This is a genomic window from Caballeronia sp. INML3B (genome assembly GCF_023631305.1).
GTDB lineage: Bacteria > Pseudomonadota > Gammaproteobacteria > Burkholderiales > Burkholderiaceae > Caballeronia > Caballeronia turbans.
The window spans coordinates 1-56,625 of record NZ_JALQDI010000015.1; the positions used below are offsets into that span (position 1 = coordinate 1).

Annotated in this window: 56 protein-coding genes and 2 tRNA genes (1 of these 58 only partly in view); 16 read left to right on the forward strand and 42 right to left on the reverse strand. The window is 62.3% G+C overall.

Translation table 11 applies throughout. The features are described 5' to 3' along the window. Positions 1-527: 527 nt before the first annotated feature. The 4 genes from NCS58_RS09085 to NCS58_RS09100 all read left to right on the forward strand — a co-directional run bounded on the left by NCS58_RS09085 (position 528) and on the right by NCS58_RS09100 (position 4,219). Positions 528-1,742 carry a DUF2863 family protein gene (locus NCS58_RS09085; protein WP_061119592.1) on the forward strand — a complete coding sequence of 405 codons (1,215 nt, stop codon included), beginning with the start codon at positions 528-530 and terminating at the stop codon, positions 1,740-1,742. 192 nt (positions 1,743-1,934) lie between these two features. Continuing rightward, positions 1,935-2,744: a response regulator transcription factor gene (locus NCS58_RS09090; protein WP_061119593.1), complete on the forward strand. Its 810-nt coding sequence runs from the start codon at positions 1,935-1,937 to the stop codon at positions 2,742-2,744. 68 nt (positions 2,745-2,812) lie between these two features. After that, positions 2,813-3,487, forward strand: a complete 675-nt coding sequence (locus NCS58_RS09095) for an energy-coupling factor ABC transporter permease (protein WP_250538393.1) — start codon at positions 2,813-2,815, stop codon at positions 3,485-3,487. Positions 3,488-3,634: 147 nt separating this feature from the next. Beyond that, positions 3,635-4,219, forward strand: coding sequence for a BspC domain-containing protein (locus NCS58_RS09100; protein ID WP_061119594.1), 585 nt, complete (start codon positions 3,635-3,637; stop codon positions 4,217-4,219). 94 nt (positions 4,220-4,313) lie between these two features. On the opposite strand, the gene NCS58_RS09105 is transcribed toward NCS58_RS09100, so the two are convergent. Both NCS58_RS09105 and yaaA read right to left on the reverse strand, forming a co-directional pair. Further along, entirely contained in the window at positions 4,314-5,474 is a 1,161-nt protein-coding gene (locus NCS58_RS09105) for a M14-type cytosolic carboxypeptidase (protein ID WP_250476778.1), read from the reverse strand. 32 nt (positions 5,475-5,506) lie between these two features. Then, complete coding sequence (gene yaaA / locus NCS58_RS09110) at positions 5,507-6,286, reverse strand: peroxide stress protein YaaA (protein ID WP_061119595.1); 780 nt, start codon at positions 6,284-6,286, stop codon at positions 5,507-5,509. Between the two features lie 56 nt (positions 6,287-6,342). On the opposite strand from yaaA, the gene NCS58_RS09115 reads away from it, so the two are divergent. The 7 genes from NCS58_RS09115 (at position 6,343) to NCS58_RS09145 (ending at position 13,554) form a co-directional block, all read left to right on the forward strand. Beyond that, positions 6,343-6,828, forward strand: a complete 486-nt coding sequence (locus NCS58_RS09115) for a putative toxin-antitoxin system toxin component, PIN family (protein ID WP_061119596.1) — start codon at positions 6,343-6,345, stop codon at positions 6,826-6,828. A 46-nt stretch (positions 6,829-6,874) separates the two neighbouring features. Next, positions 6,875-8,056: a pyridoxal phosphate-dependent aminotransferase gene (locus NCS58_RS09120; RefSeq protein ID WP_250538279.1), complete on the forward strand. Its 1,182-nt coding sequence runs from the start codon at positions 6,875-6,877 to the stop codon at positions 8,054-8,056. A 75-nt stretch (positions 8,057-8,131) separates the two neighbouring features. Continuing rightward, on the forward strand, positions 8,132-9,673 hold the full coding sequence (locus tag NCS58_RS09125) for a 3-hydroxyacyl-CoA dehydrogenase (RefSeq protein WP_250538280.1): 1,542 nt from the start codon (positions 8,132-8,134) through the stop codon (positions 9,671-9,673). Further along, positions 9,670-10,458 (forward strand): oxepin-CoA hydrolase, alternative type, encoded by a 789-nt coding sequence (locus NCS58_RS09130; protein ID WP_061119599.1) that lies wholly within the window; start codon positions 9,670-9,672, stop codon positions 10,456-10,458. Before NCS58_RS09125 ends, NCS58_RS09130 begins: the two co-directional genes overlap by 4 nt. Before the next feature lie 4 nt (positions 10,459-10,462). Continuing rightward, complete coding sequence (locus NCS58_RS09135; RefSeq protein WP_061119600.1) at positions 10,463-11,188, forward strand: histidine phosphatase family protein; 726 nt, start codon at positions 10,463-10,465, stop codon at positions 11,186-11,188. A 27-nt stretch (positions 11,189-11,215) separates the two neighbouring features. Further along, a complete protein-coding gene (locus NCS58_RS09140) occupies positions 11,216-12,313 on the forward strand; it encodes a phosphotransferase (RefSeq protein WP_061119601.1) in 1,098 nt (365 codons plus the stop codon). Positions 12,314-12,333: 20 nt separating this feature from the next. Continuing rightward, positions 12,334-13,554: an acyl-CoA dehydrogenase family protein gene (locus NCS58_RS09145; RefSeq protein ID WP_250538281.1), complete on the forward strand. Its 1,221-nt coding sequence runs from the start codon at positions 12,334-12,336 to the stop codon at positions 13,552-13,554. A gap of 5 nt (positions 13,555-13,559) precedes the next feature. Here the strand turns inward: NCS58_RS09145 and NCS58_RS09150 are convergent, their stop codons facing one another. The 28 genes from NCS58_RS09150 to NCS58_RS09285 form a co-directional block, all read right to left on the reverse strand. Further along, positions 13,560-14,021: a MaoC family dehydratase gene (locus tag NCS58_RS09150; RefSeq protein WP_250538282.1), complete on the reverse strand. Its 462-nt coding sequence runs from the start codon at positions 14,019-14,021 to the stop codon at positions 13,560-13,562. Beyond that, positions 14,018-14,476, reverse strand: coding sequence for a MaoC family dehydratase (locus tag NCS58_RS09155; protein ID WP_061119604.1), 459 nt, complete (start codon positions 14,474-14,476; stop codon positions 14,018-14,020). The genes NCS58_RS09150 and NCS58_RS09155 overlap by 4 nt, the downstream gene beginning before the upstream one ends. 21 nt (positions 14,477-14,497) lie before the next feature. Next, positions 14,498-15,628: an acyl-CoA dehydrogenase family protein gene (locus tag NCS58_RS09160; RefSeq protein WP_250538283.1), complete on the reverse strand. Its 1,131-nt coding sequence runs from the start codon at positions 15,626-15,628 to the stop codon at positions 14,498-14,500. 9 nt (positions 15,629-15,637) lie between these two features. Then, on the reverse strand, positions 15,638-16,834 hold the full coding sequence (locus tag NCS58_RS09165; protein WP_250538284.1) for an acyl-CoA dehydrogenase family protein: 1,197 nt from the start codon (positions 16,832-16,834) through the stop codon (positions 15,638-15,640). A 55-nt stretch (positions 16,835-16,889) separates the two neighbouring features. Further along, positions 16,890-17,339 (reverse strand): DUF1178 family protein, encoded by a 450-nt coding sequence (locus NCS58_RS09170; RefSeq protein ID WP_061119607.1) that lies wholly within the window; start codon positions 17,337-17,339, stop codon positions 16,890-16,892. A gap of 196 nt (positions 17,340-17,535) precedes the next feature. Further along, complete coding sequence (locus tag NCS58_RS09175) at positions 17,536-18,135, reverse strand: NUDIX domain-containing protein (protein WP_250476785.1); 600 nt, start codon at positions 18,133-18,135, stop codon at positions 17,536-17,538. Between the two features lie 50 nt (positions 18,136-18,185). Beyond that, on the reverse strand, positions 18,186-18,506 hold the full coding sequence (locus NCS58_RS09180; protein ID WP_061119609.1) for a DUF2818 family protein: 321 nt from the start codon (positions 18,504-18,506) through the stop codon (positions 18,186-18,188). Beyond that, a complete protein-coding gene (gene nuoN, locus NCS58_RS09185; protein ID WP_250476786.1) occupies positions 18,506-19,963 on the reverse strand; it encodes an NADH-quinone oxidoreductase subunit NuoN in 1,458 nt (485 codons plus the stop codon). Before nuoN ends, NCS58_RS09180 begins: the two co-directional genes overlap by 1 nt. Positions 19,964-20,003: 40 nt before the next feature. After that, positions 20,004-21,503 carry an NADH-quinone oxidoreductase subunit M gene (locus tag NCS58_RS09190; RefSeq protein WP_061119611.1) on the reverse strand — a complete coding sequence of 500 codons (1,500 nt, stop codon included), beginning with the start codon at positions 21,501-21,503 and terminating at the stop codon, positions 20,004-20,006. Between the two features lie 13 nt (positions 21,504-21,516). Beyond that, positions 21,517-23,583, reverse strand: coding sequence for an NADH-quinone oxidoreductase subunit L (gene nuoL, locus NCS58_RS09195; protein WP_061119612.1), 2,067 nt, complete (start codon positions 23,581-23,583; stop codon positions 21,517-21,519). Positions 23,584-23,600: 17 nt separating this feature from the next. After that, positions 23,601-23,906, reverse strand: a complete 306-nt coding sequence (gene nuoK / locus NCS58_RS09200) for an NADH-quinone oxidoreductase subunit NuoK (protein ID WP_007588140.1) — start codon at positions 23,904-23,906, stop codon at positions 23,601-23,603. 20 nt (positions 23,907-23,926) lie between these two features. After that, positions 23,927-24,616: an NADH-quinone oxidoreductase subunit J gene (locus NCS58_RS09205; RefSeq protein WP_061119613.1), complete on the reverse strand. Its 690-nt coding sequence runs from the start codon at positions 24,614-24,616 to the stop codon at positions 23,927-23,929. Between the two features lie 174 nt (positions 24,617-24,790). Next, complete coding sequence (nuoI, locus tag NCS58_RS09210) at positions 24,791-25,279, reverse strand: NADH-quinone oxidoreductase subunit NuoI (RefSeq protein WP_061119614.1); 489 nt, start codon at positions 25,277-25,279, stop codon at positions 24,791-24,793. A 24-nt stretch (positions 25,280-25,303) separates the two neighbouring features. Next, the gene (nuoH, locus tag NCS58_RS09215; protein WP_061119615.1) at positions 25,304-26,368 is read right to left on the reverse strand and encodes an NADH-quinone oxidoreductase subunit NuoH; all 1,065 of its coding nucleotides are present in this window, start codon (positions 26,366-26,368) and stop codon (positions 25,304-25,306) included. A 2-nt stretch (positions 26,369-26,370) separates the two neighbouring features. After that, entirely contained in the window at positions 26,371-28,710 is a 2,340-nt protein-coding gene (gene nuoG / locus NCS58_RS09220) for an NADH-quinone oxidoreductase subunit NuoG (RefSeq protein ID WP_250476787.1), read from the reverse strand. Between the two features lie 51 nt (positions 28,711-28,761). Then, entirely contained in the window at positions 28,762-30,084 is a 1,323-nt protein-coding gene (nuoF, locus tag NCS58_RS09225) for an NADH-quinone oxidoreductase subunit NuoF (RefSeq protein ID WP_250476788.1), read from the reverse strand. After that, positions 30,081-30,566 carry an NADH-quinone oxidoreductase subunit NuoE gene (gene nuoE / locus NCS58_RS09230; RefSeq protein WP_061119618.1) on the reverse strand — a complete coding sequence of 162 codons (486 nt, stop codon included), beginning with the start codon at positions 30,564-30,566 and terminating at the stop codon, positions 30,081-30,083. The genes nuoF and nuoE overlap by 4 nt, the downstream gene beginning before the upstream one ends. A 151-nt stretch (positions 30,567-30,717) precedes the next feature. Next, positions 30,718-31,971 (reverse strand): NADH-quinone oxidoreductase subunit D, encoded by a 1,254-nt coding sequence (locus NCS58_RS09235; protein WP_250538285.1) that lies wholly within the window; start codon positions 31,969-31,971, stop codon positions 30,718-30,720. Positions 31,972-31,980: 9 nt separating this feature from the next. Next, positions 31,981-32,583 carry an NADH-quinone oxidoreductase subunit C gene (locus tag NCS58_RS09240; RefSeq protein ID WP_250538286.1) on the reverse strand — a complete coding sequence of 201 codons (603 nt, stop codon included), beginning with the start codon at positions 32,581-32,583 and terminating at the stop codon, positions 31,981-31,983. 21 nt (positions 32,584-32,604) lie between these two features. Continuing rightward, positions 32,605-33,084: an NADH-quinone oxidoreductase subunit B family protein gene (locus tag NCS58_RS09245; protein WP_006052903.1), complete on the reverse strand. Its 480-nt coding sequence runs from the start codon at positions 33,082-33,084 to the stop codon at positions 32,605-32,607. 61 nt (positions 33,085-33,145) lie between these two features. After that, complete coding sequence (locus NCS58_RS09250; RefSeq protein ID WP_008341784.1) at positions 33,146-33,505, reverse strand: NADH-quinone oxidoreductase subunit A; 360 nt, start codon at positions 33,503-33,505, stop codon at positions 33,146-33,148. A 214-nt stretch (positions 33,506-33,719) separates the two neighbouring features. After that, positions 33,720-33,804 (reverse strand) — tRNA-Leu (locus tag NCS58_RS09255). Between the two features lie 127 nt (positions 33,805-33,931). After that, positions 33,932-34,309, reverse strand: coding sequence for a preprotein translocase subunit SecG (secG, locus tag NCS58_RS09260; protein WP_061119621.1), 378 nt, complete (start codon positions 34,307-34,309; stop codon positions 33,932-33,934). A gap of 88 nt (positions 34,310-34,397) precedes the next feature. Then, positions 34,398-35,171, reverse strand: a complete 774-nt coding sequence (gene tpiA / locus NCS58_RS09265; protein WP_061119726.1) for a triose-phosphate isomerase — start codon at positions 35,169-35,171, stop codon at positions 34,398-34,400. Between the two features lie 167 nt (positions 35,172-35,338). Beyond that, positions 35,339-36,355: an NAD(P)H-quinone oxidoreductase gene (locus NCS58_RS09270; RefSeq protein WP_061119622.1), complete on the reverse strand. Its 1,017-nt coding sequence runs from the start codon at positions 36,353-36,355 to the stop codon at positions 35,339-35,341. Positions 36,356-36,541: 186 nt separating this feature from the next. Continuing rightward, positions 36,542-38,671, reverse strand: a complete 2,130-nt coding sequence (gene pnp / locus NCS58_RS09275) for a polyribonucleotide nucleotidyltransferase (protein ID WP_250490095.1) — start codon at positions 38,669-38,671, stop codon at positions 36,542-36,544. Between the two features lie 340 nt (positions 38,672-39,011). Next, on the reverse strand, positions 39,012-39,281 hold the full coding sequence (rpsO, locus tag NCS58_RS09280) for a 30S ribosomal protein S15 (RefSeq protein ID WP_250538287.1): 270 nt from the start codon (positions 39,279-39,281) through the stop codon (positions 39,012-39,014). A 156-nt stretch (positions 39,282-39,437) separates the two neighbouring features. Continuing rightward, a complete protein-coding gene (locus NCS58_RS09285) occupies positions 39,438-40,721 on the reverse strand; it encodes a branched-chain amino acid ABC transporter substrate-binding protein (protein WP_250538288.1) in 1,284 nt (427 codons plus the stop codon). A gap of 196 nt (positions 40,722-40,917) precedes the next feature. Here NCS58_RS09285 and NCS58_RS09290 point away from each other — a divergent pair, with 196 nt between their 5' ends. After that, complete coding sequence (locus NCS58_RS09290) at positions 40,918-41,433, forward strand: hypothetical protein (RefSeq protein ID WP_061119727.1); 516 nt, start codon at positions 40,918-40,920, stop codon at positions 41,431-41,433. A gap of 77 nt (positions 41,434-41,510) precedes the next feature. Here the strand turns inward: NCS58_RS09290 and NCS58_RS09295 are convergent, their stop codons facing one another. From NCS58_RS09295 to NCS58_RS09320, 6 genes are all read right to left on the reverse strand, one after another. After that, the gene (locus NCS58_RS09295; RefSeq protein WP_061119626.1) at positions 41,511-43,055 is read right to left on the reverse strand and encodes a 2-isopropylmalate synthase; all 1,545 of its coding nucleotides are present in this window, start codon (positions 43,053-43,055) and stop codon (positions 41,511-41,513) included. A 370-nt stretch (positions 43,056-43,425) separates the two neighbouring features. Further along, positions 43,426-44,082 carry a C40 family peptidase gene (locus tag NCS58_RS09300; protein ID WP_250538394.1) on the reverse strand — a complete coding sequence of 219 codons (657 nt, stop codon included), beginning with the start codon at positions 44,080-44,082 and terminating at the stop codon, positions 43,426-43,428. A 147-nt stretch (positions 44,083-44,229) separates the two neighbouring features. Beyond that, complete coding sequence (locus tag NCS58_RS09305; RefSeq protein ID WP_250538289.1) at positions 44,230-45,828, reverse strand: ABC transporter ATP-binding protein; 1,599 nt, start codon at positions 45,826-45,828, stop codon at positions 44,230-44,232. Further along, entirely contained in the window at positions 45,825-46,946 is a 1,122-nt protein-coding gene (locus tag NCS58_RS09310) for an ABC transporter permease (RefSeq protein ID WP_061119629.1), read from the reverse strand. The genes NCS58_RS09305 and NCS58_RS09310 overlap by 4 nt, the downstream gene beginning before the upstream one ends. Position 46,947: 1 nt before the next feature. Further along, positions 46,948-47,991 (reverse strand): microcin C ABC transporter permease YejB, encoded by a 1,044-nt coding sequence (locus NCS58_RS09315; RefSeq protein ID WP_061119630.1) that lies wholly within the window; start codon positions 47,989-47,991, stop codon positions 46,948-46,950. Between the two features lie 13 nt (positions 47,992-48,004). Next, positions 48,005-49,873: an extracellular solute-binding protein gene (locus NCS58_RS09320; RefSeq protein ID WP_061119631.1), complete on the reverse strand. Its 1,869-nt coding sequence runs from the start codon at positions 49,871-49,873 to the stop codon at positions 48,005-48,007. A 251-nt stretch (positions 49,874-50,124) separates the two neighbouring features. Between NCS58_RS09320 and fabI the strand changes: the two genes are divergently transcribed. Next, positions 50,125-50,922: an enoyl-ACP reductase FabI gene (gene fabI, locus NCS58_RS09325; RefSeq protein WP_250490097.1), complete on the forward strand. Its 798-nt coding sequence runs from the start codon at positions 50,125-50,127 to the stop codon at positions 50,920-50,922. 86 nt (positions 50,923-51,008) lie between these two features. Here the strand turns inward: fabI and NCS58_RS09330 are convergent, their stop codons facing one another. Together NCS58_RS09330 and NCS58_RS09335 are read right to left on the reverse strand one after the other, a co-directional pair. Then, the gene (locus tag NCS58_RS09330; protein ID WP_250490098.1) at positions 51,009-51,383 is read right to left on the reverse strand and encodes a hypothetical protein; all 375 of its coding nucleotides are present in this window, start codon (positions 51,381-51,383) and stop codon (positions 51,009-51,011) included. A gap of 268 nt (positions 51,384-51,651) precedes the next feature. Further along, on the reverse strand, positions 51,652-52,002 hold the full coding sequence (locus NCS58_RS09335; protein ID WP_061119633.1) for a hypothetical protein: 351 nt from the start codon (positions 52,000-52,002) through the stop codon (positions 51,652-51,654). A gap of 209 nt (positions 52,003-52,211) precedes the next feature. Between NCS58_RS09335 and NCS58_RS09340 the strand changes: the two genes are divergently transcribed. The 3 genes from NCS58_RS09340 to NCS58_RS09350 all read left to right on the forward strand — a co-directional run bounded on the left by NCS58_RS09340 (position 52,212) and on the right by NCS58_RS09350 (position 53,653). Then, the gene (locus tag NCS58_RS09340) at positions 52,212-52,451 is read left to right on the forward strand and encodes a hypothetical protein (RefSeq protein ID WP_250538290.1); all 240 of its coding nucleotides are present in this window, start codon (positions 52,212-52,214) and stop codon (positions 52,449-52,451) included. Positions 52,452-52,473: 22 nt separating this feature from the next. Next, entirely contained in the window at positions 52,474-52,725 is a 252-nt protein-coding gene (locus tag NCS58_RS09345; protein ID WP_250538291.1) for a hypothetical protein, read from the forward strand. 169 nt (positions 52,726-52,894) lie between these two features. Next, positions 52,895-53,653: a M48 family metallopeptidase gene (locus tag NCS58_RS09350; RefSeq protein WP_284502190.1), complete on the forward strand. Its 759-nt coding sequence runs from the start codon at positions 52,895-52,897 to the stop codon at positions 53,651-53,653. A 51-nt stretch (positions 53,654-53,704) separates the two neighbouring features. Here NCS58_RS09350 and NCS58_RS09355 read toward each other — a convergent pair whose 3' ends face one another. From NCS58_RS09355 to tilS, 4 genes are all read right to left on the reverse strand, one after another. Then, positions 53,705-54,220 (reverse strand): outer membrane protein, encoded by a 516-nt coding sequence (locus NCS58_RS09355; RefSeq protein ID WP_250538292.1) that lies wholly within the window; start codon positions 54,218-54,220, stop codon positions 53,705-53,707. 342 nt (positions 54,221-54,562) lie between these two features. Next, positions 54,563-54,655: transfer RNA gene (locus NCS58_RS09360), tRNA-Ser, on the reverse strand. A gap of 186 nt (positions 54,656-54,841) precedes the next feature. Beyond that, positions 54,842-56,092: an aspartate kinase gene (locus NCS58_RS09365; RefSeq protein WP_061119636.1), complete on the reverse strand. Its 1,251-nt coding sequence runs from the start codon at positions 56,090-56,092 to the stop codon at positions 54,842-54,844. 324 nt (positions 56,093-56,416) lie between these two features. Continuing rightward, a protein-coding gene (gene tilS / locus NCS58_RS09370; protein WP_250538293.1) for a tRNA lysidine(34) synthetase TilS crosses the window boundary here: on the reverse strand, positions 56,417-56,625 show its end. 1,219 nt of this gene lie beyond the right edge of the window; the window shows 209 of its 1,428 coding nt (coding positions 1,220-1,428); its start codon lies off the right edge, out of view — the gene reads right to left on this strand; it ends in the stop codon at positions 56,417-56,419.

The following is a 56,625-nucleotide window of genomic DNA, read 5'->3' on the forward strand; positions in this document are numbered from 1 at the left end:
ATTTACTCCATCCAAAGATGGAAAAACCTTCCTCTGATACTTCGTGTGAGACTCTTGATACTTTCGCTATATCCAGCCCCGAAGAACCAGACCGCACCCAACATCAAGCGCCCACACTTATCGGCTGTTAGTTTTTAAAGAGCACATCGCAAGACCCCTACCTCACCTTCTGTCTTGCGCCGCTGCATCAGCAGCAGAGAAACGAGATTATGAACAACATTTCGGTTCGTGTCAACAAGAATTCGACGCTTTCCGTTCTTGCCAACCGCGCTCAGAGCCTTCTACCGCTTACTCCGAGCACACCACCGATACCGCCTCTACTCTCGCTTCCTTCGCGTTCATCGAATCGCGAAGGAACGGAATTCTAGTGAGTGAACCTCAGCTTCGCAAGAGGAATGCAAAAAAATAGTTCGACGCTCCGAATGCCTCGCCGCGCGTGAATCGACCTACTGCAACGTCGCACGATAAAAGCATCGTCCGAGCGACTACAATTAAAGGTTCACCGCACCAATTACTCTTGTATCCATATGCGCTCGCGAATCGCAAAACGTATTCCCCCGGATGCCGACAAGCTCGTCAGCCTCTCCCTCGCGCTCTTCGCGTCCGGTAGCCGTGTCGAGGATCGATTCTGGGAAGCTCGCCTCGACAGCCTCATCGTCAAGCTCGTGCGTAACGGCAATCAGACGACGCTCGACGCCGCGCTCGACCATCTGCAGCAAAACCATCCGGACGCCTATGGAGCGCTCGCCGATATGGCCGAGACGCATAGCGAGTCATTCAAGGTCGACATCGACGGCGCACCCCACGAAGCATTGCTTATTTCCGCGCCGGTGCTCGCGTGGACGCGCTACGCGATTCCGTCGGGGGCGCTGAAAGGCGAAGCCGTCGATGCCCTGCGCACGCAAATGCAGGCGCATGTCCTCGCAGCAGACGCGCGCGTCGCTGTCGCGCCCTATCTCTATAGCATCGATCAATTACCGCGACACCACGTGGATACCGCGCGCCTCGCGCAACAGTTGTTGCAGACGGTTTTGAACGGTAGCGTCGCGCGTCTGAACCTGTCCGATCTTCCGGAAACCTCGCCGATTCTCGCCGACCCGCGATTCCTGCTGGCGCTAGTCGTCGTACCGGCCGGCACGGCGTTCTTCCGCTGGCAAGAGGACGAAAACGGCAGCCGCGTCGAACGCGGTCAATGCCTCGAGCAGTGGGCCGCTCAAGGCGGACCGAGTTTCGCCGCCATCCTGCCTGGTTGCGAATTCGAGTGCCTGCTTCCCGACGCCTACTACTCGGCCTGCCGCGATGCCGACGAGCAGGTTCGTCCGCACACCGTGCGCACCGCCGTCCGGTATCTGTTCGACACACTCGGCACCGCGCCTCAGGATTTACGGGCGGTCATCGCGGGCTTCGGCGAGCGCCGTATTGACGAATACCGCATTGGTTTCACGCGGCGCGGCAGCAACGATGTGATCTACGGGGTCGTATGGCCACTCTACGGACGCGAAAACGGAGAGCTGGGGATGGACGAGGACGCGGTCGATCTCGAGGGCGCCAATGGCCCGGTCGAGGAAATTGTCGAGTTGCTGAAGAAAACGGGCGTCTCGGACGTTCGCCGCCACGCGGGACGCTTCGAGCCGGAGTTTTGCGACGACTGCGGTGTGCCACTCTACGCGGATCCGCTCGGTGAAATCGTTCATGCCGAGATGCCGGAGGATGCGGAGCCGGCGCAGCCTCATTTCCACTGAAAGCCGTCGAAAGAGCCGTTTTCGGCCAGGACGAACCCCGCTCCGTGCGGGGTTTTGTGTATTTAGGCCTATGCCATTCGGATAGGGGGCCAAATCAGCGCAAATTTGTCAATATAGCCACTGACGCCAACGTGTAAGCCGGCGTCGAGTCCCGAAGCTGAGGGCGACGGGTGTATTGACATGAGGTAAAGCATGATAATCAACATTATTGGTTCCGACGCGGAGCGCCGGGCGGGCCTTAAAACATTGCTGCGCCGTGTTGCGCGCCATGCGCAATTCACCGAGGCGAAGGATTGGAGGCAAGCCCGTTCCGCCTTGAAACGCTCCGAACCCGACATGACCGTGATCGACTGGGCGCCCGACCTGCGTACCAGCGACCTACGGATTCTGCTGGACGAAGCGCCCCGCGTGCCCGCGGCGATCATGGTCGATCGCTGCGGTGCCGCGCTGGTCTACGCGCTAATGAGCGTCGGCGCAATGGGCGTGATCCCGCGCGCGCTCGATCCAATCCTGATCCTGCGCGCGCTGGAGATGGTGCTCGTCGGCGGCCATTACATTCCGCCCGACGTAGTCGACCCCGAACTGACGCTCGAGTTCACCGCTCGCCGTGCTCGGGACGTCGCCACACTGCCGCACAGGATCCGCCACCATCCGGCTCTGTCGCCCCGACAGCAGCAGATCATGCGCTGCGTGCACATGGGCAGCACGAACAAGATGATCGCGAAGACGCTCGGCATCAGCGAAGGCACGGTGAAGATCCACCTTGCAAGCATCTTCCAGCAACTGGGCGCGACGAACCGCGCCGCCGCAGTCGCGATCTACAACGGCGTGCAGAACTCGCATCTCGAAATCCTGCGCAGCGGAAGCGAGAAACCCGTGCGTGCCGTCGCAGGGCAGCCAGGCGTTATCCCGCTACGCCGGCCACGGACGCGCTATCCGTCGCTTCTCGACAATGACGCGGCCGCGCTCCCGATGGCCGCCGAGCCTGAATCGACGTTCTAGCAACAATACAGGCAAACGGGTTCGTCCTTTGCGCACACGTTTTACGCGCAACGAGTAATATGCAAGGCATGGGGTTCTTCTACACACCGCTCCCGCTTTGGCTTACCGTCGGCGGCTGGATCGTCGCCACGGGAGTGCTCGCGCTCGCGCTGCTGCAGCGACCTTTCGCTCGTCTGCAAGACGCCACGCTGCAGAACGTGTGGCTCGGCATCATCGTCGCGGTGTCGGTGCTGTGGGCATGTAATGCATGGTTCGATGACGGACCCGTCATCCATCTCTTGGGCGCAACGCTGATGGTCACGTTGTTCGACTGGCGCCTCGCGCTCATCGGAACAGCAGCGACCACGGGCCTCGCCGCGGTCGTTCTCGATGCGTCGTGGCTCTCGGTGGCGACCACCTATCTTCTCTTCGGGGCACTGCCGGTCGCGGTATCGACCCTGCTGCAGCGTCTGAGCAACGCCTGGTTGCCGCGCAATTTTTTCACCTTCATCGCCGGGCACGGATTCATCACTTCGGGTGCGGCGGTCGCGGCGGCATGCGGCGCGACCGTACTGCTCGAGATGGCGCTCGCCAGCGGGCCGTTCGTCGTACCTCCGGCGTTCACGCGAGGCTCGCTGCTGCTCGTTGCAGGAGAAGCGCTCTTCACCGGTCTGCTCACCATCCTGATTGCTGTTTACAAACCAGCGTGGATCACCACATATGACGTGCGCCGCTATCGCCTCGATCGCGGTCCGCGCGTCTGAGTCTCGCGAACCCTACCTGCCTCGTGCAATGCAGAACCCCGGATATCGGATTCCGGGCGATGGGCGCGCGCACAAAGTACGATAAGATTGAACTCCTTCCCCACACGGCGCATCTTACTTGCCCGTGTCTTCTTAGCGCCAGACTTGATGGAACGTAACTACGCACCGCGCCGGCTCCTGCGGCTCGTCGGCCGGTTGGCGGTATGCGCATCACTAACATGCGCGGTGTCCGCTTTTGCCGATTCGCTCGACGAGCGCAACGAACTGATTCACCACTTCGTCACCGACTTCAAGGCCAACCCGCTTGTCGCGGATTGCGCCGCGCATGGCAACTTCATCGCCAGCACGTCTTCGGCATTCGATCACGTCGAATTCCCGCCCAACTCGTTCGATGCCGCGCATTCCGCGATCGAGCCATGGAACGATTCGTTCGACGAAAAGAAGCAGCGAATCAAAGTGGACAACGTGGTGACCGTCGAAGGTCAGGGCATGCCGAAGAACGGCGAGCGCGATCCCACTCCGCTCAAGTTCCGCTGCGGCTACGTCGGCAGCCAGATGCTTGCCTTTGGCTGGAACGATCCCGTGCCCGCGTTGCGCCCGCGCGCCGAGCCGCACTCGACGCAAAGCGCTAAGGGTAAGCACGGCGCGAAAACAAAGGCGAGCGCGGGCAAGACGAAGAGCACGTCGAAGTCTTCGGGCAAGTCGACGAAGAAGACGACCAAGAAGCACTAGCCGATACCTTCACTGCGAAGAAGACACCATCAAAAAGGGCGTGGCCGCATGAAGCGGCCACGCCCTTTTTACATCAGCGTCAGATCGCCGGCCGTCAGGCGGCAAACGACTGCAGATGCCACAGAATCGCCTGAAGCATCGATGCACCGAGCGCCGCGCTACGCGCGCCGTTCCAGCCGACGCTCTCATCCGGCAAGTTCGCGTTGTCCTTGAACGGCATTTCCAGCGTGAGCGACAGACACTTGTACTCGTTGCCGATGTACTTCGACGCGAGCTTGAGCGCATCCGACTGATACTTGCTCGACTCGTAGCCGTACACGTCCTGGAAATCGGGGCTCGCCTGCTTGAAGAATTCGACGAATGCCTTCTGCTCCTCTGCCTGTTGCGCGGTGAAGCCCGGCAGCATCTCCGATCCTGCGACGAAGACATAGGGAATGGCTTCGTCGCCGTGGATATCGAAGAACAGATCGCAGCCCGTCTCCGCAATGGCCTCGCGCACAGCGAGCACCTCCGGGCTGCGTTCCGCGCTCGGCTCCATCCATTCGCGATTCAGGTTCGCGCCCGCGGCGTTCGTGCGCAGGTTGCCGAGCACGCTTCCATCCGGATTCATGTTCGGCACGATATGAAAGATGGCCCGCTCGAAGAGCGCGCGTGCGACCGGATCGCCCGCCCAGTCGCCGAAGCCCGCGAGACGCTTCACGAGCCCTTCGACGAACCATTCCGCCATCGTCTCGCCCGGATGCTGGCGCGCGATGATCCAGACTTTTTTCTTCGGCTCGGCGTCACCGAAGTCCGGGATGCCGAGCGAGAGCACCGACATCGGGCGGCCCTGCACGGTGCTGCCGAGCTCGGTCAGCGTTGCGAGCGGCATCTGCTGAACCGCGCCGAGAAATTCCGAGTGGCGCTCCTCACTGTACGGCTCGAAGTACGCGTAGTAGATACGGTCGAAGTCCGGCGTGTGATCGATCTTCATCACCTGGCCGTCGTACTCGGTCGACACGCGGAACCAGTTCACGCGGTCATAGCTCGCGACGGCTTCATAGTTGCGCCAGCCTTCCGGGAACGCGCACTGCGCCGCATTCTCGAAAGTCATCACGAGACGCTCGCCGCGCGCGCCGGATACGCGAAAGTAGAACCATTGCGCGAAATCGGCATGCGAGTCGGGCCGGATGCGCAGCCGAATGTCCGCGGGATCGTCGGCGTTGAGGACTTCGATCGCGCCCGCGTCGAAGTTGCTTGAAATGGAAAGTGTCATCTGCGTTTCCTTGCGTGCTTGCCGCGCGGGCCTCATTCCCCGGTGCGGCGACGAAATACGTATGTCGTGTCGTTCGACGCCTTCGGGTCGAACTTGTAGCCTTCGCTGTCGAAGCTTTTCAGCGCGTCCGGCTCGTCGATGCGGTTCTCGACCGCATAGCGCGCCATCAGACCGCGCGCGCGCTTCGCGTGAAAGCTGATGATCTTGTAGCGGCCGCCCTTCCAGTCTTCGAAAACGGGCGAGATAACGGGAGCCGTGAGCAGTTTCGGCCTGACCGACCTGAAGTATTCTTCCGACGCGCAATTCACCAGCACGCGCGCGCCGCGCTGCTTTTTCAGGTGTTCGTTGAGCGCCGCGGTAATGCGATCGCCCCAGAAAGCGTAGAGATCCTTGCCGCGCGCATTCGGGAATTTCGTGCCCATCTCCAGACGATACGGCTGCAGCAGGTCGAGCGGGCGCAGCAAGCCGTACAGCCCCGACAGCACGCGCACGTGGTTCTGCGCGAAGTCGAGATCGCCCGCCGAGAGCGTCTTCGCGGCGAAACCTTCGTAGACGTCGCCGTTGAACGCGAGCACCGCCTGCTTCGAATTGCGCGTATCGAAAGTCGTCGACCAGTCTGCGTAGCGCTGAAAATTCAGCGCCGCGAGCTGATCCGAAATGCCCATCATGCCGCCGATCTGCTGCGGCGAGAGTTCGCGCAGTCCGTCGATCAACTCGGCGGCGTCATCGACGAACTGGGGCAGCGTGTGCTTCCTGATATGGGCAGGCGTCTCGTAGTCGAGCGATTTGGCGGGAGAGAGAACGATTATCATGGAGGCTCGCCGGCACCCCGCCGGCGATCATTGGCATAAACCCCAGATTGTATCGAATGGACAATTCCGCCGCGCCGTTGCCATTGTCGCCGCCGATGCGCGTCGTGCTCGATTCGAATGTGTGGATCGACATCCTCGTATTCGACGACCCCGCTACGCGTCCCATCCACGCGGCCCTCGAAGCCCGCACGCTCGAAGCGCTGATCGACGCGCGCTGCCTGCGCGAGCTCACGCGCGTGCTCGACTATCCGCAGTTCGTGCGCATGGAGATCGACAAGGCAGCCGCGCTCGCGACCGTCACGCGACTGTCGACGCTCGTCGCCGCGACCATCGAAGAAGGCGAGCGAGCGCTGCCCAAATGCCGCGACCGCGACGACCAGAAGTTTCTCGAGCTCGCGCACGCGTCGGGCGCCGAATGGCTCGTCTCGAAAGATCGCGCGGTGCTGAAGCTCGCACGCCGCATCGCGCGCGACTTCGCCTTTCGCATCGCCGAACCGAAACCCTTCGTGCTCGAGTTAGAAGCACAGACGGCCATCGGCTGATGCTGTCTTAAAATAGCCGCGAGCCCTCTTCCACGTCCATATCATCATGAACGCCACGCACGAATTGCCGCCGACACCGCCCGAGCTTTCTTTCCCGTCGCGTCTGCCCAATGTGGGCACGACCATCTTCACCGTGATGAGCGCGCTCGCGACGCAAAAAGGCGCGGTGAATCTCGGTCAGGGTTTCCCCGATTTCGACTGCGATGCGCGCATCGTCGATGCGGTCGCCGGCGCGATGCGCGACGGCCACAATCAATATCCGCCGATGGCGGGCGCCGCGCCCTTGCGCCAGGCGATCGCGCGCAAGATCGACGCGCTCTACGGCCGCGCCTATGACCCGGACACGGAGATCACCGTGACCGCCGGCGCGACGCAGGCGCTGCTCACGGCCATCCTGTGCTGCGTGCATCCGGGCGATGAAGTCATCGTCATCGAGCCGATGTACGACAGCTATGTGCCGTCGATCGAGCTCGCGGGCGGCAAGCCGGTGTTCGTGTCGCTCGAAGCGCCCGACTACTCGCTGCCCTTCGACAAGATCGCCGCCGCGATCACGCCGAAGACGCGGCTGCTGATGATCAACACGCCGCACAACCCGACCGGTCGCGTGTGGCGCGCCGAGGACATGAAAAAGCTCGAGGAGATCGTGCGCGACACCAACGTGCTGATCGTCTCCGACGAAGTCTACGAGCACATGGTCTACGACGGCGCACCGCACGAAAGCGTGTCGCGCTACCCGGAACTGGCCAAGCGCAGCTTCGTCGTGTCGAGCTTCGGCAAGACCTTTCACGTGACCGGCTGGAAAGTGGGCTACGTGGCCGCGCCCGCCGCGCTCACCGCCGAATTCCGCAAGGTGCACCAGTTCAACGTGTTCACGGTGAACACGCCGATGCAGATCGGCCTCGCGCACTATCTCGAAGATCCGAAGCCGTACCTCGAACTGCCGTCCTTCTATCAGAAGAAGCGCGACTTCTTCCGCGCGGGACTTGCGAACACGCGCTTCTCGCTTCTGCCTTGCGACGGCACGTACTTCCAGTGCGTCGATTACTCGAAGATCAGCGACTTGCCCGAAGCCGAGTTTTCGCAATGGCTCACGAGCGAAATCGGCGTGGCCGCGATTCCCGTGTCGGCGTTCTATCACGAGAGCCACGAATCGGGCGTCGTGCGCTTTTGCTTCGCGAAGAAAGAAGAAACGCTCGCGCTTGCGCTCGAACGTCTCGCCAGACTCTGAGCGACGGCGCCCCTGCCGAGCCGCATCGAACCCGACGCCACGCGCGTTCCCATCCCCGAGGAGCAGAACCGCATCATGAGCCAGCACGCATACAGGATCGAGACGCTCGGCATCGTCGGCAGCGGCGCGATGGGGCGCGGCATCGCGCAGATCGCGGCGCTCGGCGGGCTGAACGTGCATATCTACGACACGAATCCGAAAGCGCTCGCCGCCGCGCGCGAATATCTGTCGGACACGTTCGCGAAGCTCACCGCCAAGGGCAAGCTCAAGGAAGCCGACGCGCACGCGGCGCTCGCGCGCATCCGCGATGCGGGCGACACGAGCGAGCTGTCCGATTGCGACGCCATCGTCGAGGCGATCGTCGAGAACTTGGACATCAAGCGCGAATTATTCCGCGAACTCGAAGCCGTGGTCGGCGAGCATTGCATTCTCGCGTCGAATACCTCGTCGCTGTCGATCACCGCGATCGCCGCCGGCTGCGCGCATCCCGGGCGGGTCGCGGGCTTTCACTTCTTCAACCCCGTGCCGCTGATGCGTGTCGTGGAAGTCATCGACGGCCTGCGCGGCGATCCGCGCGCCGGCGATGCACTCATGGACCTCGCACGCCGCATGGGACACACGCCGGTGCGCGCGAAGGACATGCCGGGCTTCATCGTCAATCATGCCGGGCGCGGCATGAACACCGAGGGCCTGCGCGTGGCGAGCGAAGGCGTCGCGAGCTTCGCGGATATCGACCGCATCATGCGCGAGCAGGCGGGCTTTCGCCTCGGGCCGTTCGAGTTGCTCGATCTCACCGCGCTCGACGTCTCGCATCCGGTGATGGAATCGATCTATCACCAGTTCTATGAAGAGCCGCGCTTCAGGCCGTCGCCGATCACCGGCACGCGGCTCGCCGGCGGCCTCATCGGGCGCAAGGCGGGCGAAGGGTTTTATCGTTATGTCGACGGCAAGCAGGACATGCCGCCGGAACCCGCCGCGCCCACGCAACTGCCAACGCGCGTCTGGATAAGCCGGGCTTCGCACGCCGGACGCGAGGACGTGCTCAAGCTGATCGCCCGATGCGATTGCTCCGTGCATATAGACGCGGGCCACACGCCCGAGCCGGATTCGCTGATCCTCGCGACGCCGCTCGGCTTCGATGCGACGACCGCGGCCGTCAACGAACATCTCGATGCAACACGCGTCGTGGCCGTCGATACGCTTTTCCCGCTCGATACCGTCGCGCGCCGCACGATCATGACGACGCCCGCGACCGCGCCCGCCATGCGCGACGCCGCGCACGCCCTCTTCTCCTTCGACGGCGTGCCCGTCACCGTGATCCGCGATTCGACGGGCTTCGTCGCGCAGCGCGTCGTGGCGACGATCGTAAACATCGGCTGCGATATCGCGCAGCAAGGCATCGCCACGCCCGAGGACATCGATCTCGCGGTAATGCTGGGCCTCGGTTATCCGCGCGGCCCGCTCGCGCTCGGCGATGCCATCGGCGCGACGACCATCCTGACGATCCTGCGCAACATCCACGCCGTGCTCGGCGACCCGCGCTACCGGCCGGCGCCCTGGCTCACACGGCGGGCGCAGCTCGGACTTTCGCTTACCCATATCGAGGAGCTCAGATGAGCGCCGAACTACTGACCGACCGTCCCGCGGGCAGCGACACCACGCTCGTGCTCATGTTGTCCAATCCCGGCGCGCGCAACGCGCTGCATCCGGACATGTACGCCGCCGGCATCGAGGCGTTGAATACGGCGGAGCGCGACAACACCGTGCGCGCGATCGTGCTGACCGGCGCCGACAACTTCTTCTGCGCGGGCGGCAATCTGAATCGCCTGCTCGAGAACCGTGCGCAGGATCCGTCGGTGCAAGGCGCGAGCATCGACATGCTGGCGGAATGGATCAGCGCGCTGCGTGCATCGACAAAACCGGTGATCGCGGCGGTAGAAGGCGCGGCGGCGGGCGCGGGCTTTTCGCTTGCGCTCGCGTGCGATCTGATCGTCGCCGCCGACGACGCCAGGTTCGTCATGTCGTATGCGCGCGTCGGCCTCACGCCTGACGGCGGCGCTTCGTGGTTCCTGTCGCGCGCGCTGCCGCGCACGCTCGCGAGCGAAGTGCTGCTCGAAGCGAAGCCGATCGGCGCGGCGCGGCTGCATGAAGTCGGCGTCGTGAACCGGCTGACGAAAAAAGGCATCGCGCTCGATGCGGCCATCGCCTGGGCCGACGATCTCGGCAGCGTGTCGCCCAAAGCGATGGCGCGCATCAAGTCGCTGATCAACGCCGCCGACGTGCAGCCGCTCGACGCGCATCTCGACATGGAACGCGACAGCTTCGTCGATGCGCTCCATCACGGCGACGCGCTCGAAGGCATCACCGCGTTCCTCGAAAAGCGCCAGCCGAATTATCGTTAAGCCCATGGCTCATTACGAATTGCCCAGGCGCCGCCGCATCTTCCTGATGCGTCATGGCGACGTCACGTACTTCGACGACAGCGGCCGCGCGATCGATCCCGAAAGCGTCCCGCTCAACGAACGCGGACGCGAGGAAGCGAGCGCGGCGGGCCGCGAGTTCGCCGCGCAAAAGATTCGCTTCGATCGCGTGATCGTGAGCGGATTGCCGCGCACGGTGGAAACGGCGCGGCGGGTGCTCGCGGAAACGGGTCAATCGATCGACCCGGAAATCTGGCCCGAGTGGCAGGAAATTCGCGGCGGCAAACTCAAGGACCTCACGACGTCGGACATCGAGCGCGCGTTTCTTTCCGTGTTCGATGGCGTCGTGCCCGAAGAGACACGATTTCTCGGCGGCGAGACGATCGGCGAGTTGCTCGATCGCGCGCTGCCTGCGGTTGCGCGCCTGCGCGAGGACCGCTCGTGGGACACGGTGCTGCTCGTGCTGCATGGCGGCGTCAATCGCGCGCTGCTCTCGCACGCGATCACCGCCGGCGGCCGCGCGTTCTTCGGACATCTGTCGCAGGCGACGGGCTGTATCAACGCGCTCGACGTCGGCGACAAGTCCGGCGACTGGGTCGTGCACGCGATCAATCATTCGCCGCCGTCGCCGCTGCACGCCGACGTGCGCAACACGACGATGGAACTGCTCTATGCGCAGTTCGTTCGCTACAAGCCCGGCGACATGGACTGACGGCGCCGCGCAAAAACGGAGGAGACGATGCAGGACGAACAACAGAAGAAGCACTCCGATTTCTCCGCGTTCGAAGGAACGCGCCCGGTGCAGGACAACCAGCGTTTCGATGCCCATGCCCTTTCGACATGGCTCGCAGCGCATGTCGACGGCTTCGGCGGTCCGTTGACCGTCGAGCAATTCGCGGGCGGTCAGTCGAACCCGACGTTCAAGCTCGTCACGCCCGCCCGCAGCTATGTGATGCGCGCGAAGCCCGGACCCGCGGCGAAACTTTTGCCTTCCGCGCATGCAATCGAGCGCGAGTATCGCGTGATGGACGCGCTCGCATCCACCGATGTCCCCGTCGCGCGCATGCTCGCGCTGTGCGAGGACGAGAGCGTGATCGGCCGCGCGTTCTACGTGATGGAGTTCGTGCAGGGCCGCGTCCTCTGGGACCAGTCGCTGCCGGGCATGACGCCCGCCGAACGCGCCGCGATCTATGACGAAACGAATCGCGTGATCGCAGCACTTCATACGGTCGATGTCGAAGCCGCCGGGCTGTCGAGCTACGGCAAGCCGGGCAATTACTTCGAGCGGCAAATCGGGCGGTGGAGCAAGCAGTACGTCGCGTCGGAAACCGGGAAGATCGAGGCGATGAATCGCCTGATCGAATGGCTGCCGCAGCAGATTCCGCAGATGCAAGGCGCGCGCGTCAGTGTCGTGCATGGCGACTATCGGCTCGACAATCTCATCTTTCATCCGAGCGAGCCGCGCGTGCTTGCCGTGCTCGACTGGGAATTGTCGACGCTCGGCGATCCCCTCGCCGACTTCGCGTATCACTGCATGGCATGGCATGTCGATCCGTCGCAGTTTCGCGGCATCGCCGGGCTCGACTGGGCCGCGCTCGGCATCCCTGATGAAACCGCCTACGTGAAGCGCTACTGCGAACGCACGGGCTTCACGATCGAAGGCGACTGGAACTTCTATCTCGCCTACAACATGTTTCGCATCGCCGCGATCCTGCAAGGCATCATGAAGCGCGTCGTCGATGGCACGGCCGCGAGCGCGCAAGCCGTCGATGCGGGCAAGCGCGCGCGGCCGATGGCCGAACTTGCGTGGCAATACGCGCAGAAAGTCGGCCGATAAAAGCCAGGGAGACGAAAGGCATGAACTTCGACTACACGCCCAACGTGCAAGCATTGCGCGAAAGGCTGCTCGCGTTCTTCGATGCGCACATCTATCCGAACGAACGCGCTTACGCCGACGAAATCGCGACGAATCGCGCGGCGGGCAATGCATGGACGCCGACGCGACTGATCGAAGGCCTGAAGGAGAAGGCACGCGCCGAAGGACTCTGGAATCTCTTTCTGCCTGCATCGGAACGCGGCGCAGGCCTGACGAATCTCGAATACGCGCCGCTCTGCGAAATCATGGGCCGCGTGCCGTGGGCGCCGGAAGTGTTCAACTGCAGCGCGCCCGACACGGGCAACATGGAAACCATCGAGCGCTACGGCAGCGACGCGCAGAAGGCCCAATGGCTCGGACCACTGTTGCGCGGCGAAATCCGCTCGGCGTTTCTGATGACCGAGCCGGAAGTCGCCTCGTCGGATGCGACCAACATCCGGTGCAGCATCGTGCACGACGGCGACAGCTATGTCATCGACGGCCACAAGTGGTGGTCATCGGGCGCGGGCGATCCGCGCTGCAAGGTGTATATCGTGATGGGCAAGACCGACCCGCAAGCGCCCAGGCACGCGCAACAGTCGATGATTCTCGTGCCCGCCGATGCGACCGGCATCACGGTGCATCGGCCGCTGAATGTCTTCGGTTACGACGATGCCCCGCACGGCCACATGGACATCACGCTCGATAACGTGCGCGTGCCGTCGACGAACATGCTGCTGGGCGTTGGGCGCGGCTTCGAAATCGCGCAAGGCCGTCTCGGGCCGGGGCGCATTCATCATTGCATGCGCCTGATCGGACTCGCGGAACGCGCGCTGGAGCTGATGACGAAGCGCACGCTCGGGCGCGTCGCGTTCGGCAAGCCGATCGCGCACCACGGCGTGACGCAAGAGCGCATCGCCGAGGCGCGCATCATGATCGAGCAGGCTCGGCTTCTGACGCTCAAGGCCGCATACATGATGGACACCGTCGGCAACAAGGGCGCGCGCGGCGAGATCGCGATGATCAAGGTCGTGGCGCCGAACGTCGCGTGTCAGGTCATCGACTGGGCGATCCAGGCGCATGGCGCGGGCGGCGTCTGCGACGACTTTCCGCTCGCATATGCGTATGCGTCGGCCCGCACGCTGCGGCTCGCCGACGGCCCCGACGAAGTGCATCGCAACGCCATCGCGAAACTGGAGTTCGGCAGATACGCCGACGTCTGAAGAATCTAGAACGCGTGCCGCGTGATGAACTCCGCGACGCACGCGGGCTTATCGGCGCCTTCGCATTCGACCGTGACGAGCCAGGTCACCTGCACGCTGCCCGCTTCGACTTCGACCGCCTGGGCGATCGCAAAGACCGCGCGCAGACGTACGCCGACGCGCACGGGCGAGATGAAGCGCACCCGATTCATGCCGTAGTTCACGCCGATGCGCGCGGCGAGCGGCACGCATTGCAGAAGCCACATCGGTACGAGCGAGAGCGTGAGAAAGCCGTGCGCGACGGTGCCGCCGAACGGCGACTCCCGCCCGGCGCGTTCTGCATCGACGTGGATCCATTGATGATCGTCGGTGGCGTCGGCGAAGCGGTTCACGCGCGCCTGATCGATCGTCGTCCATTCGCTTTCGTAGCGTGCGACGCCCGCCGCCGCGAACACATCCGCGACGCTCTTCAGCGACGCGACACTCATGCCTGCGCACCCGGATTGCGCAGGCCGAAGAGCGCGGCCGAATCCACCGTGAGCACGAGTTCGCCGTGCTGGTTGTGGGCTTCCCAGCGCGTCTGCACGATACCGCGATCCGGCTTGCTCTTCGACACGCGCTTGTCGAGCACGCGCACGGTGAGCCGTACCGTATCGCCGACGCGCACGGGCTTGATCCAGCGGATGTTATCGAGGCCGGGCGAGCCCATCGAGGTCGAATCGGCGATCATGTCGCGCACGAGGATGCCCATCATCGCGGAACACGTGTTCCAGCCGCTCGCGACGAGTCCGCCGAAATGCGACGCTTCGCCCGCCGCTTCCGACAGGTGAAAAGGCTGCGGATCGTAACGCTCGGCGAATCCGACGATCTCTTCTCTCGTGAACGTATGCGCGCTCAGCTGAACGGCGCTGCCGATATCGAAATCCTCATAAGCGTATGTCATGCAAAAGCTCCTCGATGGGCGTCAGTCTTCGGTAACGGAAAAAGTGGGAAGCGCTGCGAAGCGCGCGAGATGATGATCGACATCGCCGAGCGTCGTCTCGATGATCGACAGGCGCTTGAACCAGTGCGCCGCGGGCAGTTCGTTGGTCATGCCCATGCCGCCGTGCAACTGCACCGCCTGTTGCCCGACGAAGCGCGCGGCCTGACCGACGCGCGCCTTCGCCGCCGAGACGGCTTGCGCGCGTGTCACGGCATCGTCGCTCGCGTAACGCGCGGCGGCCAGATAGGTGATCGAGCGCGCTTGCTCCGTGTGGATCAGCATGTCGACCATGCGATGCTGCAGCGCCTGAAAGCGCGCGATCGGCATGCCGAACTGCTGGCGCGCCTTCGTATAGTCGACGGTCGCGCGATTGAGCGCATCGAGTGCGCCGAGCGCTTCCGCGCAGAGCAGAAACGTCGCGTAGTCGGCGATGCGCCCGAAAGTCGCGGCGCCCGTATCGCGGCCAGCAAGGCGCGTCGCGGGTGTTGCGTCGAAGGTGAGCGTCGCGGCGCGTTGCCCGTCGATCGTGCGGTACTCGGTGATGCCGACGTTCGCCGCATCCTTCCCGACGATGAACAGCGCCACTTCGCCTTCCACGCGCGCCGGCACGATCCAGTAATCGGCCTGCGCGCCGTGCTGGACCATCGACTTCGTGCCAGCCAGCGTGAAGCGCTCGCCTTCGCCGCTCGCGATCGTGCGCAGATCGAAGAGATCGTATCGCGCATGCGGCTCGTGGAACGCGACCGAAAGACGTATCTCGCCGCGCGCGGCACGTTCGAGCAATTCGCCCGCGATCGCACTGCCCTTGTGCGCACCGAGCCGCAGCGCTTCGATACCCGCAGCCGTCGCCCAATACGGTTCGACGACGAGTGCACGTCCGAGCTCCTGCATCACGACGAGCATGTCGACCGGACCGCCGTCGAAGCCGCCGTGCGCTTCCGGAACGGGCAGCGCGAGCAAACCGAGTCCGGCGAACGCGCGCCAATGTTTTTCATCGGCGCCCGCCTCCGACGCGACGATCTTCTGCCGCGCATCGAACGCATATTCCTTGTCAAGATAACGGCGCAGCGCATCGCGGAACTGTTGCTGTTCATCGCTGAAAGTGAAGTCCATGCGCGCTCCTCAAAGTCCCAGAATCATCTGCGCGATGATGTTCTTTTGAATCTCGTTCGAGCCGCCGTAGATCGATGTCTTGCGGAAGTTGAAGTAGTACGCTGCGAGCGGCGCGGCATCGTCGTCGCCCGTGACGCTATGCGGACGCTCGCCTTCGAGGAATGCGGGATCGAAAGCGGCTGCCTGCGGGCCGATTGCTTCAACCATCAGCTCGGTCAGCGCCTGCTGCACTTCGGTGCCCTTGATCTTCAGCATGGACGCTTCCGGACCCGGACCTTGGCCGCCCGCCTCGCTCGCGACCACGCGTTGAACCGTCACTTCGAGCGCCATTAATTCGATGTCGAGCGCGGCGATTTTCGCGGCGAAGAGCGGATCGTGCAGGAGCGGCTTGCCGCCTTTGTTGCGGTTCAACGCGAGTCGCTTGAGAAACAGCAACTCGCGCTTGGACTGCCCGACACGCGCGATGCCCGTGCGCTCGTGTCCGAGCAGATACTTTGCATAGGTCCAGCCGCGATTTTCCTCACCGACGAGATTGTCCGCCGGCACTTCGACGTCCTCGAAGAAGACCTCGTTGACTTCGTGATCCTCGTCGAGCGTGATGATGGGCCGCACGGTGATGCCCGGCGTCTTCATGTCGATCAGAAGAAACGAGATGCCTTCCTGCTTCTTCGCTTCAGGGTCGGTGCGCACGAGGCAGAACATCATGTCGGCATGCTGGCCGAGCGTGGTCCAGGTCTTCTGCCCGTTCACGATGTAGTGCCCGCCGCGCCGCTCGGCGCGTGTGCGCAGCGAGGCGAGATCGGAACCCGAGCCGGGTTCCGAGTAGCCCTGGCACCACCAGTCGGTGCCGTCAAGGATGCGCGGGAGATAGCGGGATTTCTGAACAGCGCTGCCGTACTTCATCAGCACCGGCGCGACCATCGATACGCCGAAGGGCAGGACCATCGGCGCGCCGGCGCGGGCGCACTCCTCGTCCCAGATGTGTTGTTGCGTCACGTCCCAGCCGGGGCCGCCATATTCCTTCGGCCACGCGACCGCCGACCAGCCGCGCGCCGCGAGCAGCTTGTGCCAGCTCGTGTAATCGTCGCGGGTCAGACGCTTGTGATGGAGAACTTTTTCGCGCAGCGCGCCTGGGAGGCTGGCTTCGAGCCAGATGCGGACATCAGCGCGAAAGGCGTCGTCGGCGGGGGAATAACTGAGGTTCATGCGCGGTGTCTCCCTTATGGCCCGTTCAGGAGCCAGAAGACGCCGCGCTCAAGCCTTACTGCAGCGGCTCTTTCAAAGCTTCCGGAACAGGCAACGGCATCACGTCGATCCCTTCCTCGAGCAAGGCATGCGCGTCTTCGGGCGTCGTGATGCCGCGAATGTTGCGCGCCGGCGCCTCGTTGTAATGAATGCGCCGCGCCTCCTCGGCAAACCGCTCGCCCACGTTTTCGGTCTTCTCGATCAACTCCCGCATGAACTTCAAAGCGCGTGCCTGAAGTGCCGCCGCCTCGGGCGCGGCTTGCGCCTGCGTACGCTGCGGCGCCGCCTCGCCTCGCGCCGACGAAAGATTCAGGCGCGGCGCGGACGGCATGCGGCTCACGTCCGTCTCCGAGCAAACCGGACACGCAACCAGTTTGCGCGACAACTGCGACTCGAAGTCCTCGGTCGAGGCGAACCAGCCTTCGAACCGATGTTCGCGCGAGCACTTTAAATCGAGGACCTTCATGCTGATGGGGCTTCGTTGAAGTTTATCTCAAAGTCGCGATTTATGAACGATCGTTCCAAAATTCGGGCGAATGAGAACGATCGCCGGGCGACGAAATACCCATTCTAGCCTGTCAGCTCACTCGACGCTCTTGCTGACGCAAGAACGACAAAAGCGGCCCTCGGGGCCGCTTCTGCATGGATCAATCAGGCAACGCTCAGTCCGTGATCGTCTCGCCCAGCTTCCACTCGCCCGAACGGAGCTTCTCCAGCCAGAAGACGCCGATTATCGTCTTCACGTCGCTGATGCTGCCGTCCTTCACCCAGTTCAACAGTTGAACTTCATCGGCGATGAAGGTTTCGAGGAACTCGCCTTCGTCGAGCCTGGCATCGCCCGCTTGCAGGCCGCGCGCGAGATAGATGTCGATGAACTCGGTCGAATACGAAATCACCGGATGGATGCGCGTGAGGAACGTCCATTCGCGCGCGGTGTAGCCCGTCTCTTCCTGCAGCTCGCGCTTTGCGCACGTCAGCTCGTCTTCGTTGGGATCGAGCTTGCCCGCCGGAAATTCGAGCAGCACGCGGCCCACGGGATATCGGAACTGGCGTTCGAGCAGCACGCGGCCGTCGTCGAACACCGGCAGGATCATCACGGCACCCGGATGCTCGACGAATTCGCGCGTCGCGTGCTTGCCGTCGGGCAGTTCCACGGTATCGCGCTTCAACGTGAGGAATTTGCCCTCGTGCAACGTGACGCTTTCGACCTTCTTTTCGATGAGCCCGTCATCGTTGCCGGGAATCGAGGATTGATCTGCCATCTTGAGCCCTGTGCTTTCAAAGCAAACACGCCGCTGACGGCGAAAAACCGTCAGCGGCGTTTGACGAGATACTGATACGTGAAGCCCGGGAAGGCCAGCACGATGAAGAGACTGAAGGTAACGGCATAAAACTGCCATCCCTGATCAAATCGGTTGCCGGCGCGCGCTTCGAGCATGAAGCCAAGCGCGCCCACCACGAAGTAGAGAACGATCAGCTCGCCGATGCGAATCCACGCGCTCTTCTTCGCCGCCTTGCCTCCCGTCGACGCCGCAAGGCGCAACGGGGCGACGGCAAAGAGACGCTGATTCAGGAACGGCACATTCGCGAGAACGATCGCCAACAGGACGATGAACCAGCCTGCCGCCGACATTACAGGGGCAGCGTATGCGAGATCGCCGTCAGGCACGCCGTCATCAGCGGACCCGGCACGAGGCCGAGCACCAGCACGGCGAGACCGTTGAACGCGAGCAGCGAGCGGTTCAGGCCGCCGGCAACGATCGGCGATGCGTCTTGCGGCGCGTCGAAGTACATCAGCTTCACGACACGCAGGTAGTAGAACGCGCCCACGAGCGAGGTCATCACGGCGAGGACGGCGAGCCACGTGAGGCCGGCGTTCATCGTCGCTTCGAGCACGGCGAGCTTCGCGTAGAAACCGACCGTCGGCGGAATGCCGGCGAGCGAGAACATCATGATCATCATGACGAACGCGAATACCGGGCTGCGCTGGTTCAGACCTTTGAAGTCCTCGAGCATTTCGGCTTCGAAGTCGCGGCGCGCGAGCAGCATCACCACGCCGAACGTGCCGAGCGTCGTCACGAGATAGATGATGCTGTAGAACATCGCCGAGCTATACGCGCCGGCCGCGCCCGCCACCTTGCCGTCGACCACGCCAGCGAGCAAGCCGAGCAGCACGAAACCCATGTTGGAGATGGCTGAGTAAGCCAGCATCCGCTTGATGTTCTTCTGCACGATACCCGTGATGTTGCCGACGATAAGCGACAACGCCGCGAGAATCACGAGCATTTCTTGCCAGTCCACCGCGAACGGCAGCAGGCCCATCACGAGGAAGCGCAGGCCCCACGCGAAGGCTGCGACCTTCGGGCCGCCGCCGGTGAGCAGCGTCATCGCGGTCGGTGCGCCTTGATACACGTCAGGCACCCACATGTGGAACGGCACGGCGCCCATCTTGAAGGCGACACCCGCCACGACGAAGATCACGCCGAACAGCAGAACGGCATCGTTGATACGGCCCGAAGCGACGGCCTTCAGCACTTCGTTCAGCTCGAGCGAGCCGGTTGCGCCGTACAGCATCGAGATGCCGTACAGCAGGAAACCGGATGCGAGCGCGCCGAGCACGTAGTACTTCATCGCCGATTCATTTGCCTGCGGCGAATCCTTGCGCAGCGCGATGACCGCGTACAGCGACAGCGACATCAGTTCGAGGCCGAGATACAGCGTGAGGAAGTTGTTGCCCGAAATCATCACGCACTGCCCGAGCAGCGAGAACATGCCAAGCAGGAAGAAGTCGCCGCGGAACAGGCCGCGGTCTTCCAGATACTTCTTCGAATAGATGATCGACACCGCGTAGCCGAGACAGACCACCGCCTTCATCGCGCTCGCGAACGGATCGACGATATACATGCGCGTGAAGAAGTAATGCGGCGTCGGATCGAGCGCCGTGACGGCGAACCACACGCCGACGACGATCGTCGAGACGAGCGCGATCAGATACGTCGTGCCGCGGCTCTTCTCGCCGAACATCGTGTCGTTCAGCCAGGCCAGCACGACCGCGGCCATCAGGATCGCGTCAGGCCAAAGGGTACTCATAGAGGCGTTTTGCATGATCTTTTAGTTCCTCCGCACGACGTTACTGAGCCAGCGGCAGCTTGGACTGCGCGACGTGGGAGAGCAGGTTTGCCACGGATTCGTGCATCACATCGGTAAAGGGCTTCGGATGCAGGCCCATATACAGCGTGAAGAGTGCGAGCACGGCGAGCATCAGGAATTCGCGCTTGTTGATGTCCTTGAGCTTCGCGACGTGGTCGTTCGCAACCGCGCCGAAGTACACGCGCTTGTACATCCACAGCGTGTAGGCCGCGCCCAGAATCAGCGTGAACGTGGCGAGGAAGGCAATCCAGAAGTTGTACTTCACGGCCGCCAGAATCACCATGAATTCACCGACGAAGCCCGAGGTGCCCGGCAGACCGCAGTTGGCCATCGCGAAGAGCATCGCGAACGCGGCGAACTTCGGCATCGTGTTGACGACACCGCCGTAATCCGCGATCTGACGTGAGTGGACGCGGTCATAGAGCACGCCGATCGAAAGGAACATCGCGCCGGAGATGAAGCCGTGCGAGATCATCTGGATGATCGCGCCTTCGACGGCGAGCTGGCTCGACGGCCCGAACATGAAAAAGCCGAGCGTGACGAAGCCCATGTGCGCAATCGACGAATACGCGACGAGCTTCTTCATGTCAGCCTGCACCAATGCGACGAGACCGATGTAGATCACCGCGATCAGCGACAGCGTGATGACGACAGGAGCCAGGAAATGGCTCGCGTCCGGCGCGATCGGCAGCGAGAAGCGCAGGAAACCGTACGCGCCGAGCTTCAGCATGATCGCGGCCAGCACGACCGAGCCGCCCGTCGGCGCTTCCACGTGCGCGTCCGGCAACCACGTGTGCACCGGCCACATCGGCACCTTCACGGCGAACGCCAGGAAGAACGCGATGAAGAGCAGCACCTGCGGCGTCATGTCGAGCTTCGCGGCTTGCCACGTAGCGAGATCGAACGTATGCGTCTGCGTGTAGAGGTACAGCAACGCGACCAGCATCAGCAGCGAGCCGGCCAGCGTGTACAGGAAGAACTTGAACGCCGCATACACGCGATTCGGGCCGCCCCAGACGCCGATGATGATGTACATCGGGATCAGCGTGGCTTCGAAGAACACGTAGAACAGCAGGCCGTCCGCAGTCGAAAACACGCCGATCATGATGCCCGAGAGAATCAGGAACGCGGCCATGTACTGCGACACGCGTTCCGTGATCACTTCCCAACCGGCGATCACGACGATCACCGTGATGAGCGCGGTCAGCACGACGAACCACATCGAGATGCCGTCGACACCGAGGTGGTACGTGATGTTGAAGCGTTCGATCCAGTTCGACTGCTCGACAAACTGCAGCGCGGCCGTGGACGTATCGAAGCCGGTGATGAGCGGAATCGTGACGATCAGGCCGAGCACCGAGCCGATCAGCGCCACCCAGCGCGCGGGCGCCGGGTTCTGATCGTTACCAACTGCGAGTACCAGCAGGCCGAAAATGATCGGCAGCCAGATCGCGACACTGAGAATCGGAAAAGAGTGCATAGGATCCCTCGCCTTATTTGCCGCCGAGCGTCACAAACAGGGTCAGGAGCCCCAACATGCCGATAATCATGGCGAACGCGTAGTGATAGATGTAACCGGATTGAAGGAAGCGGATCACACCGGCGAACCAGCCCATGAACCGCGCACTGCCGTTGACGATGCCGTCGATGACGACCACATCGCCCTCTTTCCACAGACCGCGGCCGATGGCGACCGCGCCCTTCGCGAACACGACCTCGTTGATCTTGTCGCAGTAGTACTTGTTGTCGAGCAGCACGTAGATCGGACGGAAGGTCTTCGCGACGACCGCCGGCAGATCCGGACGCTTCATATAGAAGAACCACGCGACGATCACGCCCAGCGCCGCGAGCCACACCGGACCCGGCGTGATGATGCCGTGCAGCGCCATCGCGACCCAGCCGTGAAACTCTTCGGCCATTTCCTTCAGGCCTTCGTGGTTCTCGCCGATGAAGATCACCTTGTCGAACGCCACGCCGTGCGCGAAGAAGTCACCATAGATCATCGGGCCGATCATGATCGCGCCGATGATGATCGACGGAATCGCGAGCAGCACGAGCGGCAGCGTCACCACCCAAGGCGTTTCGTGCGGAACATGCGGACCATGACCGTGATCATCGTGATGACCGTGCGTGTCATGACCGTGGCCGTGCGCCTCCGCCTGGCCCATCGGCGAGTCGGGATGCTTCGGACCGCGGAAGCGCTCGTCGCCATGGAACACCATGAAATACATGCGGAACGAGTACAGCGACGTGACGAACACGCTCGCGACCACCGCGAAGTACGCGAAGCCCGAGCCCGCCAGATGCGAGTACTTCACCGCTTCGATGATCGAATCCTTCGAGTAGAAGCCCGAGAAGAACGGCGTGCCGATGAGCGCGAGCGAGCCGATCAGCGATGTGATCCAGGTGATCGGCATGTATTTGCGCAGGCCGCCCATATTGCGCATGTCCTGATCGTGGTGCATGCCGATGATGACCGAACCCGCGCCGAGGAACAGCAGCGCCTTGAAGAACGCGTGCGTGCCGAGGTGGAACACGGCGACCGGATAAGCCGATACGCCGAGCGCAACCGTCATGTATCCGAGCTGCGAGAGCGTCGAGTACGCGACCACGCGCTTGATGTCGTTCTGGACGACGCCGAGGAAGCCCATGAACAAGGCCGTGATCGCGCCGATCACCGTGACGAAGGAGAGCGCCGCATCCGAGTGCTCGAAGAGCGGCGACATGCGCGTCACCATGAAAATGCCGGCCGTCACCATGGTTGCCGCGTGGATCAGCGCGGAGATCGGCGTGGGGCCTTCCATCGAGTCCGGCAGCCAGACGTGAAGCGGGAATTGCGCCGACTTACCCATTGCGCCGATGAAGAGGCAAATGCACGCGACCGTCAGCAAGCCCCATTGCGTGCCGGGGAAGGTCATCGTCGCGAGTTTGTCGCCTTGCGCGAACACGTCGCCGTAATTCAGCGAACCGCCGAACGCGAGTAACAGGCCGATGCCCAGAAGAAAGCCGAAGTCGCCCACGCGGTTCACGATGAACGCCTTCATGTTGGCGTAGATCGCGCTCTCACGCGTGAAATAGAAGCCGATCAGCAGGTACGACACGAGACCCACCGCTTCCCAGCCGAAGAACAGCTGCAGGAAGTTGTTGCTCATGACGAGCATCAGCATCGAGAACGTGAACAGCGAAATGTACGAGAAGAAGCGCTCGTAGCCCACTTCCTCGTCCGCCATGTAGCCGATCGTATAGATGTGCACCATCAGCGAGACGAAGGTCACGATGACCATCATCATGGCCGTGAGCGAGTCGACCAGGAAGCCGACTTCCATCTTGAGCGTGCCGACGTTCATCCATTCGTAGATGGTCGCGTTGAAGCTCGCGCCATGCATCACGTCGTTAAAGACGATCGCCGAAAGAATGAACGAGACGAAGACGCCGAGAATCGTGACGCGATGCGAGCCCTTGCGCCCTACCGCCTTCCCGAATAGCCCTGCGATCAGCGAGCCGGCCAGCGGCGCCAGCGGAACCGCGAGCAGGAGGTTTTCATTGAGTGTCGTGGACATAACAGCCTAGCCTGAAATTAACCTTTGAGCTGATCGAGGTCCTCGACGTTGATCGTGTCGAGGCTACGGAACAGGGTCACGAGAATCGCGAGACCGATTGCGGCTTCAGCCGCCGCCACGGTCAGCACGAAGAACACGAAAATCTGGCCGTGTACGTCGCCCAGATAATGCGAGAAGGCGACGAAATTGGTGTTCACCGCGAGCAGCATCAATTCGATGGCCATCAGGATGATGATGACGTTGCGCCGGTTCAGGAAGATGCCGACGATGCTGATCGCAAAAAGGATCGCGCCGAGCACGAGGTAATGGGCAAGACTCAACATATTCGATTTCTCCTTCGCGCTCAGCCCTTGTTGTCGACCGTGCCCGCGCCGATGTTGCCGGTCACGGCGGGTTCCGTATTGGCGTCCGGCGCCTCTGTTTCCGACTTCATCTTCACGATGCGCACGCGGTCTTGCGCGCGCACCTTGACTTGCTGGCTGACGGTTTGCGTCTTCTTGTCCTTCTTGTCGCGGATCGTGAGCGAGATCGCCGCGATGATCGCGACCAGCAGCACGAGGCCTGCAATTTCAAACGCAAAGATGTAGTCGGTGTAGATGACCTTGCCGATCAGCTGCGTGTTCGGCATCAGTGCCGCGCCGGAAACACCGGCGCCGGCCGAAGCATCGCGCAGCGGCGTCGTCGTCGCGCCATAGCCGTGCCACAGGATCAGCGCCGTCTCGATCACGATGATTGCGCCGACGATACTCGCGAGCGGCACGAAGCGCTTGAAGTCTCGCCGCAGGACATCGATGTTGATGTCGAGCATCATCACGACGAAGAGGAACAGCACCATCACGGCGCCTACGTACACGAGAACCAGCAGAATCGCGAGGAATTCGGCTTGCAGCAACATCCAGATCGCGGCCGCGTTGAAGAACGAGAGCACGAGGAAGAGCGCGGATGACACCGGGTTGCGCGAGGTGATCACCTTCAGCGCCGACACGGTCAGCATCAGCGCGAAGATATAGAACAGTACGGTTGTGAATTCCATGATTACCGGTTCATCGTTAGGCCATCATCAGGCATGGTGTGTCGGCGCTCGTGGCGTGCTCTTCCTTTGAACGGACGGAACACGGCCTCGGCGCGCGCCGCAGTGTGCCAAACAGCAACAACAAAATCGCTCTGGCGCGATGCCGAAACGCAGGGTTCCGGCATCGAACTCGTATCAACGATAAGGCGCGTCCGCCGCCTTCGCAGCGGCGATTTCCGTTTCGTAACGATCGCCCACCGCAAGCAGCATGTCCTTCGTGAAGTACAGATCGCCGCGCTTTTCGCCGTGATATTCGAGGATATGCGTCTCGACGATCGAATCGACCGGGCAGCTCTCTTCGCAGAAACCGCAGAAAATGCACTTGGTCAGGTCGATGTCATAACGCGTCGTGCGACGGGTGTTGTCCGCGCGCGTTTCCGATTCGATCGTGATCGCCATCGCCGGGCACACCGCTTCGCACAGCTTGCAGGCGATGCAGCGCTCTTCGCCGTTCTCGTACCGGCGCAGCGCATGCAAACCGCGAAATCGCGGCGAGATCGGGGTCTTCTCTTCCGGGAACTGCACCGTGATCTTGCGCTGGAACGTGTAACGGCCCGTCAGCGCCAGACCCTTCAGCAGTTCGGTCAGGAAGAAAGTTTTGAAGAAGTTCTGAATTGCGTTCATGATGATTTCGTCCGCTCTTGTCTCTTACTTCCAGATGTTGAGCGGCGACATGATCCAGAAGCCGACAACGACCACCCAAATCACCGACACCGGCAGAAACACCTTCCAGCCGAGGCGCATGATCTGGTCGTAGCGGTAACGCGGGAAAGTCGCACGCGCCCAGATGAACACCGACAGCAGCAGGAAAACCTTGAAAACGAACCAGAATACGCCTGGAATGAACGACAGGAAGCCGAACGGCGCATCCCAACCGCCGAGGAACAGCGTCGTCGCGATCGCGGAGATCACGATCATGTTGATGTACTCGGCGAGGAAGAACAGCGCGAACGCCATGCCCGAGTAATCGATCATGTGACCCGCGACGATTTCCGATTCGCCTTCCACCACGTCGAACGGGTGACGGTTGGTTTCAGCGATGCCCGAAATGAAGTACACGACGAACATCGGCAGGAGCGGCAGCCAGTTCCACGACAGGAAGTTGACGCCCCAGCCCGCGAACATACCGCGTTGCTGCGAGTGCACGATGTCGGACATGTTCAGCGTGCCTGCGACCATCAACACCACGACGAGCGCGAAGCCCATCGAAATTTCGTAGGACACCATCTGCGCCGCGGCGCGCATCGCACCGAGGAACGCGTACTTCGAGTTCGACGCCCAGCCCGCGAGAATCACGCCGTACACGCCGATCGACGAGATGGCCATGACGTACAGCAGACCCGCGTTGACGTCCCCGAGCACCGCCTGCGCCTGGAACGGAATGACCGCCCAGACCGCGAACGCGGGCACCACGGTCATGATCGGCGCGATCACATAGATCCATTTGCTCGCCTGCGTCGGCTGAATGACTTCCTTGAGCAGAAGCTTCAGCACGTCGGCGATCGGCTGCAGCAGACCTGCGGGACCGACGCGGTTCGGGCCGAGACGCACGTGCATCCAGCCGATGAGCTTGCGTTCCCAAAGAATCAGGTACGCCACGCACAGCAGGATGACCACCGAAACCACGAGGATGCGGACGACCGCCCACACCGTCGGCCATGCGACGCCAAGAAGCTGCGTGCCGCCTGCGTTGATCGTATCGAACAAGCCCATTTTTACGCCTTCTCCACTACCAGTTCACCGAACAGGCCGCCGAGCGCGGCGCCAGCCATCGTGCCCGCCGACACGCGGACCACCGACTCTGCGAGATTCGCGTCGCGGACCGCGGGCAACGTCACCGACAGATTGCCTTGCTTGATACGCACTGCTTCGCCGTCCTTCAGGCCGAGCTTGTCGAAGAGTGCGGTCGGCAAACCGGCGACATTCGCGTCGCGTGCGGCGGCCGTCAGATGCAGCGACGGCGCGCGGCGCACGAGCGCATCGGCGTGATAGATCGGCACATCGGCGAGACGCTGCAGGCCGCTTCCGTTCAGCGCGACATTCGATGCGGCGCGCCTGGCGTCTACCGTGGTCTTGTTCGACAGACGCGCGGTCAGTTCGCCCGTGCCGAGCGCCGCGATACGCACTTCTTCAGCCGTGTCGAACTCGAAACCCGGCAAGCCGAGGATCGTGCCCAGCACGCGCAGCACCTTCCAGCCCGGACGCGTGTCGCCCAGCGCGCGCACGACGCCATTGAACGACTGCGCCGTACCTTCCGCGTTGACGAACGTGCCCGACGTTTCCGTGAACGGGGCGATCGGCAGCAGCACGTCCGCGTAATCCATGCCGTGCCGGAACGGCGACATCACCACAACCATTTCCGCAGCCTTCAGCGCGGCGATGGCCTGGGCCGGATTGGCCGTGTCGAATTCGGGTTCCGCGTTCAGGAGCACATAGCCCTTGCGCGGCTGCTCGAACACTTCGCGTGCGTTGAGACCGCCTTCGCCCGGCAATGCATCGACGAGATGCGCGCCGACCGAGTTCGCGCCTTCCGTGAGGAAGCCGAGCGTCGCGCCGGTATTGTCGGCGATCCATTGGGCCGCCGCCTGAATCTGAGCAAAGTCCGGATGCTGAACCGCGAGATTGCCGAGCAGCACCACGCGCTTCTCACCCGCGGACAGCGATGCCGCGACATCCTTCGCCGCCGCCGACACTTCGCGGCCCGAGAACGCCTCCGGAACCGTAACGCCACGCGTTTCGGCAACCGCCGCTGCGATGCTCGCGAGCTGGTCGAGCCACGCGGACGGTGCGGCGACCAGACGGTGTGCGGTCGGGATCAGCGAATCGTCGTTGCTGGCGTTGAGGAACGTGATCTTCGCGCCGTTCTTCGCTGCCTGACGCAGACGCGCGGCGAACAGCGGATGATCGCGGCGCAGGAACGAGCCGATCACGAACGCGGTGTCGATGATCGAGAGATCCGCGATCTTCGTGCCGAGCCACGGCGCTCCGATGCCGACCGGTGCCGAGAAATCGTGCTGACGCAGACGGAAGTCGATGTTCGGCGTGCCGACGCCCTCAGCCAGTTGCTTCAGCAGATGCAGTTCTTCGACCGTGCTATGCGGCGTGGCCAGTGCGGCGATGGCGTTCGCGCCATGATCCGCCTTGATGCCCTTCAGACCCTTCGCCACGTATTCGAGCGCGGTCTGCCAGTCGGTCTCGATCCAGTTGCCGCCCTGCTTGAGCATCGGCGTGGTGAGACGTTCGTCGCTGTTCAGCCCTTCGTACGAGAAGCGGTCCTTGTCGGAAATCCAGCATTCGTTGATGGCTTCGTTTTCCATCGGCAGAACGCGCATGACTCGATTGTTCTTCACCTGCACGACGAGGTTCGCGCCGACGGAATCGTGCGGGCTCACCGACTTGCGGCGCGACAGTTCCCACGTCCGCGCGCTGTAGCGGAACGGCTTGCTCGTCAACGCGCCGACCGGGCACAGATCGATCATGTTGCCCGAGAGTTCCGAGTCCACCGTCTTCCCGACGAACGACGTGATCTCCGAATGCTCGCCGCGGCCCAGCATCCCGAGTTCCATCACGCCAGCGATTTCCTGGCCGAAGCGCACGCAGCGCGTGCAATGGATGCAGCGCGACATCTCTTCCATCGAGATGAGCGGACCGACGTTCTTGTGGAACACCACGCGCTTTTCTTCGCTGTAGCGCGACTGCGACTTGCCGTAACCGACGGCCAGATCTTGCAACTGGCACTCGCCGCCCTGATCGCAGATGGGGCAATCCAGCGGGTGATTGATGAGCAGGAACTCCATCACCGACTGTTGCGCCTTCACGGCCTTGTCGGAGGTGGTGCGTACGACCATGCCGGCCGAAACCGGCGTCGCGCAGGCGGGGACGGCCTTCGGCATCTTTTCGACTTCGACGAGGCACATCCGGCAATTCGCCGCAATCGACAGCTTCTTGTGATAGCAGAAGTGAGGAATGTAAGTATCGACCTTATGCGCAGCCTGGATCACCATGCTGCCTTCAGGCACCTCGACCGTCTTGCCGTCAATTTCTAGTTCAACCATGATGGATAGAGATCCTCAACCCTTGTCTCGCGCATCTGACTGCGCGCCTGATTACGCGGTAAGCGCTTCGGACGGCGCGTGATGCGCGTGCCCGCCGACGAGACAATGCTTGTGCTCGACGTGATATTCGAATTCGTCCCAGAAGTGCTTGAGCATGCCGCGCACGGGCATCGCCGCTGCATCGCCCAGCGCGCAGATCGTGCGACCCATGATGTTCTCGGCCACCGAGTTGAGCAGATCCAGATCTTCCTTGCGGCCGAGACCATGCTCGATACGGTGCACCACGCGATACAACCAGCCGGTACCCTCGCGGCAAGGCGTGCACTGGCCGCACGACTCTTCATAGTAGAAGTACGACAGGCGCAGCAGCGAGCGCACCATGCAGCGGGTTTCGTTCATCACGATCACCGCGCCCGAACCCAGCATCGAGCCGGCCTTGGCGATCGAATCGTAGTCCATGTCGGTCGCGAGCATCATGTCGCCCGGCACGACCGGTGCGGACGAGCCGCCCGGAATCACGGCCTTGATGGACTTGCCGCGCACGCCGCCCGCCAGTTCCATCAGCGTCGAGAACGGCGTGCCGAGCGGAATCTCGTAGTTGCCCGGACGATTGACGTCGCCGGACACGGAGAAGATTTTCGTGCCGCCGTTGTTCGGCTTGCCGAGCTCGAGATAATTCTGCGGGCCGATTTCAAGCAGAAACGGCACGGCCGCGAACGTCTCGGTGTTGTTGATGGTGGTCGGCTTGCCGTACACGCCGAAGCTCGCCGGGAACGGCGGCTTGAAGCGCGGCTGACCCTTCTTGCCTTCCAGCGATTCGAGCAGCGCGGTTTCTTCGCCGCAGATATACGCGCCGTAACCATGATGCGCATACAACTCGAACGAAAAGCCTGATCCGAGAATGTTCGCGCCGAGATAGCCTGCCGCGCGCGCTTCTTCGAGCGCCGCTTCGAACACCCGATAGACTTCGAAAATCTCGCCGTGGATGTAGTTGTAGCCGACGGTGATGCCCATCGCGTACGCGCCGATGGCCATGCCTTCGATCAGCGCGTGCGGATTCCAGCGCAGGATGTCGCGATCCTTGAACGTGCCCGGCTCGCCCTCGTCCGAGTTGCAGACGAGATACTTTTGTCCCGGGAACTGACGCGGCATGAAGCTCCACTTCAGGCCAGTCGGGAAGCCCGCGCCGCCGCGGCCGCGCAGACCCGATGCCTTGACGTCGGCGATCACCTGCTCGGGCGGAATCTTCTCCTCGAGAATGCGGCGCAGCTGCTTGTAGCCGCCGCGTGCAACGTAGTCCTCGAGATGCCAGTTCTCGCCGGTAAGGCCCGCGAGGATCAGCGGCTTGATGTGACGATCGTGGAGTGACGTCATTTCGAAAGTTCCTCGATCAACTGGTCGATCTTCTCGCGGCTCATGAAGCTGCACATGCGATGGTTGTTCACGAGCATCACAGGTGCGTCACCGCATGCGCCGAAGCACTCGCCTTCCTTCAGCGTGAACTTGCCGTCCGGGGTGGTCTCGCCGAAATCGATTCCAAGTTTCTGCTTGAGATACTCGGCAGCGCTGTCCGAACCGCCGTCCGGCCCGAGCTGGCAAGGCAGGTTCGTGCAGAGCGTGATCTTGTGCTTACCGACCGGCTTCAGCTCGTACATCGTGTAGAACGTGGCGACTTCCTGCACCGCGACCGGCGGCATGCTCAGGTAATCGGCCACGAACTGCATGACTTCGGGCGAGAGCCAACCATGCTCTTCCTGAGCGACAGCGAGCGCCGCCATCACCGCCGATTGCTTTTGCTCGGCGGGATACTTCGCGACCGCGCGATCGATTTCTTTCAGGCCTTCAGCTGAGATCATTTTCAGACACGACTCTTTCAATTCCTACCGAACGAAAACCTGCCGCGCCCTTCGTGTTGCGGCAGACCTGGCGTTCCTGCGGGTTCCTGTTATTGCTTTCGCGAATCCGGAACGGCGGCTCGACGAGCGCGCCGTGCAGGCGGCGATGAAATCAGCGATCGATCTCGCCGAACACGATGTCTTGCGTACCGATGATCGTCACAGCGTCGGCGATCATGTGGCCGCGCGCCATTTCGTCGAGCGATGCGAGGTGCGCATAGCCCGGCGCGCGAATCTTCAGGCGATACGGCTTGTTCGCGCCATCCGAAATCAGGTAGATGCCAAACTCGCCCTTCGGATGCTCGACCGCCGCGTACGTTTCGCCTTCCGGCACGTGGAAGCCTTCCGTGAAGAGCTTGAAATGGTGAATCAGCTCTTCCATGTTGCTCTTCATGCCGACGCGCGAAGGCGGTGCAACCTTGTGATTATCGACCATCACAGGGCCGGGATTCTTGCGCAGCCACGCAATGCACTGTTTGGCGATGCGGGTCGACTGGCGCATTTCTTCCACGCGCACGAGATAACGGTCGTAGCAATCGCCGTTCACGCCGACCGGGATATCGAAGTCGAGCTGGTCGTACACTTCGTACGGCTGCTTCTTGCGCAAGTCCCACTCGATGCCCGAGCCACGCAGCATTGCGCCGGAAAGACCCATCTGCAACGCGCGCTCCGGGCTGACCACGCCGATACCCACGAGACGCTGCTTCCAGATGCGGTTGTCGGTGAGCAGCGTTTCGTACTCGTCGACACAACGCGGGAAACGATTGAAGAAGTCCTCGATGAAGTCGAGCAACGAACCTTGACGGTTCTCGTTCATCTTGTCGAGCGCCTTCGCGTTGCGGACCTTGGATGCCTTGTATTGCGGCATCGCGTCCGGCAAATCGCGATAGACGCCACCCGGACGATAGTACGCCGCGTGCATGCGCGCGCCCGACACCGCCTCGTACACGTCCATCAGATCTTCGCGCTCGCGGAACGCGTAGAGGAAAACAGCCATCGCGCCGACGTCGAGCGCGTGCGAGCCGATCCACATCAGGTGGTTCAGCACCCGCGTAATTTCGTCGAACAGCACGCGAATGTACTTCGCGCGCACCGGCACGTCGATGCCGAGCAGCTTTTCGATGGCGAGCACATAGCCGTGCTCGTTGACCATCATCGACACGTAGTCGAGGCGGTCCATGTAGGGCACGGATTGGAGGAAGGTCTTCGTCTCGGCCAGCTTCTCGGTTGCGCGATGCAGCAGGCCGATGTGCGGGTCGGCGCGCTGGATCACTTCGCCGTCGAGTTCCAGCACAAGACGCAGCACACCGTGCGCTGCCGGGTGCTGCGGGCCAAAGTTCAGCGTGTAATTCTTGATCTCTGCCATGGCGTTCTCTTAATGTTTCAGACCGCCATAGCGATCTTCGCGGATCACGCGCGGCGTGATTTCGCGCGGTTCGATCGTCACGGGCTGATAGACCACGCGCTTCTCTTCCGGGTCGTAGCGCATTTCCACATAGCCTGAGACCGGGAAGTCCTTGCGGAACGGATGGCCGATGAAGCCGTAGTCCGTGAGAATGCGGCGCAGGTCGGGATGGCCTTCGAACACGATGCCGTAGAGGTCGAACGCTTCACGCTCGTACCAGTTCGCCGACGTCCAGATATCGACTACCGAAGGCACGATGGGCACTTCGTCGTCCGGAGCGAACACGCGCACACGCACGCGCCAGTTGTTCGTGATCGAGAGAAGATGGCTGACGGCCGCGAAACGCGGACCGTCGTAGGCACCGTCGCCATAGGTCGAATAGTCGACGCCGGCGAGATCCATGAGCTGCTCGAAGCGCAGCGACGGGTCATCGCGCAGCTGCTTGCAGACGTCCAGATAGTCGACCGCCTTGACGACGATCGTCACCTGACCCAGCGACTCCGTGATGCTCTGGAGACGGCCGCCAAACGCCGTCTCGAGGTTCGCTTTGAGGGTCTCGAGTTTGCTTGCCATAGTTTGGGGAGACTCAGGCCCTTACTGACGGGCGATGGTGTTGGTGCGGCGAATCTTCGCCTGCAACTGGATCACGCCGTAGACCAGCGCTTCGGCGGTCGGAGGACAACCAGGAACGTACACGTCGACCGGCACGATCCGGTCGCAACCGCGCACGACGGAATATGAATAGTGGTAATAGCCACCGCCGTTCGCGCACGAACCCATCGAGATGACCCAGCGCGGCTCGGCCATCTGGTCGTACACCTTACGAAGCGCGGGCGCCATCTTGTTGCACAGCGTTCCGGCGACGATCATCACGTCGGACTGGCGCGGACTTGGACGAAACACCACGCCGAAACGGTCCAGGTCGTAACGGGCGGCACCCGCGTGCATCATCTCGACCGCACAGCACGCGAGACCGAACGTCATCGGCCACAGGGAGCCGGTGCGCGTCCAGTTGATGAGCTTGTCAGCCGTAGTGGTGACAAAGCCTTCCTTCAAGACCCCTTCGATACTCATTTGTTTTCCACTCCAGATGAGCAGCCAGCCAAAGCCGCCCATGAATCCGGTGATCTAACTGTCATTCCCAGTCGAGTCCGCCCTTTCTCCAGATGTAGGCGAAACCGAGCAAAAATTCGAGCAGAAAAATCATCATCGCGATGAAGCCGGGCCAGCCGATATCGCGCAGGGACACACCCCACGGGAACAGGAACGCCGTCTCAAGGTCGAAAATGATGAAAAGAATCGCGACGAGATAGTAACGCACATCGAACTTCATACGCGCGTCTTCGAAGGCTTCGAAGCCGCACTCGTAGGGCGCGTTCTTCTCCGTGTCGGGCTTGTTCGGACCGAGGATCTTGCCGATGCTGACCAACGCAATACCTAAACCAAGGCCCACTAGAAGAAACAAGAAGACGGGGTAATAGGGTGCGAGGTTCAAGGCTATCCTCTGATCGGTAGATGTGGTCTGTTATTGATTGGGGCCTTCAGCCGGGACGGACCACCCGGCGGGAGAATTCACTTGGGACCGCTCACGATATCAGCACACTGTGACAACCGCTTTGACGCTGTCGATGCTGCCGCGAAACCGTAAGGGTACTCCAGAAGTGACAATGCCAGCCGAAGCGATGCAAGCGGCTGGCATTGGATAACTTTGGTGCCGACGGCGAGACTCGAACTCGCACAGCTTTCGCCACTACCCCCTCAAGATAGCGTGTCTACCAATTTCACCACGTCGGCACTGTACTGCAATCCGGGAAAACTACTTCTAAATTGCCGCGAATCGCTTCAAGACTTGAATTATAACTGGGCCCTACGAATTGTTCAACGCACAAAATGCAAATTCTGCGAAAAATTCGTTCTGTCGTTATTTGGGCACGTCAGCGCCCGGCGCGGACGACGCGACAGGTGCAGAAGCCGGCGCGGAAGCCGCCGATGCCGCCGCCGCTGGAGCCGATGCCGGCACGGATGCGGCGCCACCGAGCACGCCGGCCGACGTTTGCGGCTTATAGCTGCCGAGATATGTCAGCGTCAGCGTCGTGATGAAGAAGACCGCGGCGAGAACAGCCGTGGTGCGCGACAAAAAGTTGGCGGAGCCCGTCGCACCGAACAGACTGCCGGATGCGCCACTGCCGAACGCCGCGCCCATGTCCGCGCCCTTGCCATGCTGAAGCAGCACGAGGCCAATAACGCCCAGCGCCGACAGCAACTGGACTACGATAATCAATGTCTTCAAATACAGCATTTCAACTCACCCGATCCCTGATGTTTCCGCGACACCTTCGTGTCGCACTATGCCCGTTCGCCTGCCCTGCCCGCCTGCCGTTCGACGCTCAATGCGTCACGGTTTGCGCCGCCCGGCAGATCGCCAGAAAATCCTTCGACTTCAACGACGCGCCGCCGATCAGCCCGCCGTCGATGTCCTTTTGCCCGAACAGCTCTTCCGCGTTTTCAGGCTTTACGCTGCCGCCATACAAAAGCGGCACGTTTGCTACCGACGCACCCTTCTCCAGCAGCTTGCGACGCAGGAATGCGTGAACGTCCTGCGCCTGGCCGGGGCGCGCGGTCTTGCCCGTGCCGATTGCCCAGACCGGTTCGTACGCGACCACGATGCCCGCCGCCTGTTCTTCGGTCAGAATCTGCAGCACGGCTTCGAGCTGCGTACCGATGATCTGCTCGGTCGTACCCGCTTGCCGCTCTTCGAGCGTCTCGCCGACACAGACGATCGGCGTGAGTCCTGCTTCGATCGCGCGCTGAGCTTTCGACGCGACGAGTTCCGGACTTTCGCGATGATACGCACGTCGCTCCGAATGCCCGACGATTGCATACGTGACGCCGAAGTCCGCCGCCATTTCCGCCGCAACTTCGCCGGTAAACGCGCCGCCCGCATGCGCCGACACGTCCTGAATGCCCCATTGCACGACCGAGCCGCTCAGAAGCGCCTGCGATTGTGCGAGATAAGGACACGGCACGCACACTCCGACGCGCACGCCCTTTTGCAAAGCCGATGCCCCTGCGGCGACTTCGGTCAGCAAGGTCGCGTTGTCACCGATGCGACCGTGCATCTTCCAGTTGCCCACCACCAGTTTCGCTCGTTCTCTGGACATATGTCTCGTCATTCGGCGGCGGCTTGCAAGAGCCGCCCTGTTATAAAAATGAACCGCCACGAACCGCAAACTGCTTGCAAAACAGGCGATTTTACTGTGTTACGACGAAACCGGTCAAACCGCAAAAGCGCGCCGCAACGTGAAACGCTGCAAGCCGGATGAAAACGTCACGCGTCCTCACGCCAGTCGAGCACGATCTTGCCGACGTGCGTGCTGCTTTCCATCAACGTATGCGCGGCGGCGGCATCGTGCGCCGGGAAAACCTGGTGGATCACCGGCTTGATGCGCCCCGCCTCGATTTCCGGCCAGACGCGCTCTTTCAGTTTCGCCGCGAGCTTCGCCTTGAACGCGACGGGACGCGGACGCAAGGTTGAGCCGGTGATGACGAGGCGCCGGCGCAGCACGTCGTTCAGGTTGATCTCCGCCTTGGCGCCGCCCAGCAGCGCGATCACGCAGATGCGCCCGCCGTCCGCCAGCGCCTTGAGTTCGCGCGGCAGATAGTCGCCGGCGACCATGTCCAGAATCACGTCGACGCCGCGGTCATTCGTCAGCGACTTCACCACTTCGACGAAATCTTCCGTCTTATAGTTGATCGCGCGCTCCGCACCGAGCGCTTCGCACGCGCGGCATTTTTCGTCGGTGCCGGCCGTGGCGAACACGCGAAAGCCGAGCGCCTTCGCGATCTGGATTGCCGTCACACCGATGCCGCTCGATCCGCCCTGCACGAGCAGCGTTTCTTCCGCGCCGTTCTCACCCGCGCCCAACTGAGCGCGCTCGAACACGTTGCTCCAGACCGTGAAGAACGTCTCCGGCAACGATGCCGCTTCGATCTCCGACAGGCCCTTCGGCACCGGCAGACATTGCTCGAGCGGGGCGACCGCATACTCGGCGTATCCGCCGCCCGCGAGCAGCGCGCACACGCGATCGCCTTTTTTCAGACCAAACGGGTTGTGCTTGGGATCGAAATCGCCATCGACGATTTCACCGGCCACCTCGAGCCCCGGCAGATCCGAAGCGCCGGGCGGCGGCGCGTAGGCGCCCTTCCGCTGAAACACGTCCGGCCGGTTCACGCCGGAAGCGGCCACCTTGATCAAGACTTCGCACTTGCCTGGCGCAGGCGTCGGACGTTCGCCCAGTTTCAGGACGTCGGGTGCGCCAAACTCGGTGATTTCGATGGCCTTCATATCCTCTCCCTGTGACGACCGGAGTCAGTGTGCATTCGGACCGGATGGCACTGCGCGCGCCTGACGCAATTACGCTCCACACTGCCATCGAGTCCGATGACGCGTCGGACAATGCATAGCATCCGACGCGTCATACATGAAAACGGCCGGCTCGCATCAGCGGCCGGCCGTCTACACATTACCGCATTACTGCTGCGGGTGCGTGGGCTCTACCTGTTGCGCCGCTTCGTTCAGAAGCGCCTTCGCCGACAGACGCACACGACCCTTTTCGTCCGTCTGGATGACCTTGACCTTCACGATCTGGCCTTCCTTCAGATAGTCGTTGATGTCCTTCACGCGCTCGTTGACGATCTCCGAGATGTGCAGCAGACCGTCCTTGCCCGGCAGGATGTTCACGATGGCGCCGAAGTCGAGCAGCTTGAGCACCGGGCCTTCGTAGACCTGGCCAACTTCCACTTCGGCCGTGATGTTCTCGATGCGCTTCTTCGCGTCGGCCATGCCTTCCGCGCTCGTGCTCGCGATCGTCACGACGCCGTCGTCCGAAATGTCGATGGTCGTGCCCGTCTCTTCCGTCAGCGCGCGGATCACCGAGCCGCCTTTGCCGATCACGTCGCGGATCTTCTCCGGATTGATCTTGATGGTGATCATGCGCGGCGCGTAGTCGGACAGTTCCGTGTTCGTGTGCGGTACCGCGGCCGTCATCTTGCCGAGGATGTGCATGCGGCCTTCCTTCGCCTGCGCGAGCGCGACCTGCATGATTTCCTTCGTGATGCCCTGGATCTTGATGTCCATCTGCAGCGCGGTCACGCCTTGCGCCGTGCCGGCCACCTTGAAGTCCATGTCGCCGAGGTGATCCTCGTCGCCGAGGATGTCGGTCAGAACCGCGAATTTGTTGCCTTCGAGGATCAGGCCCATCGCGATGCCCGCGACGTGCGCCTTCATCGGCACGCCGGCGTCCATCAGCGCGAGGCAGCCGCCGCAGACCGAAGCCATCGACGACGAACCGTTCGACTCCGTGATTTCCGACACGACGCGGATCGAGTAGCCGAATTCATCGGCGCTCGGCAGGCACGCGACCAGCGCGCGCTTGGCCAGTCGGCCGTGACCGATTTCACGGCGCTTCGGCGAACCGACGCGGCCGGTCTCGCCCGTTGCGAACGGGGGCATGTTGTAGTGGAGCATGAAGCGCTCACGGTATTCGCCTTCGAGCGCGTCGATGTTCTGCTCATCGCCCTTGGTGCCGAGCGTCGCGACGACGAGCGCCTGCGTTTCGCCGCGCGTGAAGAGCGCCGAACCGTGCGTGCGCGGCAATACGCCCGTGCGGATTTCGATCGGACGCACCGTGCGCGTGTCACGGCCGTCGATGCGCGGCTCGCCGTTCAGGATCTGCGAGCGGACGATCTTCGCTTCGATATCGAACAACACGTTGCCGATGGTTGCCGCATCGGCCGCCACGGCTTCCTCGGCGAGCTTCGCCGAAGTCGCCGCGTACACTTCCTTCAGCTTGGCGGAACGCGCCTGCTTATTGCGCAACTGGTAAGCCGCTTCGAGTTCCGGCTTGGCGATTTCCGTGACGCGCGAGATGAGCGCTTCGTTCTTCGGCGCCGGCTGCCAGTCCCACTCGGGCTTGCCGCCCTCGCGAACGAGTTCATGAATTGCGTCGATGGCCGTCTGCATCTGCTCGTGGCCGAACACGACCGCGCCGAGCATCACTTCTTCGGAGAGCTGCTGCGCTTCCGACTCCACCATCAGCACCGCGCGCTCCGTGCCGGCGACGACGAGATCGAGCGCCGATTCCTTCATTTGCGGGCGCGTGGGGTTAAGCACGTACTCGTTGTTGATGTACGCGACGCGCGCGGCACCGACCGGACCGTTGAACGGCAAGCCCGACACGGCGAGCGCCGCCGATGCGCCGATCAGCGCGGGAATATCCGCCGGGACGTCCGGGTTCAGCGACAGGACGTGGATGACGACCTGCACTTCGTTATAGAAGCCTTCCGGGAAGAGAGGACGCAGCGGACGGTCGATCAGTCGCGAGATCAGCGTCTCGCCTTCCGACGGGCGGCCTTCGCGGCGGAAGAAGCCACCGGGGATCTTGCCTGCGGCGTAGGTCTTTTCGAGGTAATCCACGGTCAGCGGGAAAAAGTCCTGGCCCGGCTTGGCGGTCTTCGCGCCGACGACGGTCGCGAGCACGACGGTGTCTTCGACATCGACGATCACCGCGCCGCTTGCCTGACGAGCGATTTCACCCGTTTCCAGGCGGACATTGTGTTGTCCCCACTTAAATTCTTTGACGATTTTATTGAACATTGTCACTCCTTCTAGTTGCGCCGCGCCGGCTGTCTGGCGCTGGCTGGAGCGGTCGCGAGCCACGCTTGGGAGGTGTGTTATGCCATTCCAGCGCGGCGCCTGGCCGGATGTGCGCGCAGGCGCCGCGCTGGAATGACACAAAGCTCTGCCGCGAGGCCGGACCGGGTGTCGAACCGGATGATGCATCCGGGTAAAGCCATGAACTGCCGAATTACCTACTACGACGGGTCGACCGATGAAAAATGCGATCGGGCACCGCTTCACGGCCGGAACGTATAAAAACAAAGTGCCTGTATCAGCGGACTGACACAGGCACTTCGTTCTAACGGCGGCCGTTTGACGCCAATTACTTGCGCAGACCCAGCTTCTCGATCAACGAGCGGTAACGATCCGCATCCTTGCCCTTCAGGTAGTCGAGCAGCTTGCGACGGCGGCTCACCATGCGCAGCAGACCGCGGCGGCTGTGATGATCCTTCGAGTGCGACTTGAAGTGGAGGGTGAGTTCGTTGATGCGGCTCGTGAGAAGTGCAACTTGCACTTCGGGGGAGCCGGTGTCGTTGGCGCCGCGCGCATATTCTGCGACGATGTCGGTCTTCTTGATTTCTGCTACGGACATTTGCTTTTCCTTTGATACAGACAGGCGGTCACGGAAGAAAGGCCGTGCCGTGGGTTTGCCAATTTCGGATATCGGTCGGTCGAAACCGGAGACGAAGCGCAGAGTATAGCATACGGCCCGCCGCCCGAGGCACGGTTCCGACAGGCACCGACGACCCTACCGTGCCGGACGCGACATTCTGCAAGTCGTCGGCGGGACGGTTTTTCCCGCGGGAACGGCGAGCAGCGTGCGAAAGCCGTAGCCGGAACCTTCGTTATCGAGCGCGACGCCCTTCGCTCCCGCCCTGTCCATTTCCATGACGTAAAGGGGCTGGATCACCTGGTGATCGTCCGCGCGCATGGTCATCGCGTGGAAGCCTTCGCCGTCGAACTTCATGCCTTCCAGCGCGCGCGCCACCGTGAACGGCTTAGCGCTGCCCGCATGGGTCATCGCGGACGCAAGCATTTCGACCATCAGCGGCATGCGTGCCACGAGGTAGTCGTCCGCGGCGTTCGGATAGCGGGCGCGGAACGCGCGGTAGTAAGCGTCCGAGGCCGCGCCGCCCACGTTCGGATGCCAGTCGGCCACGGCGATCACGCGCTTCACGCCAGCGTCGCCGAGCGCGGCCGGCGCGCCCAGACTGTTTCCGTAGAACGTGTAGAACTTTGCGTCGAGCCCCTGCTCGCGCGCCGCTTTCACCAGCAGCGTCAGATCGTTGCCCCAGTTGCCGGTGATCACGGCGTCCGCCCCGCTCGAACGGATCTTGGCAATGTAAGGCGCGAAGTCCTTCACGCGGCCGATCGGATGAAACTCGTCGCCAGCGATCGCGATATCCGGCCGCTGCTCCTTGAGCGCGCGCTGCGCCTCACGGCTCACGTCGTGACCAAAGCTGTAATCCTGATTCAGCAGATACACCTTCTTGACAGCGCGATCGTCCTTCAACGCGTCGGCGAGCGCGTCCATGCGCATGCCGGCGTGCGCGTCGAAGCGGAAATGCCAGAAGCTGCACGCGTCGTTGGTGAGCGCGGGATCGTCGGCGGAATAATTGAGGAAGAGCACGCGGCGGTCCGGTTCGCGCGCATTCTGCTTGTCGATCGCCGCGACGAGCGCCGCCGCCACCGCCGAACTGTTGCCCTGCATGACGAAGCCGATCCCGTCGTCGATCGCCGCGCGCAGTTGCACGAGACTCGCCTCGCTGCTGCCCTTGCCGTCGAGCACGACGAGTTGCAGCGGATGCATGCCGTCGGCGAGCTTCACGCCGCCCTGCGCGTTCACGCGCTCGACGCCGAAGCGCAAGTTGCGCTCGACCATCGCGCCGGCGTTCGCGAACGGGCCGGACATGCCTTCGATCAGCCCAAGCTTGATGGGCGGCAAATCGGCCGCATGCGCCGTCAAAGACAACGCGAAGCACGCCGATGCCACAATGCGCCGCCAACGCGTCGCGCTGATTTCTTTCTCCATGCCGTTCCGCCGATCCGCCGAAAGCGCGGATCATAGGCCGCACCGGGCGGGCCGCGCAAGTCCGGCATTGCCGACACATCCGCCCGAATACCGCGGCGTACCGGAGAATCGTTTGCCGCGCGCGCGTGTCAAAATCACGGGAAACATCGAATAAACGCTGCTCGCCGCCGCGAGGAGCAAGCACGTGGAGGCTTCAATGCTGCACAAACTCAACCGCATGCGCGCGTCGCTTGCATGCGCGAGCGTCGCGCTCCTTCTGTCGGCCTGCGCGCAGCCGTGGCAGAACTATCAGACGGGCGCCGATGCATCGACGATCGTCGCCCGCCTCGGTCCGCCGCGCGAAGTCTACGATCTGCCCGACGGCGGCAAGCGCCTGATGTGGCCGACGCAACCGCTCGGCGAATTCACCACCGCCGCCGACATCGACGCATCCGGCAAGATCGTCAACGTCAGACAGGTGCTCGACGAGAACGAGTTCTACAAGGCGCAGATCGGCACGTGGACGAGAAAGGATGTGCTCGTGAACTTCGGCCGGCCCGTGGAGACATCCTATTTTCCGCTCATGAAGCGCGAAGTCTGGACCTATCGGTATATGGAAGCGAACATCTGGTATCTGATGTACAACTTCTATTTTGACGATCAGGGCATTTTGCGCATGACGCAGAAGACGCCCGATCCGCTCCACGATCCCGACCGACGCAATTTGTTCTGAGCGCATCCGCGCCGCGCCAAGCGAAAAGCCCTCTCGCGAGGGCTTTTTCCATTTCAGACCAGACTGCGCCCCGAGAATCAAAGCTGCGGATTGAGCTTCTCGACCTTCGAATGCAGCTTGTTCAACGCGGCGATATAGGCCTTCGCCGACGCCGCGACGATATCCGGATCGGTGCCGACGCCGTTCACGATGCGCCCGCTCTTTGACAGACGCACCGTCACTTCGCCTTGCGCCTGCGTGCCGGTGGTGATCGCGTTCACCGAGTACAGCACGAGTTCCGCGCCGCTGCCGACCTTCGATTCGATCGCGTGCAGCGTCGCATCGACGGGACCGTTGCCGCCCGCCTCGCCCGTGACTTCGCTGCCTTCCACCGCGAAGACGACCTTCGCCTGCGGCTGCTCGCCGGTTTCCGAATGCTGCTTCATCGAGACGAAGCGGAAGTGTTCCTTCGCCTGCGCCTCCGCCGATTCCTCGGAGACGATCTGCATGATGTCTTCGTCGAAGATTTCGGCCTTGCGATCGGCGAGTTCCTTGAAGCGCGCGAATGCGGCGTTCACGTCGGCTTCGGATTCGAGCGTCACGCCGAGCTCTTCCAGACGCTGCTTGAACGCGTTACGGCCCGACAGCTTGCCGAGCACGATCTTGTTCGCGCTCCAGCCCACGTCTTCCGCGCGCATGATTTCGTAAGTGTCGCGCGCCTTCAGCACGCCGTCCTGGTGGATGCCCGACGCGTGCGCGAACGCATTTGCGCCGACGACCGCCTTGTTCGGCTGCACGACGAAACCGGTGATCTGCGAGACGAGCTTGGAGGTGGGAACGATCTGCGTCGTGTCGATGCCGACATCGAGCCCGAAATAGTCCTTGCGCGTCTTCACGGCCATCACGATTTCTTCGAGCGACGTATTGCCTGCACGCTCGCCGAGACCGTTGATCGTGCATTCGACCTGACGCGCGCCGCCGATCTGCACGCCCGCGAGCGAATTCGCGACCGCGAGACCAAGGTCGTCGTGGCAGTGAACCGACCAGATAGCCTTATCGGAATTGGGCACGCGCTCGCGCAACGTCTTGACGAGGTTGCCGTAGTGCTCCGGAATGCCGTAGCCGACCGTATCCGTGATGTTGATCGTGCGTGCGCCTTCGTCGATGACCCCTTCGAGCACGCGGCAGAGGAAGTCGATGTCGGATCGGCTGCCGTCTTCCGGCGAGAACTCGACGTCATCGGTGAACTTGCGCGCGAAGCGCACTGCGAGGCGCGCCTGATCGTAGACCTGCTCCGGCGTCATGCGCAGCTTCTTTTCCATGTGCAGCGCCGACGTGGCGATGAACGTGTGAATGCGGAATTGATTCGCGGGCTTCAACGCATCGGCGGCGCGCTGGATGTCCTTGTCGTTCGCGCGTGCGAGCGAGCAGACGGTGCTGTCCTTCACGAGCGATGCGATGGTGTTGATCGCGTCGAAATCGCCGTTCGAACTGGCCGCGAAACCCGCCTCGATCACATCCACCTTCATGCGCTCCAGTTGCTTCGCGATGCGGATCTTCTCTTCCTTCGTCATCGACGCGCCGGGGGACTGCTCGCCATCGCGCAAGGTCGTGTCGAAAATGATCAACTTGTCTGCTGCCATGCTGGGCTCCTGTGGGGAGATTTATCGATTGTTGGGTGAAAAACGATAAGGCAAAAGGGAATTCGGGTGTTCGCGCCACCGCTGGCGTCGAAAACCTGAAAGACGAGCAGACGGGAGGCGAGACGAATCAGCGCGGTAGGCGCGCTAGCAGCGATAGTGCGTGTAGCGACGCACCAGCCGGGAATAGCGAGAAGGGGAACGGGAAAAAGTTCATTCAAAAACTATAACGGCTTTTAGAGGCGCGTGCAATGAGGCTTTCCGATGGCGCCGATTGACGTTCCACTTGCCGCGCCATTGCGCTGAACCTGGCGGAAAACAAAAAAGCCTGCGTCCCTGAAGGAAGCAGGCTTTTTCATAAGCTTGATGACGATCAGTAACCGCCGATCGACGCGCTCACACGCTGGCGCAGTTCCGAGCCATCGCCGACCGGCGCATTCTCGATCCGGCGCGCGCCCTGAAAGCGCTTCTCCCAATAGCCGTCTTCCATGTCGTCGACACGGATCGTGCTGCCGGTGGACGGCGAATGCACGAACTTGTTGTCGCCGATATAAATGCCGACGTGCGAGAACGAGCGGCGCATCGTGTTGAAAAACACGAGATCGCCCGGCTTGAGATCGGAAACGGTCACCTTTTCTCCGACACGGCTCATTTCCTCCGCGCGGCGCGGCAAGGTCATGCCCAGCGTGTCCTGGAAGACGTAGCGCACGAAGCCGCTGCAGTCGAGGCCGGAATCCGGCGTGTTGCCGCCCCAGCGATAGCGCACGCCGATCATGTTGAGCGCGCCGACGACGACGTCGCCCGCTTTGCTCGCCACGCCAGACAGAAATGACTTTGCACCGCCCGGAGTGCGGGCGGCGTCTGCGCTTGCGTCGCTGGATTTAGTGGACGAAAAAATGCCGTTGTTGGCATTTTGGCTACTACTGCTGACTTCATCGGCGAACGCGCCGGAAGTTGTTGTCATCAGAAGGCCGATTAACATACCCGCGGCGGCGCGCGCGCATGTTTGAGTCAACGTTAGTGGTTGCATCGGTCGGTAGGTTTTACAATTAAAAGCTGCGAAATCAGGGAGATACGAGAAAGTTTGGAGGGATACTAGCCACAAAGTATTTAACTGTCAAAAGAAATAGAAAAATACAATTGAGACGGGCACCCAATTGGTGAAAAAGAAAGATTTTTAGGAATTCAGGGCTGCTCTCAGTAGCTTTCTTGTGTATTCGTCAGAAGGGTTCGCAAAAATCTTCTCTACTTCGCCCGACTCGACGACAAATCCATTCCGCATGACCGCGACGCGATGCGCCATCGCGCCGATCACCTGCAGGTCATGGCTGATGAAAACGTAACCGAGGTTGTGCTTCTTCTGAATGTCGGCCAGGAGCGCAAGTACTTGAGCCTGAATGGAAACATCGAGTGCGCTCGTCGGTTCGTCGAGGATCAGGATGCTCGGTTCGAGCACCAGCGCGCGCGCGATCGCGATGCGCTGCCGCTGCCCGCCGGAAAATTCGTGCGGATAGCGATCGAGCGCCGCACGCTCCATGCCGACTTCGCGCAGCACCGCGATCACCTTCGCGCGCCGCGCGGCGGCATCGAGTTCCGGACGATGCAGCGCGAGCCCTTCCCCGACGATTCTCTCCACCGTCTGCCGCGGCGACAGCGAACTGAACGGGTCCTGAAAGACCACCTGGAGATTCGAGCGCAGCACGGCTTTTTCGCGTCCGCGAAAATCGCCGATTGCGCGCCCCTGAAACTGCACCGTGCCGGTCGAGGTCCGCTGCAGCCCGAGCAGCGCCATCGCGAGCGTGGACTTGCCCGAACCCGATTCGCCGACGATGCCGAGCGTCTCGCCCTGCCGCACCGTCAGCGTGACGTCATCGACGGCCCTGAAGCGGCCGCGCCGGAACCAGCCCGCGAAACCGGTCAGGCGCGTCGGATAATCGACGGACACATCCTTCGCGTCGAGCAGCACCGGCGCGATCGGCAGCACCGGCAGCACGTTGCGCTTTGGTTTGCTCTGCATCAGCCGCTCCGTGTACGGATGCTGCGGCGACGTGAAAATCTCCTCCACGGTGGCGCTTTCGACGAGCACGCCCTTCTCCATCACCGCGACGCGCTGCGCGAAGCGCCGCACGAGGTTCAGGTCGTGCGTGATGAGCAGCACGGCCATGCCGCGTTTCTCGGCTTCGTCGCGCTGAAGCTCCAGCAGCAATTCGACGATCTGCGCGCGGATCGTCACGTCGAGCGCCGTGGTCGGTTCGTCGGCAAGAAGAAGGCGCGGCCGGCATGCGAGCGCCATCGCGATCATCACGCGCTGGCGCTGCCCGCCCGAAAGCTGATGCGGATAGCTGTCCACACGCCTTTCCGGCTCGGTGATGCCGGTGCGCGCGAGCAGCGCAATCGCACGTTGCCGCGCCTCGCGCGGACTCGTGCCGTCGTGTAGCTGGATCGTCTCGCCGATCTGGTCGCCCACCGTGTAGAGCGGATTGAGCGCCGTCATCGGCTCCTGGAAGATCATCGCGATATCGGAGCCGCGCAAACCGCGCATCGCGTGCTCGCTCTTCGACAGCAATTCCTCGCCGGCGAAGCGGATCGAGCCGGCCACCTCGGCGTCGGGCAGCAGGCGCAGGATCGACAGCGCCGTCACGCTCTTGCCCGAGCCCGATTCGCCGACGAGCGCCACACGCTCGCCCGCGCGGATATCGAGATTCGCGCCGTCGACGGCGAGCGTGTCACCGAAGCGCACGCGCAGGTCGCGAATCGAAAGAAGCGGCTCGCTCACTGCCCGCCTCCCGCTTTCACTGCATCGGCGATGCGCGTGTCGAGCGCGTTGCGCAAGGCATCGCCCATGAAGGTCAGCAAGAGCAGCGTGGCGACGAGCACGCCGAAGGTCGAAAGCGAAATCCACCAGGCGTCGAGATTGGCCTTGCCCTGCGCGAGCAGCTCGCCGAGCGAGGGCGTCGGCGACGGCACGCCCAGACCGAGAAAATCGAGGCTCGTCAGCGCGAGAATCGCGCCGCTCATGCGAAACGGCAGGAACGTGATGACAGGCGTGAGGCTATTGGGCAGCACGTGCCGCCAGATGATCTGCCAGTTCGACAGGCCCATTGCGCGCGCCGCGCGCACATAGTCCTGCGTGCGATTGCGCAGAAACTCCGCGCGCACGTAATCCGACAAGCCGATCCATCCGAACAGCGACAGCAGGATGATCAGCAGGATCAGGCTCGGCTCAAAGATCGACGCGAAGATGATGAGCAGATAGAGTTCCGGCAGCGCGCTCCATATCTCGATCAGCCGCTGCCCGGTGATATCGATCCGTCCTCCGAAGTAACCCTGAACCGCGCCCGCGACGACACCGAGGATCGTGCCGATCACCGTCAGCACGAGGGCAAACAGCACCGACACGCGAAAGCCGTACACGAGCCGCGCAAACACGTCGCGGCCGCGGTCGTCGGTGCCGAGCCAGTTTTCGCGCGAAGGCGGCGCCGGGTTCGAGCCTTTCGAGAAATAGTTGAGCGTGTCGTAGTAGTAGTGATTCGGCGGATAGATCGCGAAGTTGCCGGGCGCGCTGAAACGGTCGCGCACGAAGGGATCGAGATAATCGGCGGGCGTCGGGAAATCGCCGCCGAAAGTCGTCTCCGCATAGGTCTTCACGAGCGGAAAGTACATGTGCCCCTGGTACCGGACGACGAGCGGCTTGTCGTTCGACCAGAGCGGGCCCGCGAGGCTGATGACGAACGCCGCGATGAACACGACGAGGCTCCAGTACCCGAGGCGGTTGCGCTTGAAGCGCAGCCAGACGCGCCGCCCCGGCGGCACCGATGCCTCGCCGCGCAACGGTTGCGCGTCGCTGCCGTTGGGCTCGCGCCGTGACGATTCCGATGAAGCGGCTCGATTCAAATCAGCGCTCCAGTTGTTCGAATTGAATGCGCGGATCGACCCAGACGTAACAAAGATCCGAGACGAGCTTCGTTGCGAGGCCGATCAGCGTGAAGAGATAGAGCGTGCCGAGCACGACCGGATAGTCGCGCCGCACGACGGATTCGTACGAAAGCAGGCCCAGCCCGTCGAGCGAGAACAGCGTCTCGATCAGCAGGCTGCCCGTGAAGAACGCGCCGATGAACGCCGCCGGAAAGCCGACGATCAGCGGCAGGAGCGCATTGCGAAACACGTGTTTCCACAGCACGCGGCGCTCGCCCAGGCCTTTCGCGCGCGCGGTCAGCACATACTGCTTGCGAATCTCGTCGAGAAACGCGTTCTTCGTGAGCATCGTGATGATGGCGAAGCTGCCCACCACCGACGCCGTCACCGGCAACGTGATGTGCCACAGATAGTCGAGAATCTTGCCGCCGAGAGAAAGCGCCGCCCAGTTGTCGGACGTGAGATTGCGCAGCGGGAACAGTTGCCAGAACGATCCGCCGCCGAAGAGCACGAGCAGCAGCACGCCCAGCACGAAGCCCGGAATAGCGAAACCGACGAGCACGACGAGACTCGTCGCGACATCGAACTTCGAGCCATTCCTGACGGCCTTCGCGATGCCGAGCGGCACCGATATCAGATACGTGATGAAAAAGGTCCACAAGCCGATGCTGATCGACACCGGCAGCTTCGACACGATCAGCGACCACACGCTCTGATGCCTGAAGTAGCTCTCGCCGAGATCGAAGCGCGCGAACTTGCCGAGCATCAGAACATAGCGTTGCAGCGGCGGCTTGTCGAAGCCATAGAGCTTCTTGAGCTGCTCGACCTGCTGCGCATCGACGCCCGTATGCGTGCGCAGGCCGAAACCGCCGCCACCGCCCTCCGACTGACCGCGCCGCAGATCGTGCACGGCCTGCTCGACGGGACCGCCCGGCACGAACTGGATCACGACGAACGTGAGCGTCAGCACGCCGATGAGCGTCGGGATCATCAGGAGAATGCGTTTAAGGATGTAGCTCCACATGGCGCACCGTTCTTTATTTCGCCGCGGGCGCGGATTTGGCCCACCACGTCGATATGACCCATTCCTCGGCGCCGTAATACAGCGGCAACGTCGACGGAAAGCCAAGCGTATTGCGATACGCCACGCGATGCGTCGCCGAGTACCAGTGCGGCACCACATAGTAGCCGTTCATCAGCACGCGATCGAGCGCGTGCGTCGCGTCGACAAGCTGCTCGCGCGTCTGTGCGGAAATCACTTTCTGCAGGATCGCATCGACGGCCTTCGACTTCACGCCCGCGAGATTGTCCGAGCCCTGCTCGTCGGCGGACTTGCTGCCGAAGCGCGAGACCTGCTCGGTGCCCGGCACCTGCACGTCTGGCATGCGCACGCTCGTCATGTCGAAATCGAAGGCATCGAGCCGCTTCTGGATGAGCGCGTAGTCGACGGTGCGAAAGTTCATCGTGATGCCGAGCTTCTGCAGATTGCGCCCGAACGCGGCCGCGACCGGCTCCATCGATGCGCCGCCGCCCGTGTCGTCGAGAATCTCGAAGACGAAGGGCTCGCCCTTCGCGTTGCGCAGCGCGCCGTCGCGATACGTCCAGCCGGCTTCACGGAGCAATTCGCGCGCCTTGATGAGATTCGCGCGGAGCGAGCCGGGCGGATCGGTGTCCGGCTGACGCGGCATCTCGCCGAACACGGCCGGATCGAGTTGGCTCTTCAGCGGATTCAGGATCGCGAGTTCGCCTTCGCTCGGCGTGGCCCTGGCTTGCAGATCGGTATTGACGAAAAAGCTGTCGATGCGCTTGTACTGATTGAAGAAAAGCTGCCGGTTGAGCCACTCGAAATCGAGCGCGAGATCGAGCGCCTGGCGCACGCGCACGTCCTTGAAGAGTGGCTTGCGCGTGTTGATGAAAAATCCCTGCATGCCCGTGCCGTTGTGCTGCGGGAACTCGCGCTTGATGAGTTCGCCGCTGTCGAAACGCTTGCCGATATCGCGCCGCACCCAGCTTCGCGCGACATATTCGACGAGCACGTCATACTCGCCCGCCTTGAAGGCTTCTAGACGCGCGGTGGGATCGCCGTAGAGCTTGTAGTCGATGTGCGCGAAATTGAACATGCCGACGCGCACCGGGAGCGACGCGCCCCAGTACTCCGGATTGCGCCTGTATGAGATCGTGCGGCCGTTGTCGTAGCGGTCGATCAGATACGGCCCGCTGCCGATCGGCTTCTGAAACGCAATTCGATCGAACGCAATGCGCGTACCGTCCGGCTTCATCCCCCACTTGCGCGAGAACACGGGAATGCCGCCCGCGAGCAGCGGCATTTCGCGCGTCGCGGTCTTGAACTCGAAGCGGATCGTGAGCGGATCGACGACGACCGCGCGCGCGATCTGCCCGAAGTAGACGGAGAACTGCGGCGCGGCCAGCGGACTTTTGAGCGTCTCGAACGAGAATTTGACGTCCTCGGCCGTGACCGGATCGCCGTTCGAGAAGCGCGCTTTCGGATTGATGTGAAAGGTCGTCGACATGCCGTCCGGCGCGACCGAGATATCGTCGGCGAGCAGGCCATACGCGGTCGATACTTCGTCGGAGCTGCCCGTCGTCAGGCTTTCGAACATCAGCGAAAGACCGGGCGCCGGGTTGCCGCGCAACGTGAACGGATTGAACTTGTCGAAGCTCGTCAGCCGGCTCGGATTCGCGAGCACGAGCGTGCCGTCGCGCGGGGCGCCGGGGTTGACGTAATCGAAGTGCTTGAAACCCGCGGGATATTTCGGCTCGCCGTATTGCGCGATCGCGTGAACCGCATGCGCCGGGCTCGCGAACGATGCGATCGATCCGGCCAGTGCAAGCGCGAAGAAACGGGATGAGGCGCGAAATGGGCGGATCGTCGTACGGGTCGTCATGTGCCTCTTGGCGCGATATGAGGGTGTGATGCGTTTGAGTGACCCGGGCAGACGCCCGAAGCGAACGCCGCGAGAATCCTTGGCGGGGCATTGCGATGTGAGAGAATTCTACCCAAAATCACGCACCGTTCGGCCCGGCATCCAGGCGTCCCGATGCAGGCCGATCGCACGACGCACGCTACGCGCGGCATCCGCGGCTTTCGTTCACCCCGGCGCCCGCGCGCGACACTGACATCAAAGAAGGAGCATTCATGGGCTTTCTCGCTGGAAAACGAATTCTGCTGACAGGCCTGCTGTCGAACCGCTCGATCGCTTACGGCATTGCCGCGGCCTGCAAGCGCGAAGGCGCGGAACTGGCGTTCACGTATGTCGGCGAGCGATTCAAGGAGCGCATCACCGAATTCGCGACCGAGTTCGGCAGCGACATGGTCTATCCCTGCGACGTCGCCGACGATGCGCAGATCGAAGGGCTCTTCGCATCGCTTATGGAACGCTGGGACGCGCTCGACGGCCTCGTGCATTCCATCGGCTTCGCGCCGCGCGAGGCGATCGCGGGAGACTTTCTCGACGGCATGACGCGCGAGAACTTCCGCGTTGCCCACGACATCTCCGCATACAGCTTCCCCGCGCTCGCGAAGGCCGCCCTGCCGATGCTGAAGGACGGCTCGTCGCTGCTCACGCTGAGCTATCTCGGCGCCGAGCGCGCGCTGCCGAACTACAACACGATGGGTCTCGCGAAGGCATCGCTCGAGGCGAGCGTGCGTTATATGGCGGCAGCGCCGTCGCTCGGCGGCAAGGGCGTGCGCGTCAACGCCATTTCGGCCGGCCCGATCAAGACGCTCGCGGCGAGCGGCATCAAGGGCTTCGGCAAGATCCTGAACTTCGTCGAAGAGAACGCGCCGCTCAAGCGCAACGTGACGATCGAGCAAGTGGGCAATGTCGCGGCGTTCCTGCTGTCGGATCTGTCGGGCGGCGTGAGCGCGGAAGTCGTTCACGTCGATGCCGGGTTCCATGCGGTCGTCGGCGGAATGGGCGGCGAAGCGGAATAACCGCTTGTTCCCTGCATCAAAAAAAGCGCCGCTCACCTTGCGTGAGCGGCGCTTTTTGCTGGCTGCGGCCGATTCGCGCCCGGCCTTCAGCGATGCCCGTGCGGACCGCCGTGACCGTGACCGTGCCCGTTTCCATGACCGTGTCCCGGCGGCGGACCATGATGCGGCCCGCGCCCATGCCCGTGATAGCGATCCCAGTCGCCGCGGCTCCAGTAGCGCCGGCCGTCCCAATACCGATTGCCGTGCCAGCCGATGAAAACCGGCGGCGCATACATCGGCGCGGGCTGATAGACGACCGGCGGCGGAGGCGGCGCATAGACCGGCGTAGGCGCGACATACACCGGTGCCGGAATGCCGATGTTCACGCCCACGTGCACGTCGGCGCGTGCCGCGCTCGTCGCGCTCACCGCCGCAATCGCCAGCACACCTGCCACGAATCGACCCGAGAATTTCCTGTTCATCTGCAATCCGACCTCGCTTTTATGCTTGTTCGCTTGGCCGAAATATAACGGAAAGCTTTCAACGCAATATTTCAGCTTTGTAAGTTCCTCTGCGCTCCGGCCAAATGTCAGGAGAAAGCTTACCTTTTGTTACATTGCGTCGAGGCGGCATATTGCCTGAGGCTGATGCTTTATCGGCGAAGCTGCCCTGGTCAGGTAGCGCCGCAACAAAAAAGCCACCCGCCAGAACGGGTGGCTTTCGGGGCCGTTTGCCTGCAATGCGCGACGCTCAATGCCAGCCGTTGTGGCGGCCGTTGTCGTGTCCATGACCGTGGCCGTGATCATGACCGTGATCGTAATGACGATAGTAGTCGTCTCGATCCCAATAGCGACGGCCATCCCAGTAACGATCGCCATGCCAGCCGACCACGATTGTGGGCTGCGCATAGACCGGCGGAGGCGGCGCGTACACGACGGGCGGCGGAGGCGGCGCATAGACCGGCGCAGGCGCGACGTACACGGGCGCGGGCACCCCGATGTTGACGCCCACGGATACGCCTGCATTGGCAGCGCCGGACAGCATCAGACCGCCGATCATCACGGCGCCCGCCAGCACGGAAGCCTTCGATACCTTGTTCATGTGATGCCCCACCTCGATGGGTTGTTTGTTGTGTTGACGGGACTATATCGGACGGATGCGGCTTCAAGTGTTCGACTTCGTAACCTGCTATTACCGAAGAAAAACTTACGAAAACGTAAGCTCGCGTCTATAGAAAAGCGGTCTTCGAATCACGAAGGCCGCAGTCCGCGCACGGGCTTTACGTCACTCAGTTCGGCAGCTCCTGCCCTTTGGTCTCCGGCGGCGCCGATGCCTACATCGGCAATCTGAACGCGCCGCGCCAGATCGTCGTATCGGGCAGCGACGCCGCGCTCGCGCAGGTCCGCGAGATCGCACTGTCGCGCGGCGCGCGCAAGGCCGAACGGCTCTGCGTGAGCGTGCCGTCGCATTGCGTGCTGCTCGAAAGCGCCGCCGAACGTCTGATCGAAGCGGCGAGCACGGTGCGCATCGACACGCCGCGCATCGCGTAATGTCGGCAATCGCGGTGCGCGCGTGCTGCGCCGCGCCGACGCCATCCGGGAATACCTCGCCGCCAATCTCCCCTATCCGGTGCGCTGGCACGATTCGACGATTGCGCTCCCCGAGCTCGGCGCGAATGTTTTCGTCGAGATGCCGCCGGGACAGACGCTGACCTCCCTGCTCGCCGACGCCCTGCCCGGCGCGCCCGCCCAGGCCATGGACGCATCGCCGATCGGCTCGATTGCCGCGCGCGTGCGCATCGCACGAAACCGCGCGAACGATTGATTCGCTTCGCATGCGCGACTGATTCGCGCTTGGCGCTGGATTTTCCATCCGTTCTGCCAGCAAAATCGGAATTTTCGTGTTGCTTACAAGTCTCCTGTCATTAGCATTGCGCCGGCGTCCGCGCATCCGCGCGCAACGACAACCACAATGACATTCCAAAGGTAAAACTATGACGATCTTCCGCATCGCGCTGGCGGCATCCGCCGTGTTCACCCTTGCGTCGTGCAGCAGCATGAGCGGCATGGATCCGAACCAATTGTTGCAATCCGGGCAATTGGCGACGCAGGCACTGTCGCTCAGCGATTCCGACGTGCGCACGATCTCCGACAAGTCGTGCGCGCAACTCGACAGCGAGAACAAGGTCGCGCCCGCGTCGAGCCAATACACGCAGCGCCTGAACAAGATCTCGAAGCAACTCGGCGACAACATCAACGGCGTGCCCGTCAACTACAAGGTGTACATCACGAAGGAAGTCAACGCGTGGGCGATGGCCAACGGTTGCGTGCGCGTCTACAGCGGCCTCATGGACCTGATGAACGACGACGAAGTGCGCGGCGTCGTCGGCCACGAAATGGGTCACGTCGCGCTCGGCCACACCAAGAAGGCGATGCAGGTCGCGTATGCGACGTCGGCGGCACGCTCGGTGGCGTCGTCGGCAGGCGGCGTCGTCGGAAACCTGTCGGCGTCGCAGCTCGGCGATCTGTCGGAGAAGTTCGTGAATGCGCAGTTCTCGCAGTCGCAGGAATCCGCCGCCGACGACTACTCGTTCGACATGCAGAAGAAGAAGGGATACAACCCGGCGGGACTCGTGACGGCGTTCCAGAAGCTCGCATCGATCGATGGCGGCAAATCGAGCATGCTCGACTCGCATCCGTCGTCGCCGGCGCGGGCGAAGCATATTCAGGATCGGATCGCGTCGGGAAAGTAACGGGTAGTTGAGCGCAACGCGCGCGGTGACGCGCGTGTCGGCAGGAACCGATCAGAAGAAGTAGTAGTGCACGCCCACGGTCAGGCTATCGTTGCGGCGATGATCGCCCTGGTAGCTCGACGTATCGCCGGTGTATTCGGCGGCCACGCTCCAGTTTTTTTCGAATTTGTATTCGACGCCGCCGCCGTAATGCAGGCGCGTATCGGGCCACGTACCCGTGAAGCCGATGCGTGCGTACGGCAAGATGTTCTCGTTGACCGGCATGCCGAACCTCACGTCGATGCCACCGTCCTTCTTGGTCGTCGAGCCGCCGTGGAAATCCATGAATCCCTCGAAACCAACCACGAAACGGTCGACGTCGTAATTGACGCCAGCCACGAGGCCCGGAAATAACGTCGTATGCGTGGTCTTCGGATTCGGACCCGTGATGTCCGACCAGTTGGCACCGAACTTGGCGCCGACATAAGGACCGGCGAACTGGCTATGTGGGCCCTGTACGCCCATCAGTTTGAGAAGAGTCGGATCGAGCGATTCCGAATGCGCCTGTGCTGCGCAAAGCAGCGACATGAGCGCTGGAGCAATGAGCTTCCTGATAGATACCATGACTGAACTGGCCAACCTTGAAATGGTGTTGCCTGATGCCGACTGCGCATTGGGCAACAACCGTCAATCGGGACAACGAACGCGTACGTTGCGTACGTTGCACTTTGCTTGCCCAAGGACAAGCAACCCGCGAGGTTAGTTACCTACGGTCACCATAGAAAGCGGACATTTCCTAAAGCTAGAGTGTCTCTTGTCGCATGCGATTCGTGCAGGATGACGAAGTAATGGAGAGCCACGAAGGCCGATCGCAGCGCAAAAAGAAAAAGCCCCGCAAGTTTTAAGCTTGCGGGGCCTTTCTACGACAACTGGCGGAGACGGAGGGATTCGAACCCTCGATCCAGTTTTTAGCCAGATGCTCCCTTAGCAGGGGAGTGCCTTCGACCTCTCGGCCACGTCTCCCAAACTTTTCGTTGCACCGGGAGTGCAGTGCAACGAGATCGAGATAATAGCGTGTTCGCAGGCGCGGGTCAAATTCGCATGATTATTTTTTTCAAAACGGTCAATACCGAATCGCCGGGTCCGCAAACCGCAACGGCGTGAATGACTCGAAACGCCTGCGAGCCTTCACACGCGTGTCACACGCAATTACGCACGGTCGAGCTCGAATGCCTTGTGCAGCGCGCGCACGGCGAGTTCGGTGTACTTCTCGTCGATCAGCACCGAAATCTTGATTTCCGAAGTGGAGATCATCTGGATGTTGATGCCCTCTTCCGACAGCGTGCGGAACATCGTGCTCGCGATGCCAACGTGCGAGCGCATGCCGACGCCCACCACCGACACCTTCGACACCTTCGGGTCGCCCAGAACGGTTTCCGCCTGAACGTGGCCCTTCACCTGGTTGTTCAGGATTTCGAGCGCGCGGTGGTAATCGCCGCGGCCAACCGTGAACGTGAAGTCGGTCTTTCCGTTCACGCTCTGGTTCTGAATGATCATGTCGATGTCGATATTCGCATCGGCGACCGGCCCGAGAATCTGATACGCGACGCCCGGCTTGTCGGGCACGCCCATGACCGCGATGCGCGCTTCGTCGCGCTGGAACGCGATGCCAGAAATCACTGCTTTTTCCATGTTCTCGTCTTCTTCAAAAGTAATCAGGGTGCCGGAGTGCATCTCATCGGCGAGCGGCATCAGCGGATCGGTCAGGCTGGAGAGCACGCGCGTCTTCACCTGATACTTGCCGGCGAATTCCACCGAGCGGATCTGCAGCACCTTCGAGCCGAGGCTCGCCATTTCCAGCATTTCCTCGAAGGTCACGCGGTCCAGACGGCGGGCTTCTTCGACGACGCGAGGGTCGGTCGTGTAGACGCCGTCGACGTCGGTGTAGATCAGGCACTCGTCCGCCTTCATGGCCGCCGCGATCGCCACCGCCGACGTGTCCGAGCCGCCGCGGCCGAGCGTCGCGATATGGCCTTCGGGATCGACGCCCTGGAAGCCGGTGATGACCACGACCTTGCCCGCGTCGAGATCCTTCAGCACGCGCTCGCCGTCGATCTCGCTGATGCGCGCCTTCGTGAACGCGCTGTCCGTCTTGATCGGCACTTGCCAGCCGGCGTAGCTCACGGCGTCGAGACCTTCGGCGTGCAGCGCGATGGCGAGAAGCCCCACGCTCACCTGCTCGCCGGTCGAGGCAATCATGTCGAGTTCGCGCGGGTCCGGGTCGGCCTTGATGTCTCTTGCGAGACCGAGCAGGCGATTGGTTTCGCCGGACATCGCCGAGGGCACGACGACCATCTTGTGGCCGGCCTTGTGCCATTTGGCGACGCGCTTGGCGACGTTCTTGATGCGCTCGACCGAGCCCATCGAAGTGCCGCCGTATTTGTGTACGATGAGTGCCATTGTCGTTTTGAACTGGAGGGAAAACCGCGCTTCACGCGCGTTGGCGCGAGAGCGCTTGAGACTCGCGCTCGATTTGCTTCAGGGGATGTCGAAGCCTACGAGCAGCGGGCGCTGCCGCACGCCCGTCGCGCGCTCGCACGAATGTTGTACGCGGCGCACGGATGCGTCGTTGCGGGCGAAATCGAGTCTTTTGAACGGAGATGCCGCGCAAACACGCGCTTGGGCGAAAACGAGTTACCGTACCCGATCGAGGCTGAAATTACAAGATGGAGCGACCGTGGCGGCGATTTTACCGACTTCGGCTCAACGCCTGCCTCAAGCGCCCTACGCCAGCAGTAAATCCGGCCGCCATGAAATGCGGCGCAGCGGGCCGTGCGCCGCACTCGGCGCCGCGTCGCGATTCACGCCCACATGCGGCACGAAGAGCAACGCCTCGCCGACGAAAAGCATCGGCACATCGCGCTTCCACGCCGGCACGCCGCGCTCCTGAAACAGGTTCTTGAGCGTGCGGCTCGGCGCTTCGGACGCCACGC

Excerpts from the sequence above, each read along its gene's own strand:
- NCS58_RS09085 (WP_061119592.1), top strand. The coding sequence starts at position 528 with ATGCGCTCGCGAATCGCAAAACGTATTCCCCCGGATGCCGACAAGCTC.
- NCS58_RS09090 (WP_061119593.1), top strand. The coding sequence starts at position 1,935 with ATGATAATCAACATTATTGGTTCCGACGCGGAGCGCCGGGCGGGCCTT.
- NCS58_RS09095 (WP_250538393.1), top strand. The coding sequence starts at position 2,813 with ATGGGGTTCTTCTACACACCGCTCCCGCTTTGGCTTACCGTCGGCGGC.
- NCS58_RS09100 (WP_061119594.1), top strand. The coding sequence starts at position 3,635 with ATGGAACGTAACTACGCACCGCGCCGGCTCCTGCGGCTCGTCGGCCGG.
- NCS58_RS09105 (WP_250476778.1), bottom strand. The coding sequence starts at position 5,474 with ATGACACTTTCCATTTCAAGCAACTTCGACGCGGGCGCGATCGAAGTC.
- yaaA (WP_061119595.1), bottom strand. The coding sequence starts at position 6,286 with ATGATAATCGTTCTCTCTCCCGCCAAATCGCTCGACTACGAGACGCCT.
- NCS58_RS09115 (WP_061119596.1), top strand. The coding sequence starts at position 6,343 with ATGGACAATTCCGCCGCGCCGTTGCCATTGTCGCCGCCGATGCGCGTC.
- NCS58_RS09120 (WP_250538279.1), top strand. The coding sequence starts at position 6,875 with ATGAACGCCACGCACGAATTGCCGCCGACACCGCCCGAGCTTTCTTTC.
- NCS58_RS09125 (WP_250538280.1), top strand. The coding sequence starts at position 8,132 with ATGAGCCAGCACGCATACAGGATCGAGACGCTCGGCATCGTCGGCAGC.
- NCS58_RS09130 (WP_061119599.1), top strand. The coding sequence starts at position 9,670 with ATGAGCGCCGAACTACTGACCGACCGTCCCGCGGGCAGCGACACCACG.
- NCS58_RS09135 (WP_061119600.1), top strand. The coding sequence starts at position 10,463 with ATGGCTCATTACGAATTGCCCAGGCGCCGCCGCATCTTCCTGATGCGT.
- NCS58_RS09140 (WP_061119601.1), top strand. The coding sequence starts at position 11,216 with ATGCAGGACGAACAACAGAAGAAGCACTCCGATTTCTCCGCGTTCGAA.
- NCS58_RS09145 (WP_250538281.1), top strand. The coding sequence starts at position 12,334 with ATGAACTTCGACTACACGCCCAACGTGCAAGCATTGCGCGAAAGGCTG.
- NCS58_RS09150 (WP_250538282.1), bottom strand. The coding sequence starts at position 14,021 with ATGAGTGTCGCGTCGCTGAAGAGCGTCGCGGATGTGTTCGCGGCGGCG.
- NCS58_RS09155 (WP_061119604.1), bottom strand. The coding sequence starts at position 14,476 with ATGACATACGCTTATGAGGATTTCGATATCGGCAGCGCCGTTCAGCTG.
- NCS58_RS09160 (WP_250538283.1), bottom strand. The coding sequence starts at position 15,628 with ATGGACTTCACTTTCAGCGATGAACAGCAACAGTTCCGCGATGCGCTG.
- NCS58_RS09165 (WP_250538284.1), bottom strand. The coding sequence starts at position 16,834 with ATGAACCTCAGTTATTCCCCCGCCGACGACGCCTTTCGCGCTGATGTC.
- NCS58_RS09170 (WP_061119607.1), bottom strand. The coding sequence starts at position 17,339 with ATGAAGGTCCTCGATTTAAAGTGCTCGCGCGAACATCGGTTCGAAGGC.
- NCS58_RS09175 (WP_250476785.1), bottom strand. The coding sequence starts at position 18,135 with ATGGCAGATCAATCCTCGATTCCCGGCAACGATGACGGGCTCATCGAA.
- NCS58_RS09180 (WP_061119609.1), bottom strand. The coding sequence starts at position 18,506 with ATGTCGGCGGCAGGCTGGTTCATCGTCCTGTTGGCGATCGTTCTCGCG.
- nuoN (WP_250476786.1), bottom strand. The coding sequence starts at position 19,963 with ATGAGTACCCTTTGGCCTGACGCGATCCTGATGGCCGCGGTCGTGCTG.
- NCS58_RS09190 (WP_061119611.1), bottom strand. The coding sequence starts at position 21,503 with ATGCACTCTTTTCCGATTCTCAGTGTCGCGATCTGGCTGCCGATCATT.
- nuoL (WP_061119612.1), bottom strand. The coding sequence starts at position 23,583 with ATGTCCACGACACTCAATGAAAACCTCCTGCTCGCGGTTCCGCTGGCG.
- nuoK (WP_007588140.1), bottom strand. The coding sequence starts at position 23,906 with ATGTTGAGTCTTGCCCATTACCTCGTGCTCGGCGCGATCCTTTTTGCG.
- NCS58_RS09205 (WP_061119613.1), bottom strand. The coding sequence starts at position 24,616 with ATGGAATTCACAACCGTACTGTTCTATATCTTCGCGCTGATGCTGACC.
- nuoI (WP_061119614.1), bottom strand. The coding sequence starts at position 25,279 with ATGAACGCAATTCAGAACTTCTTCAAAACTTTCTTCCTGACCGAACTG.
- nuoH (WP_061119615.1), bottom strand. The coding sequence starts at position 26,368 with ATGGGCTTGTTCGATACGATCAACGCAGGCGGCACGCAGCTTCTTGGC.
- nuoG (WP_250476787.1), bottom strand. The coding sequence starts at position 28,710 with ATGGTTGAACTAGAAATTGACGGCAAGACGGTCGAGGTGCCTGAAGGC.
- nuoF (WP_250476788.1), bottom strand. The coding sequence starts at position 30,084 with ATGACGTCACTCCACGATCGTCACATCAAGCCGCTGATCCTCGCGGGC.
- nuoE (WP_061119618.1), bottom strand. The coding sequence starts at position 30,566 with ATGATCTCAGCTGAAGGCCTGAAAGAAATCGATCGCGCGGTCGCGAAG.
- NCS58_RS09235 (WP_250538285.1), bottom strand. The coding sequence starts at position 31,971 with ATGGCAGAGATCAAGAATTACACGCTGAACTTTGGCCCGCAGCACCCG.
- NCS58_RS09240 (WP_250538286.1), bottom strand. The coding sequence starts at position 32,583 with ATGGCAAGCAAACTCGAGACCCTCAAAGCGAACCTCGAGACGGCGTTT.
- NCS58_RS09245 (WP_006052903.1), bottom strand. The coding sequence starts at position 33,084 with ATGAGTATCGAAGGGGTCTTGAAGGAAGGCTTTGTCACCACTACGGCT.
- secG (WP_061119621.1), bottom strand. The coding sequence starts at position 34,309 with ATGCTGTATTTGAAGACATTGATTATCGTAGTCCAGTTGCTGTCGGCG.
- tpiA (WP_061119726.1), bottom strand. The coding sequence starts at position 35,171 with ATGTCCAGAGAACGAGCGAAACTGGTGGTGGGCAACTGGAAGATGCAC.
- NCS58_RS09270 (WP_061119622.1), bottom strand. The coding sequence starts at position 36,355 with ATGAAGGCCATCGAAATCACCGAGTTTGGCGCACCCGACGTCCTGAAA.
- rpsO (WP_250538287.1), bottom strand. The coding sequence starts at position 39,281 with ATGTCCGTAGCAGAAATCAAGAAGACCGACATCGTCGCAGAATATGCG.
- NCS58_RS09285 (WP_250538288.1), bottom strand. The coding sequence starts at position 40,721 with ATGGAGAAAGAAATCAGCGCGACGCGTTGGCGGCGCATTGTGGCATCG.
- NCS58_RS09290 (WP_061119727.1), top strand. The coding sequence starts at position 40,918 with ATGCTGCACAAACTCAACCGCATGCGCGCGTCGCTTGCATGCGCGAGC.
- NCS58_RS09295 (WP_061119626.1), bottom strand. The coding sequence starts at position 43,055 with ATGGCAGCAGACAAGTTGATCATTTTCGACACGACCTTGCGCGATGGC.
- NCS58_RS09300 (WP_250538394.1), bottom strand. The coding sequence starts at position 44,082 with ATGCAACCACTAACGTTGACTCAAACATGCGCGCGCGCCGCCGCGGGT.
- NCS58_RS09315 (WP_061119630.1), bottom strand. The coding sequence starts at position 47,991 with ATGTGGAGCTACATCCTTAAACGCATTCTCCTGATGATCCCGACGCTC.
- NCS58_RS09320 (WP_061119631.1), bottom strand. The coding sequence starts at position 49,873 with ATGACGACCCGTACGACGATCCGCCCATTTCGCGCCTCATCCCGTTTC.
- fabI (WP_250490097.1), top strand. The coding sequence starts at position 50,125 with ATGGGCTTTCTCGCTGGAAAACGAATTCTGCTGACAGGCCTGCTGTCG.
- NCS58_RS09330 (WP_250490098.1), bottom strand. The coding sequence starts at position 51,383 with ATGAACAGGAAATTCTCGGGTCGATTCGTGGCAGGTGTGCTGGCGATT.
- NCS58_RS09335 (WP_061119633.1), bottom strand. The coding sequence starts at position 52,002 with ATGAACAAGGTATCGAAGGCTTCCGTGCTGGCGGGCGCCGTGATGATC.
- NCS58_RS09350 (WP_284502190.1), top strand. The coding sequence starts at position 52,895 with ATGACGATCTTCCGCATCGCGCTGGCGGCATCCGCCGTGTTCACCCTT.
- NCS58_RS09355 (WP_250538292.1), bottom strand. The coding sequence starts at position 54,220 with ATGTCGCTGCTTTGCGCAGCACAGGCGCATTCGGAATCGCTCGATCCG.
- NCS58_RS09365 (WP_061119636.1), bottom strand. The coding sequence starts at position 56,092 with ATGGCACTCATCGTACACAAATACGGCGGCACTTCGATGGGCTCGGTC.